The 57,671-nt window shown below is 52.0% G+C and carries 46 protein-coding genes and 1 riboswitch (1 of these 47 running past the window's edge); of the genes, 9 read left to right on the top strand and 37 right to left on the bottom strand.

Annotated features, from left to right (window positions below):
* The 9 genes from PXY01_RS12605 to aspS all read right to left on the bottom strand — a co-directional run.
* A partial coding sequence (locus PXY01_RS12605; RefSeq protein WP_127570375.1) for a non-ribosomal peptide synthetase occupies positions 1-7,288 on the bottom strand: 7,288 nt, incomplete at its 3' end.
* A gap of 26 nt (positions 7,289-7,314) precedes the next feature.
* Positions 7,315-8,064: a polyketide synthase gene (locus PXY01_RS12610; protein WP_127570376.1), complete on the bottom strand. Its 750-nt coding sequence runs from the start codon at positions 8,062-8,064 to the stop codon at positions 7,315-7,317.
* A 44-nt stretch (positions 8,065-8,108) separates the two neighbouring features.
* Positions 8,109-8,870, bottom strand: coding sequence for an enoyl-CoA hydratase/isomerase (locus tag PXY01_RS12615; RefSeq protein WP_127570377.1), 762 nt, complete (start codon positions 8,868-8,870; stop codon positions 8,109-8,111).
* Entirely contained in the window at positions 8,867-10,129 is a 1,263-nt protein-coding gene (locus tag PXY01_RS12620; protein WP_127570378.1) for a hydroxymethylglutaryl-CoA synthase family protein, read from the bottom strand. Before PXY01_RS12620 ends, PXY01_RS12615 begins: the two co-directional genes overlap by 4 nt.
* 14 nt (positions 10,130-10,143) lie before the next feature.
* Positions 10,144-11,391 (bottom strand): beta-ketoacyl synthase N-terminal-like domain-containing protein, encoded by a 1,248-nt coding sequence (locus tag PXY01_RS12625; RefSeq protein WP_127570379.1) that lies wholly within the window; start codon positions 11,389-11,391, stop codon positions 10,144-10,146.
* Positions 11,360-11,608, bottom strand: coding sequence for an acyl carrier protein (locus tag PXY01_RS12630; RefSeq protein WP_127570484.1), 249 nt, complete (start codon positions 11,606-11,608; stop codon positions 11,360-11,362). Before PXY01_RS12630 ends, PXY01_RS12625 begins: the two co-directional genes overlap by 32 nt.
* Positions 11,609-11,922: 314 nt before the next feature.
* A complete protein-coding gene (gene loaP / locus PXY01_RS12635; RefSeq protein WP_246027907.1) occupies positions 11,923-12,453 on the bottom strand; it encodes an antiterminator LoaP in 531 nt (176 codons plus the stop codon).
* 217 nt (positions 12,454-12,670) lie between these two features.
* Positions 12,671-14,161 (bottom strand): FAD-binding protein, encoded by a 1,491-nt coding sequence (locus PXY01_RS12640; protein ID WP_127570380.1) that lies wholly within the window; start codon positions 14,159-14,161, stop codon positions 12,671-12,673.
* Between the two features lie 155 nt (positions 14,162-14,316).
* The gene (gene aspS / locus PXY01_RS12645) at positions 14,317-16,095 is read right to left on the bottom strand and encodes an aspartate--tRNA ligase (RefSeq protein ID WP_127570486.1); all 1,779 of its coding nucleotides are present in this window, start codon (positions 16,093-16,095) and stop codon (positions 14,317-14,319) included.
* Between the two features lie 982 nt (positions 16,096-17,077).
* Here aspS and PXY01_RS12650 point away from each other — a divergent pair.
* Positions 17,078-18,103 (top strand): ketoacyl-ACP synthase III, encoded by a 1,026-nt coding sequence (locus PXY01_RS12650; RefSeq protein ID WP_127570381.1) that lies wholly within the window; start codon positions 17,078-17,080, stop codon positions 18,101-18,103.
* Between the two features lie 113 nt (positions 18,104-18,216).
* On the opposite strand, the gene PXY01_RS12655 is transcribed toward PXY01_RS12650, so the two are convergent.
* Positions 18,217-19,173, bottom strand: coding sequence for an endo-1,4-beta-xylanase (locus PXY01_RS12655; protein ID WP_127570382.1), 957 nt, complete (start codon positions 19,171-19,173; stop codon positions 18,217-18,219).
* A gap of 278 nt (positions 19,174-19,451) precedes the next feature.
* On the opposite strand from PXY01_RS12655, the gene PXY01_RS12660 reads away from it, so the two are divergent.
* The 3 genes from PXY01_RS12660 to PXY01_RS12670 all read left to right on the top strand — a co-directional run bounded on the left by PXY01_RS12660 (position 19,452) and on the right by PXY01_RS12670 (position 22,529).
* The gene (locus PXY01_RS12660; protein ID WP_127570383.1) at positions 19,452-20,546 is read left to right on the top strand and encodes a glycosyltransferase family 4 protein; all 1,095 of its coding nucleotides are present in this window, start codon (positions 19,452-19,454) and stop codon (positions 20,544-20,546) included.
* 106 nt (positions 20,547-20,652) lie between these two features.
* Positions 20,653-21,384 (top strand): glycosyltransferase family 2 protein, encoded by a 732-nt coding sequence (locus PXY01_RS12665; RefSeq protein WP_127570384.1) that lies wholly within the window; start codon positions 20,653-20,655, stop codon positions 21,382-21,384.
* A gap of 65 nt (positions 21,385-21,449) precedes the next feature.
* Complete coding sequence (locus PXY01_RS12670) at positions 21,450-22,529, top strand: glycosyltransferase family 4 protein (protein ID WP_127570385.1); 1,080 nt, start codon at positions 21,450-21,452, stop codon at positions 22,527-22,529.
* A gap of 159 nt (positions 22,530-22,688) precedes the next feature.
* On the opposite strand, the gene PXY01_RS12675 is transcribed toward PXY01_RS12670, so the two are convergent.
* The 26 genes from PXY01_RS12675 to PXY01_RS12800 form a co-directional block, all read right to left on the bottom strand.
* On the bottom strand, positions 22,689-23,417 hold the full coding sequence (locus PXY01_RS12675) for a glycosyltransferase (RefSeq protein WP_164744406.1): 729 nt from the start codon (positions 23,415-23,417) through the stop codon (positions 22,689-22,691).
* A complete protein-coding gene (locus PXY01_RS12680) occupies positions 23,418-24,371 on the bottom strand; it encodes an NAD-dependent epimerase/dehydratase family protein (RefSeq protein ID WP_127570386.1) in 954 nt (317 codons plus the stop codon). It lies immediately after the preceding gene.
* Positions 24,353-25,183, bottom strand: a complete 831-nt coding sequence (locus tag PXY01_RS12685; RefSeq protein WP_127570387.1) for a dTDP-4-dehydrorhamnose reductase family protein — start codon at positions 25,181-25,183, stop codon at positions 24,353-24,355. The genes PXY01_RS12680 and PXY01_RS12685 overlap by 19 nt, the downstream gene beginning before the upstream one ends.
* A complete protein-coding gene (locus PXY01_RS12690; protein ID WP_127570388.1) occupies positions 25,180-26,163 on the bottom strand; it encodes a polysaccharide biosynthesis protein in 984 nt (327 codons plus the stop codon). Before PXY01_RS12690 ends, PXY01_RS12685 begins: the two co-directional genes overlap by 4 nt.
* The gene (gene wecB / locus PXY01_RS12695) at positions 26,156-27,247 is read right to left on the bottom strand and encodes a non-hydrolyzing UDP-N-acetylglucosamine 2-epimerase (RefSeq protein ID WP_127570488.1); all 1,092 of its coding nucleotides are present in this window, start codon (positions 27,245-27,247) and stop codon (positions 26,156-26,158) included. Before wecB ends, PXY01_RS12690 begins: the two co-directional genes overlap by 8 nt.
* Before the next feature lie 28 nt (positions 27,248-27,275).
* Positions 27,276-28,832 (bottom strand): glycosyltransferase family 4 protein, encoded by a 1,557-nt coding sequence (locus tag PXY01_RS12700; RefSeq protein ID WP_127570389.1) that lies wholly within the window; start codon positions 28,830-28,832, stop codon positions 27,276-27,278.
* Positions 28,833-29,010: 178 nt separating this feature from the next.
* A complete protein-coding gene (locus tag PXY01_RS12705) occupies positions 29,011-30,096 on the bottom strand; it encodes a CgeB family protein (protein ID WP_246027908.1) in 1,086 nt (361 codons plus the stop codon).
* Positions 30,097-30,144: 48 nt separating this feature from the next.
* Positions 30,145-31,296, bottom strand: a complete 1,152-nt coding sequence (locus PXY01_RS12710; RefSeq protein ID WP_127570391.1) for a CgeB family protein — start codon at positions 31,294-31,296, stop codon at positions 30,145-30,147.
* A gap of 203 nt (positions 31,297-31,499) precedes the next feature.
* Positions 31,500-31,781 (bottom strand): hypothetical protein, encoded by a 282-nt coding sequence (locus PXY01_RS12715; RefSeq protein WP_127570392.1) that lies wholly within the window; start codon positions 31,779-31,781, stop codon positions 31,500-31,502.
* Positions 31,778-32,077: a hypothetical protein gene (locus PXY01_RS12720; RefSeq protein ID WP_127570393.1), complete on the bottom strand. Its 300-nt coding sequence runs from the start codon at positions 32,075-32,077 to the stop codon at positions 31,778-31,780. Before PXY01_RS12720 ends, PXY01_RS12715 begins: the two co-directional genes overlap by 4 nt.
* Complete coding sequence (locus PXY01_RS12725; protein WP_127570394.1) at positions 32,074-32,418, bottom strand: alpha-helical endospore appendage domain-containing protein; 345 nt, start codon at positions 32,416-32,418, stop codon at positions 32,074-32,076. The genes PXY01_RS12720 and PXY01_RS12725 overlap by 4 nt, the downstream gene beginning before the upstream one ends.
* Before the next feature lie 34 nt (positions 32,419-32,452).
* Entirely contained in the window at positions 32,453-32,737 is a 285-nt protein-coding gene (locus tag PXY01_RS12730) for a nucleoside-diphosphate sugar epimerase (protein WP_127570395.1), read from the bottom strand.
* 86 nt (positions 32,738-32,823) lie between these two features.
* Entirely contained in the window at positions 32,824-34,200 is a 1,377-nt protein-coding gene (locus PXY01_RS12735) for a glycosyltransferase family 2 protein (RefSeq protein ID WP_246027909.1), read from the bottom strand.
* A 29-nt stretch (positions 34,201-34,229) separates the two neighbouring features.
* Positions 34,230-35,444 carry a GT-D fold domain-containing protein gene (locus PXY01_RS12740; RefSeq protein WP_246027910.1) on the bottom strand — a complete coding sequence of 405 codons (1,215 nt, stop codon included), beginning with the start codon at positions 35,442-35,444 and terminating at the stop codon, positions 34,230-34,232.
* Positions 35,445-35,457: 13 nt separating this feature from the next.
* Entirely contained in the window at positions 35,458-36,210 is a 753-nt protein-coding gene (locus PXY01_RS12745) for a sugar phosphate nucleotidyltransferase (protein WP_127570490.1), read from the bottom strand.
* Between the two features lie 45 nt (positions 36,211-36,255).
* Entirely contained in the window at positions 36,256-37,014 is a 759-nt protein-coding gene (locus tag PXY01_RS12750) for a glycosyltransferase family 2 protein (RefSeq protein ID WP_127570491.1), read from the bottom strand.
* On the bottom strand, positions 37,014-37,820 hold the full coding sequence (locus tag PXY01_RS12755; protein ID WP_127570397.1) for a glycosyltransferase family 2 protein: 807 nt from the start codon (positions 37,818-37,820) through the stop codon (positions 37,014-37,016). Before PXY01_RS12755 ends, PXY01_RS12750 begins: the two co-directional genes overlap by 1 nt.
* Before the next feature lie 7 nt (positions 37,821-37,827).
* The gene (locus PXY01_RS12760; protein WP_127570398.1) at positions 37,828-38,796 is read right to left on the bottom strand and encodes a glycosyltransferase family 2 protein; all 969 of its coding nucleotides are present in this window, start codon (positions 38,794-38,796) and stop codon (positions 37,828-37,830) included.
* Between the two features lie 384 nt (positions 38,797-39,180).
* The gene (locus tag PXY01_RS12765) at positions 39,181-44,376 is read right to left on the bottom strand and encodes a WIAG-tail domain (RefSeq protein ID WP_127570399.1); all 5,196 of its coding nucleotides are present in this window, start codon (positions 44,374-44,376) and stop codon (positions 39,181-39,183) included.
* Positions 44,377-44,583: 207 nt separating this feature from the next.
* A complete protein-coding gene (thiO, locus tag PXY01_RS12770; protein WP_127570400.1) occupies positions 44,584-45,738 on the bottom strand; it encodes a glycine oxidase ThiO in 1,155 nt (384 codons plus the stop codon).
* Positions 45,738-46,568: a thiazole synthase gene (locus PXY01_RS12775; protein ID WP_127570401.1), complete on the bottom strand. Its 831-nt coding sequence runs from the start codon at positions 46,566-46,568 to the stop codon at positions 45,738-45,740. The genes thiO and PXY01_RS12775 overlap by 1 nt, the downstream gene beginning before the upstream one ends.
* 6 nt (positions 46,569-46,574) lie before the next feature.
* Complete coding sequence (gene thiE, locus PXY01_RS12780; protein ID WP_127570402.1) at positions 46,575-47,483, bottom strand: thiamine phosphate synthase; 909 nt, start codon at positions 47,481-47,483, stop codon at positions 46,575-46,577.
* Between the two features lie 47 nt (positions 47,484-47,530).
* Positions 47,531-48,682: a ThiF family adenylyltransferase gene (locus tag PXY01_RS12785; protein ID WP_246027911.1), complete on the bottom strand. Its 1,152-nt coding sequence runs from the start codon at positions 48,680-48,682 to the stop codon at positions 47,531-47,533.
* On the bottom strand, positions 48,675-50,435 hold the full coding sequence (thiC, locus tag PXY01_RS12790; protein ID WP_127570403.1) for a phosphomethylpyrimidine synthase ThiC: 1,761 nt from the start codon (positions 50,433-50,435) through the stop codon (positions 48,675-48,677). Before thiC ends, PXY01_RS12785 begins: the two co-directional genes overlap by 8 nt.
* Positions 50,436-50,811: 376 nt before the next feature.
* Positions 50,812-50,917: riboswitch (TPP riboswitch) on the bottom strand.
* A 108-nt stretch (positions 50,918-51,025) separates the two neighbouring features.
* Positions 51,026-52,306, bottom strand: a complete 1,281-nt coding sequence (locus tag PXY01_RS12795; protein ID WP_127570493.1) for a glycosyltransferase family 4 protein — start codon at positions 52,304-52,306, stop codon at positions 51,026-51,028.
* Positions 52,307-52,446: 140 nt separating this feature from the next.
* Positions 52,447-52,746, bottom strand: coding sequence for a hypothetical protein (locus PXY01_RS12800; protein ID WP_127570404.1), 300 nt, complete (start codon positions 52,744-52,746; stop codon positions 52,447-52,449).
* A gap of 275 nt (positions 52,747-53,021) precedes the next feature.
* On the opposite strand from PXY01_RS12800, the gene asd reads away from it, so the two are divergent.
* Entirely contained in the window at positions 53,022-53,822 is an 801-nt protein-coding gene (gene asd / locus PXY01_RS12805; protein ID WP_127570494.1) for an archaetidylserine decarboxylase, read from the top strand.
* 130 nt (positions 53,823-53,952) lie between these two features.
* On the opposite strand, the gene PXY01_RS12810 is transcribed toward asd, so the two are convergent.
* Positions 53,953-54,738 (bottom strand): helix-turn-helix domain-containing protein, encoded by a 786-nt coding sequence (locus tag PXY01_RS12810; RefSeq protein WP_127570405.1) that lies wholly within the window; start codon positions 54,736-54,738, stop codon positions 53,953-53,955.
* A 169-nt stretch (positions 54,739-54,907) separates the two neighbouring features.
* Here PXY01_RS12810 and PXY01_RS12815 point away from each other — a divergent pair, with 169 nt between their 5' ends.
* The 4 genes from PXY01_RS12815 to PXY01_RS12825 all read left to right on the top strand — a co-directional run.
* Positions 54,908-56,206: an aminotransferase class I/II-fold pyridoxal phosphate-dependent enzyme gene (locus PXY01_RS12815; RefSeq protein ID WP_127570406.1), complete on the top strand. Its 1,299-nt coding sequence runs from the start codon at positions 54,908-54,910 to the stop codon at positions 56,204-56,206.
* Between the two features lie 221 nt (positions 56,207-56,427).
* On the top strand, positions 56,428-56,598 hold the full coding sequence (locus PXY01_RS22355; protein WP_164744407.1) for a hypothetical protein: 171 nt from the start codon (positions 56,428-56,430) through the stop codon (positions 56,596-56,598).
* Between the two features lie 15 nt (positions 56,599-56,613).
* Positions 56,614-57,465: an HAD hydrolase family protein gene (locus tag PXY01_RS12820; RefSeq protein WP_127570407.1), complete on the top strand. Its 852-nt coding sequence runs from the start codon at positions 56,614-56,616 to the stop codon at positions 57,463-57,465.
* Positions 57,462-57,671: the start of an HAD family hydrolase gene (locus PXY01_RS12825; RefSeq protein ID WP_127570408.1), read on the top strand. Its footprint extends 489 nt past the window's final position; only the first 210 of its 699 coding nucleotides appear in the window; it begins with the start codon at positions 57,462-57,464; its stop codon lies beyond the right edge, outside the window. The genes PXY01_RS12820 and PXY01_RS12825 overlap by 4 nt, the downstream gene beginning before the upstream one ends.

Raw genomic sequence — 57,671 nt, forward strand, 5'->3', positions numbered from 1 at the left:
CGTTCTGTCCCTTCCAGGCTGGCTCGAACATCAGCATGCTGCTGCCAGCTGCGGACAATGCTTCCGTTATTCCTGCACCCGCAGCTTCAACACCAAACGTTAGTATCTGCGCCATTCCAGCGCCTGTCGCATAGGCCTCGACCTCCGGAGCCCAACAGTGCACCTTTGCAAATGGATACGTAGGCAGACTGACCCTTCTCGGCCTAACATCGGCATACAGCAGCCGCCAATCGATATGGAAGCCTTTGACCCATAGCTCCGCCAGCTTATTGAGTTCATACTTTGAGATCCATTTATTTATAAGCTCATGAAAAATTTCCTCCTGCTCAAACCATAGCTGGGTATCTTCGAGCGAGCCTTCGTTCTTCCAGCAAAGATTAATCCGCTGTTGCCCCGTCGCGAACGCTTCCAATTTGTTCACCAGCTCGTCCTTATCCTTCACGATAAAGGCTACACGACTTCGCATCACGGTTCGTCCCGTTTGGAGCGTAAACGATACGTCGGCCAAATTCACTTGGGTGACAGCTAGATAAGCTGACAATTCTCGTGCATATTCTTGCAGTCGATTATAATTTCTAGCAGATAACGGAATCACATAGCTGTCGGCATCGTTCTCCGAATCGAAATAGTCGCGTGCAGCTGTCTCATGCGGAGCATACTCCTCAAGAATCGCATGCGCGTTCGTCCCGCCTATTCCGAAAGAGCTTAGCGCCGCTCGGCGAGGAGCCGATCCGCTTGGCCATTGCTGGAGGCTGTCTGTAACATAAAACGGCGAATCATCCAGCTGTAAATCTTTATTCGGCTTCTCGTAATGAATGGAAGGCACAATCTCTTGATGGTACAAACTTAATGCGACTTTTATGCATCCTGCTATGCCAGCAGCGGTATCCAAATGACCGATATTGGTTTTCACCGATCCTATCCCGCAATACTGCTTTTTATCCGTATATTGTCTGTATGTTTCATTCAAAGCAGTAAATTCGACAGGATCGCCCAGCTCCGTCCCGGTTCCATGCATCTCGATATAGCTGATTGTTTCCGGATGAATTCGAGTCGACTCGATTGTCTTCCGGATAACCTCAGCCTGCCCCTTAACGCTAGGAGCATAGAAGCCCGCTTTATCTGTTCCGTCGTTGTTTACGCCAACGCCCCGTAGTAACGCATAAATATGGTCGCCATCCCGTATGGCATCAGGCGCTTTTTTCAGCAGAACGACTCCAACTCCTTCCCCACCGATCATGCCGTCGGCAGAAGCATCAAATGCTTTAACATGTCCGCTGCTAGAGAAGTTTAAGCCCGGTTGATGCACATAGCCTAAGCTGGTAAACGGGAAAATGGTAGACGCGCCGACCAACGCGTATTTCGCTTCGCCGGATAACAAGCTTTGTGAAGCCAGCTGCAGTCCTATTAGCGAGGATGAACAGTTGGAATGCACAAAGATACTAGGACCCTTTAACCCCAGCTTATGGGAAATCATCGTCGGAATTGTCCCGCCCTGCGCCAAGATCCACGTTACATATTCATCCGCATTCTTCAGAATATTAGGCGATAGCGAAGCCAGATTTGGAATAAACGCTTGATAGAAGCTGCTGCTCGCCGACATATACACGCTGGTCTCCGGAATTTCTTTGGAGACATACCCCGCATCTTCAACAGCCTTCCAGGCATGCTGCAGCAGCAGCTTCATTTGCGGATCCATTAGCTCCGCATTTTTCTGCGAAATATTGAAAAACTCCGGATCGAAGAAGGCCTTCCCTTCAATCGTGCTCTGTCCGGGAACATAGTTTGGGTTCTCGACTAATTCTCTGTCCACCCCTAATTGAATCAGCTCTTCCTTGGAGAAGAAGCGGACACTCTCTTTGCCATCACGTAAATTTTCCCAAAATTCATTGTGATTCCTCGCCCCTGGGAAATGACACGAAATACCGATAATTGCGATGCTGTCATCCAAATACTCAGGGGTGGATGGCAAATAATCATTCGTGGCCTTAGCCGCTTCCGTTATATGCAGTTTCTCAACCGCATCCCTTTGCTTCGGTTCGTCCAACAAAGCGGCGTTGGCATCTATCGTTTGCGAAATATAGGTGCTAAGCTCTTTCACTGTCGGATACTGAAACAAGACCGTCACCGATAGAGCTATGCCTAACCTCTCCTTCAGCTTTCCGACCAGCGCTACCGCCGAGAAAGAGTTTCCACCTAAATCAAAGAAAGCATCGTCCGTATCGAAATCGTCCGTTTGCAAAACTTCCTTCCATACAGTCAAAACACGATGTTCAATTTCGGATTGCGGCAACGAAATGTTGTTGTCGACTGTTGCTAACTCAATGGTGCGCCTCGCTAACGCGTTTCTGTCGATTTTTCCGTTCGGGGTCAAAGGCAGCTTATCCAGTTCGATAAAGATGGCCGGTATCATATAATGAGGCAAACTAGCCTTCAAATAATGTCGTATTTCTTTCGAGTTAAGCGATAATTTCTCAGATCCGGCGTTGTTCAGCAAACAGTAGGCGACAAGCTGCTTGACCTCCCCCTGCTCTTTGGCAACGACAACGCATTCATTAATGGTTGGATAAGCTCGAATCCGGCTTTCGATCTCACCCAGTTCAATCCGATAACCGCGGATTTTTACCTGATAATCCATCCGCCCCAAATGCTCGATCGAGCCATCTGGAAGCCATCTGCACATATCTCCCGTTCTGTAAAGCTGTGCTCCCGGTATAAACGGATTGTCAATGAACTTATCGCTTGTCAGCTCCGGCTTGTTCCAATAACCTCTAGCCAGGCCGAGGCCCGAAATAAAAAGCTCGCCCGGAACCCCAATAGGCACAGGTCTGAGACGCTCGTCCAAAATGTAAACTTGCGTATTCGCAATAGGCTTGCCGATAGAGATCGGGTTATCTGCAGCGATAGGCGAAAGCGTAGACCAAATGGTTGTTTCCGTCGGACCGAACATATTCCACGCTTCGCAGCCGTTATTTACAAAATATGCTTTTAACGTTTCCGACAACGCTTCTCCGCCACATAAGATTTTTATGTTTTCTTCGTTTTTCCAGCCGGATTGGAAGAGCATCGTCCATGTAACTGGAGTCGCCTGCATGACAGTCGGTTTTATCGTCTGTATATCACGCTTAAGTCTTTCAACATCTTTTACAGCCTCGGAGTCGCAAATATAGCATTGAGCGCCTTTGATCAAAGGCAGATATAGTTCCAGTCCAGCGATGTCGAAGGAATATGTGGTGACGGCCAGCAGCTTATCCTGCCCGTTCAGACCCGGCTTATCTCCCATGGACAACAAGAAATTCGTGAGCGCTTGATGTGGAATCATAACCCCTTTAGGCTTTCCTGTGCTTCCGGAAGTATAGATCACGTAAGCTAAATGATGAGGCCGCACTTCCCTCTTAAGCGTCTTTCTCGCTTTTACTTCCGTTCTCAGTTGCTCCCAATCTCGATCAAGAACAAGACAATTTACGCCGTTGCCTGCCAGACGGGAGATTTTGTCCGCCAGTTCTGACTGCGTAAGAACAAGTGAAACATTGGAATCTTGAAGCATATAGGCCAACCGATCCTCCGGGTACTCCGGATCAAGCGGGACGTAGGCTCCGCCCGCCATAAGGATGCCCAACAAGCCGATTACCATTTCTAGCGATCGCTCCATGCAAATTCCGATAAGCGTGTCAGGGGTAACGCCCTGATTCTGCAAATAGATCGCCAATTGCGTACTCTTTTCCTTCAGCTCCCGATAGGTCAGCGATTGATCCTTGTAAACGACTGCAATAGCGTTAGGCGTTCTCCTCGACTGTCTCTCGAACAGCTCTGGAAGACATTTATCTGGGCAATCAGTTTCGGTCGCATTCCAATCGCGGAGAATAAGATCTTTCTCCTCGTCCAGAAGCAGGGAATAGTCTCCTAAAGCCCCTGCCGGCTCTTGTACAATCGATTCCACTAATGCAAGATAACTTCCCGCCAACCGTTCAATCGTAGAATGGTTTAACAATTCGGAGCGGTATTTGAGATTAAGAACCATTTCATCTTCCTGTTCAACTAACTCCAATACAAGCTCATATTCGCCTTCCTGGCGAATGCTTTCGACCCATTCTACCGAGAACGTTGATGCATAGGACGTGCAAAGCTGCTGAAGGCTCATAGCTTGATGATAATTTTGATAGAAGAAGGCGGTTTGAAAAACAGACGATCTCGTCTGCGAACGCGGCACATTCAATTCTCGAACCAAAGCTGGAAAAGGATACGCCGCATGATCCAGACCGTCGGCGACTGTCATGCGCAATTGTTGCAAAAATTCCAAGAACGTCTCCTTCTCGTTCATCCGGCCCCGTATCGGGAGCATATTGACAAAATAACCGATTAACGGGTCAAAACGAGATTCCGGTCGCACCATGACAGGCATGCCGACAATTATATCTCGCTGCCCAGAATACCGGTTGAGCAGCACCATATACATGCCCAGCAATACGGTAGATATGCTCGTATATTGCGCTTGAGCAAATGCCTTTACCTTACCGACCCATTCCTGACTTAGACGCTTCGTATAGGTTTGTCCTTCAGCGCTTTGTCCCCGTACCGCAGGACGGTCATACGGAAACTCATAGTCAGGCAATGGCCCCGCCAATTGCTGCTTCCAGTAAGAGAGGGATTTATCGCCCTCCTCGCTTGCCAACATCGTCTGCTCCCATTCGACATAATCGGTATAACTCGCAGCAGGCGGCGATACGAACGGCCTTTGTCCCAATATCAAGTCGCGATATCGATCCAGCAAGCTTTGAACAAAAATGTTCATCGAGCTTCCGTCAAATACGATGTGGTGAATGACAACCAGTAAATAATGCTCCTGTTCAGACCGAGAGAAAACATGAACTCGCATCAAAGGGTCCTGCTCCAGCACGAACGGTTCCTTAGACTTATGCCGGATGTATGGAATTACCTCATCCTCTTTCAAGGCCGAAATATCTTCTATATACCACTCAAGGCTCTGCGAGAATTGCTGCCTTTGATAAGGAACTCCGTTGTCCTCTTCCATGACGGTCCTCATAATCGGATGCTGCTCCGTAACGAGACGAAGTGCCTCTTTCACTTTCTCGAGCTCGATTTTCGTTTGAAAACGAAGACATACCGGTACATTATAAGCACTCATGTCCGGCGACATCTTCTGAAGCAGCCACAACCCTTTCTGAATCTCTGACAGCGGACTCCTGTCGGAAATGCGAGAAGGTACTGCAGCAGCACTCTGTACAGCCGAGCTCTCGGCCTTCTTTGCTAGATACGCCGACAATGATTGAATCGTCGGATACTCTATCAATTCTCTTGTTTTCACTTTAATCGGATACAGCTTCTCAAGGCCGCGTATCAGCTTCATAACGAGGATAGAATCGATGCCATAGCCGTGCAAATTTTTATTCAGATCCGTCTGACTGGGCTCCAAATTCAGCTCCCGATGCAGAAATTCCAACATATACGCTTGAAAGCTTGCCTGTATCGATATGTCGACATGTTCGAAAGAGTGATGATGATCTGAAGCTGTCTCCGAATGATTCGAGTCCGATACTTGGACTGTGCGCCGATACTGATAAAGCGCTTTCAGTTCTTGCTTCATATAAACATTACGGCAAACCTTTCGTTGGATTTTGCCGCTGCCCGTACGGGGAATATTTCCTTTTAACAATAGCTGTAGATCGTAAATCTCAAGCTGATGCGTCTCTGACACGGCATTCAAGATGCTTTCGGCTAGACGTTCATATTCCTGCTCCTGTAGAGGCGTTTCGATTTCTTGTAAGACGATGACCTTCTCCTGATCATTGATTTCGCAGGAAAACGCAGCAGTCGGCAAGGTCAGCTCCGGTATATTCTTCTTAATTGTCCATTCAATATCGACCGGATGATGATTTTTGCCGCGAATAATGATCGTTTCCTTTTCCCTCCCGATAACATAGAGATGATTGTCCGCAATAAACCCGAGATCTCCCGAACGGAAAAAACCAGCTTCATGGGGTTCCAATAAAGTCACCTCGAACATGCTGTCCGTCTCTTCTTTTCGGTTCAAATATCCTTTCGCCACCCGAGGGGATTTAATCCAAATCTCACCGATTTCCCCGGGCAAGCATTCGGTATGTTTATCAGGGTGGACGATCCGTATCTCGGTCGGCTCCTCAATCTCGCCGCAGCTGACTACGGTTTTACATTTAATCTGTTCATCCGTATACCGAACCTTTCCCTGCTCCAGGCTAGGAATGTCCAAGTTCAAAAATTTCAACAATTGACCTGGCCTAATGCTGGTCACAGGACAGAGCTCGGATAAGCCAAGCAAAGGGCAAAATATATCCTCTCGAAGTCCCAATACCCGGAATTTGGCGAGGAAATTCTCGAACGTTTCCTTCCGAATCGGTTCTCCAGCACATATAATCGCTTCCAGATGGCGAAGGGAATAGGTCTCCACGGCTTCCATGTCAATTGTGGAGCAGCAGTAATCGAACGCAAAATTAGGGGCAGCTGTGTGGGTCGCCTCATATTTATCAATCATTCGAATCCAATTCTCTGGATGAATGCCGAAGCTTTCGGGCGGTAAAATAACGCTCGACGCGCCATTAAATAACGGAACCAATATATTATTTTGCAGGCCGAAAGCGTGAAATTGCGGCATCCAGGAAACAATGCGGCTATTTCCGTCAATTCTCCATTGCACGGCCTGTACCTGATTCATTAAAGAGTGGTGGGTGAGGATAACACCTTTAGGCAGCGAGGTGGATCCTGATGTATAGAGCAACAGGGCTATATCCTCTGGTGCAGGTCTCCTTATCCCGATCTCATCGTTCACGGAATTCTCTTGAACCATTTCGTTGATATTCAAAAACCGGACCGTTTGAAGCTCCTGCTTCGACTGGAGGAAAGCCTGGAACTCCGTCGTAGTCAGGATGCATACGGCTTCGGAATCCTTTAGAATCGGCATAATCTTCTCGATAAATATCTCACTCGGCTCCGAATCCGTAATAGGTGTAGGTATAGCTGTGACATTGGCATAAAAGCACGCTAGCATGCCGCATATATATTCCAGCCCTTGCGGAAATACAAGCAGTACCCGTTCCTGCGCTGCTAATTCATTTATCAGAATGCTGCCTAAATTCCGCACACGATTTAATAGGGTCGTTCCCGTAAGAAAACGGGGAGCCTCCCCTACTTTCTCGAACGTAAACAGCTTTTTATCCGGATGTAGCTCACAAGTTTCGATAAAAGAAGCAATTGGAATATCAAGGTCGCGTACTTGATCGTCTTTTCGTGCCATTCCTCTATCAACTCCTCAAACACGTTCTACTTTCCAAACAAGCTGGCGATCCGTTCTTTGACCTCCGCTTGATGGAAGGTCTTCTCATGCATAATAAGCTCCTGCTCGATGATCGCGGGAAGCTGCTCCCGGAGCGGAGCGACCAGATGATCTTTGAGCGTAATTAAAGAAAATCTTGGTTTCTCCGCCAACTGCCGGGCAAGCTCCAGAGCATGAGCCATCACTTCTTTACGAGGCAGAACGGGAAACGGAATTCCCCGCTTCTCCAGCTCCGCCCCTCGGTAATTTCCTCCGCTTAGCAACAGCTCTTCTCCAAGGCTGAACCCGAATTTCTTCGGAATAATGTACGTTGCCCCCATTCCCGGCGTAAACCCGTACCTCATAAAATTAGCTGTATAAATGCTCTCTCTGCTCAGGACAACAAAATCAGAAAAAAGTCCCATAACGAAGCCGCCGCCAACCGCATGACCCTGCATGGCGGCAATCACGGGAACTTTACATTCCAATGCAAGCGAGTAAATATTGATGTCGGCAAAATTGGAGATGCCATCATGAATGGCCAATAGTCCATCCTGTGTTCCGCCAGTGGAGAAGTAGTTGTCGTAGCCGGTTAGGATCACGACTTTACAGGTTGAATGGTTATGAATCCGATTAAACGCTTCTCTTAGTTCATGGATCATTTCAAGCGTGAACAAATTTTTATGAACCGTATCCTGCATTTTCACTTGAATAATGCCTTGCTCCAATTCAAGCAGCTCAACCACAGCTTGCGTCATGATGACCTCTCATCCCTCCACTCTTCGCCTTGCGGCAACTCACCTTATTCCGTCCAAGGAAACTGCCCTGTTTCTACATAACGGAGAATGCCATTCAGATTATGGGCATCTGAGAATACCTCTTGATTGGACGCCAACGCCAGCATTTTATGCTGGCGCACATTGTGAAGCTCATCCATAAACCGTTTGTATCGACCAATTGCCGTCTTGGACAATCGCCGAAGACGCAGCAAATGCTTGCGCAGCAGCATCTCACTCTGTGCGTCATACGCATCGACGAGGCCCCATGAATGAGCTTGTTCAACAGAAACCGGTTGCGTCATTAATGTCAAGTAATGCGCTTTCTGAAATCCGATTCTGCGGACCAAAAATGGCAGAACACAGGCGGGAAACAGTCCAAACAGCAGTTCCGACAGGCTGAAATGTGCCGTCTGGTCAGCAATTACAATATCGCTGGCGGCAACAAATCCAACACCGCCAGCGTTAGCCTTACCGCGCACATGAGAAATTGTTATATACGGACCTGTCGCCAGCTTCATCCACAGCTCATACAGAGGCTCCGGTCCTTCTGTTTGGACTTGCCCGCTCGCCACTGTATCGTACAATTCTTGAAAATCCGCCCCAAAGCAAAATACTTCCGGCATGCCTTCGAGGACGACGATTGTCACCTTCTCCTTACACAGCGCAAGCACATGCAAGCACTCTTCAATTAGTGTATTGTTGATCGTATTATTGGCTTCCGGCCGATTAAACCGTATATAACAGATCGGTTCTTGAAATCGAACCTGAATCGTTTCGTAGCTCATGATTCCCACCTATATCTGCGATGGAACTCATGTATCTCCTCCAAATATAACCGGCCCTTTCCTTTACTAGAGTCGAGTACCCCAGGAATGAACTGGAGATCCAGCTTAGCGTTGCGGGTTCCAAAGCGTACAGCGCCGCTTCCCTGAAGCAAAGACTCATATTCTTGCATCGAGAGCGGATATCGGTCATTCAAATGATGTTCGATCTCAAAGCGCGCCAAATGTTCCTTGCTTTGCGGCATGACAACTCCACTGAAAAATTCAGAGCAGCACCCTGAACCGTAGGAGAAACAACCGATTCTCTTCGGCGTATCAAAGGCTCCCTTGTCGATCGTCCCGGCCAAGGATAGGAATACGGTAGCTCCCATAATGTTTCCAACCCGTTGGCAATACGATAGCCCAGGCTTCACACGCTGTACAAAATCGGCTTCAATCTCATTTGGCGTTGCTTTGGCCATCTTGCGCATCATCGTACGATGAGCACCTTTTACCATTCCGCCAAATGGGGTATGAAAGGCAAGGTATTGAAAGGTATCTTTATAATTTACCCCCTCTACTCGTCTTCTATATTCCAAGAACGATTGCTCGCAGCAATCCAGATAGGACATTAATGACAAATCGGCATCTCCGGCCTCACTATCTGGAACCGGCCGACAAGTATCCATCACCTCATAGCCATAATAACCATTCGCACCAACATCGACTTGAAACAGATATGGATTCTCGCTGATGAGCATAGCTACGGCGCCTGCGCCTCCGCTTGGTTCAGCATAAGACCAATCCTCACTCAGAGCTTCTCCGCCCTCAGCAGCAATAAACCGCGAAATATCGCTGGCAATGACAAGCACCTTCGCTCCAGGAGAAACCTGCGATACGATAAAATTCACCGCCATTTGGAACCCGGCAGTCCCTGAGTAGCAGGCCTGCTTCAGCTCGAATAATCTGCAATTCCGGTTTAGCCCCAAATAATGGTGAATGTAAGTGCTTATCGATTTACCGAAATCAATACCCGATTCCGTACATGTAATTAACATCTCAATTCGGTTCTTCTCCGCTTCGGAAAGACGATCCACCAGCGGTTTGGCCGCATTAACGCCGAAGGTAACGGCATCCTCATATGGCAGCGCGACTGCCTTCTCCTTCATCAGCAAATTTTCAAATCTCGCCGGATCTAAATTTCTATGCTCGGCTAATTGCTTGACATCTAGATAGGCCGATCCTCCGAAAACATTCATTGCCTCTATTCCAACCTGAACCATAATCGTCTCCCTTTCTAATCGCCCAATTCGCAATTCTGCATGCAAATGGCAGTATTTATTCCACCGAACCCCATACTCAAATTCAATGTATTGCGTATCGCTGCCGAAATCGCCTCTTGTCTTACCCAGTTGCAATTAAATCCTATAGGCTCTTCCAAATTGCGCGTAGGATGAAGCCTCGATTGTTTCATTTGCAGCAAAGTAGCGATAATTTCAACGGTTCCTGCTGCGCTCAGTCCATGACCGGTAATCGATTTGGTTGCATTGATATAGGCGTGCGAGAGGTTACAATCTTCAATTGCTCTAATTTCGATCTCATCGCCAATCGCAGAGCCTGTGCCATGCGGATTAATATAATCAATCTCCTGAGGCTGCAACGCCGCTCTCTCCAACGCTTTTTGAATCACTTGGACTTCGCCTTCATACGAAGGATTCGGATTTCGATTTCGATCCATCCTCATGCCCCAGCCCATAAGCTTGGCATAAGGCTTTACCTGTCTCCTCATAACAGAATCGACCCGCTCAACGATAACGACTCCACAAGCTTCGCCGTATATAAATCCATCCCGCTGCTTATCGAATGGACGACATGCCCTAGCAGGATCATCTGCATAGCGGTCGCTTCCCATTGCCCCCAGGGATCGAAATGCTTGACATTCCATATATGAAATATCCATCAGCGCCCCCATCGCAATGCAAACGTCTACCCGCCCTGTCTGAATCGCCTCAATGGCTTGAATAATCGCGACTTGTCCGCTTGCAGAAGCTCCTCCAACCGTGTAAGCAAATCCTTGAATGCCGAATTGCTCCGTACATAGTCCGCACAAATCAGAATCCATAAAAGTAAGACCATAAGTTGGCGGAACAAAACACATTTTATCGCGATAATTCTCATAGGTAAGAAACAATTCCCGCTGCTGCAAATTAGAGCCGCCAACGATTAGACCGATGCGACCTGGATCGACGTCATCCAGACGAGCGTCATCCCATGCTTCCTGAAGAGTAAGCAAGGCGACTTGACCGGATAGGGTTGCCGTTCGCAGCATACGTCTAGAGAAGTGTTCCGGAAACGACAAGGACGGCAGCTCTGCGCCGATGAATGAGGCGTCTCCCTTTCGGCCAGGACGCTGCAATACCCCGAATGCATGCTGGCCTTCGAACAACGCCGTGGCGAAAGCGTCCTTCCCTTGGCCAATCGCCGACGTAACGCCAACGCCTGTAATATATGGCTCAGACGGATTGTAATTTGTAATGGAGCGCATCCGCCAGTTCTCCTACATTTTTTACACCTGATAGCTCTACGCGAGCAATCTGAAGCGATAAAGCCTCCATTGCTCTCGTTACAATTTCTGCTCGATCTACTGAATCAGCGCCCAGATCCACCAACCGGTCCTCATATTGAAAATGGTGATTCTTTAAATCAGGAAGTACTTCACAAATACAGCCTTTAACGATTTCAAATACTTCTTCCTTACGCATCATAATCTCTCTCCTTAGTAATGGATTGGTTTTCTCAGCCGCGATTGCTAGCCATCGAAAGACAAATAATCGAGTATTCGGGATTTCGACTCGACGGACTGGACTTGGCTCGTAGGTTCCGTTTCGTATGCGTTCTCGAATGGCTGGCCCGTTTTGTACGAGGTGTCCGCCTTAAGCTATGGCTATTACTGCCTTCACCATTCGGGACTTGAACCCTAGAGATAGCGCCCATGTTGGGCGCACATAAAAAGCTTTCAAAACCGTTGCCCGTTTTGAAAGCTTCATTAAATAAACGTTCGTTCCACGTCATCCGTTTAATTTTTACTAATAATTTCTACGGCTACATTCACGAGCTTTATCTCGCCCATAAATTCCAATTGAATAATGGCCTGCCTTTTATGTCGGTCTATTTTCTTCACCATATTACTCTTCCCTTTAAGGGGACCATCAATAATATATAATTTCCCTCCTTCGATATAACCGGTAGATGATTCTATGCAATATTTATCATTACATAAACTCTTCAAAACTTGTCGCTCAGAGTCCCTAAGGGAAGCTTCTGCCTTCGAGTATCTTAATAAACGAACGATATCGTACGAACTATACAACAACGAATTTACACTCGATATAAAATTCAAGTTGGGTAAGCACGACTCAACGAAAACGTAGCTTGGGAACAAAGGGGCCAGTTCTTTCTTCACGGTTCCTGCTGCCTTAAAAAGCCTCTCTCGAATCGGTATAAATGGTTTACACACTTCTTCATCTAACCATTTAAGAAGAAGCTGCTTCACCCGTTCTTCCCCGCCCGTCCTCACAAAAAAAACATACCAATTCACTTGGTTCATTTTATGACGTGCACCGCCATTTGCACATAGCTTCGCCCTTTCACTTATCCAACTTGACAAGCTACAATTATTTCCGCTTTATGTTCTCCATTAGCGGTTAACGTGACCCACCAGCGATTAACCAACAAATAAGAGATTTTATAATATTCAATAAATGGTCTTATTATATATTAATATACAAATATTGTCAATATATTAGAGTGAAATCAGCTGACTCTCATAATTTCGTTAAACACTTTCCAGCAGAAAACCGATACTTTTCTTCAAGGTCTTCAATAATTTCTATTGCTATACAATACCCAAAGAATAACGTTAAAATATCCTCGTATCTTTTGCCTGATCCTCGTGCATTCCTTATTAATGTATTTTGATGTTCTTGTATTTTCTCTTTGTAGAATGAGAGTACAGCCGGAGTTGATTGAGAAGCGAGAATATTCATCATAAGAATCGACAATTCCTCCCGAAGCTCTTGAATCGGAAAGTCGTTATTCTCCTTGGAGTATACCTCTAACGTTTCGGGTAGAACATTCGATATCATAAACGGTTCTAGAGAACTAAAATGACCTTCATTAGCGATTTTGTCGGCAATTAACTTGCCAAATACGATGCCAGATGCGAAGGCTTGCCCAGGAATTCTTCCAGAACCGCGGTTCCCGTTATACTGAGCCTCGCCGGCAACAAATACACGATTTAGATTAATAGCCTCGGCGTTACAATTGATCTCAATTCCACCTGAAGAATAGTGAATTGTCGGTGAAATTTTAACTTTGTTATTTTTGACTATGTTGGGACTAAATCCATAATTTTTAAATCTTTCATTCAGCAAGCTTTTATCAATATGGCTCATATCCAAATACATAGCTTTATTATTCTTGATGCAATTTAATTCAAATTGTATAATTTCATCAATAATTTCATGATACTCGTCATGAGCAATTGCTTCACAAATATACCTGTCTGTTAATAATTGAACCCCTTCCTCGTCTATTATTTTCCCCTCGCTTAAACGTACAACTCCTCCCAATAATATTTGCCTTCCATTGTAGATGGACCAAGGATGAGACATGACTGTGGACATGCCCTTTAATTTTGCACCCATTTTTTTAGCTAGTATAAGTGCTTCACCCGTTGAACTCGGCGAATTATCATTATAATAAAATTGTCCTGCATATCCGCCCGTAGCCAGTATTACATAATTCGTATAAATTCTAGTGAATTGATCTACTTGTATGTCATATAAGATTGCAGCAATCCCTTCATCCAACTTTTCCAGATCAATTAACATTTGATTAGTCATCGGTTGTTCAATATGATTCAATAATTTGTTGATTAATTTCTTTCCCCCGTGCGATTTAATTAAACATTCGGGCATGACGCCAATGGTTGTTTTTTCATGCTTTATCCCTAATTCTTCGTAAAAATTTAAAATTACACCAGAATTTTTATACAACGTTTCAATTACTGAACGATCCGCTCCACATTTCTCTACCGTTAAATTAATAATTTGATTGATATTATTTAGTGGAGGAACACGCGTATTAGCAGCTGAGAGAAAAGAATTGCTTTGCTTAGGTGCGCTTTTTTTCGTAATAATCGTGTACTTCATGTTGTTTTTAGACAAATAGTAAGCAGCAGCAAGTCCCGATATACCCGTTCCGATAATCAAAATTGGAGTATAGTGTTCAATTGATATTACGCTCCGCTTCATGATCCCATCTCCCTTATTAGGGTGTTGATCTTCGAAATATTTCTCTATGATGCGACTAGAAGCTATTTTTGCGACAAGAAGACTTTACGTTTATTCGCAGGTTCATTATGAACGGATAGACTTAAGGTGGGCTAGGGAGCGTATCTGTGCAGCATTCATTCATTGTAGGACGACTCCTTGACGGCCAGACGAATCGAGAGAATCTCAAGCTGCTCATCCTCGACCGGTCCTGGAGCATCGGTCACCAAGCATTTCGCACTTGCCGTTTTCGGAAAAGCAATCGTCTCACGAAGATTGGCACGACCTGCAAGCAGCATAACCAAACGATCAAGCCCAAAGGCGATCCCCCCATGTGGCGGGGTACCATATTCAAAAGCATTCAACAGGAAGCCGAATTTCTCTTGCGCCTCTTCATTTGTGAAGCCAAGAGCGCCGAACATTTTCTCCTGTACTTCACGCTTGTAAATCCGCATCGAACCGCCGCCTACCTCGTAGCCGTTCAATACAAGATCATACGCTTGTGCACGAATTTGTCCGGGATCGGTTACAAACAAATGCAAGTCCTCTTCTTTCGGACGCGCGAACGGATGATGCTCTGCGACGTACCGTTTTTCTTCCTCATTGTAGCTGAGCAGCGGAAAGTCGACGACCCACACAAACTTGAAGTGATGTTCGTCAATTAACCCAAGCTCGCGAGCTATATGTAGACGAAGGTTGCCCAACACCTCCGCCACGACCTTGTTAGTGTCGGCGGAGAACAGCAGCAGGTCGCCTTCTTCTACTTCAAGCCGCTCTCTAAGCGCCGTTAACTCCTGATCGTTGAGAAATTTTACGATCGGCCCTTTCAACTCGCCGTCTTTACATGTGATCCATGCAAGACCTTTGGCACCATAACGCATAGCGAACACACCGAGATCATCGATTACCTTGCGACTCCAGTTCGCACAGCCTTTGGCGTTCAGCGCCTTCACCTGATTACCTTTCTTGATCGCGTTCGCAAACAACTGCACGCCCGATTCAACAACGATGTCAGAAACGTCCTTCAGCTCCAAACCAAATCTAAGATCGGGTTTATCAGAGCCGTATTTGCTCATCGCTTCTGCGTAGGTGATCCGCTGAAACGGAATGGGGATGTCGATACCCGCAATTTCTTTAAACAAGTGGACGACGAGCTGCTCCATAAGCTCAAGCAGTTGATCCTGCGACATGAACGACGTTTCAATGTCTACCTGCGTAAATTCTGGCTGTCGATCAGCACGCAAATCTTCGTCGCGGAAGCAGCGGGCGATCTGGTAATAACGTTCTATTCCTCCAACCATTAGCAATTGCTTAAAAATTTGCGGTGACTGCGGTAATGCGTAAAACTCTCCTGGATGCACACGGCTTGGTACAAGGTAACTGCGCGCGCCTTCCGGCGTATCGTTCGTCATAATCGGTGTCTCGATCTCGATAAAACCGTTGTCATCCAAAAAATCCCGGAACACTTTAGCCACTTTGGAGCGCAAAATCAAGGTCCGCTGCATTTCAGGACGGCGCAAGTCAAGATAACGATATTTCAGACGCAGCGCTTCGTCGATTTCAATGCCGTCCTCGATGAAAAAGGGCGGGGTTTTCGCCATATTCATCATCTCAATTTCAGTAATTTGCACTTCAATCTCACCCGTCGGAATACTTGGGTTAACGTTTTCCTTGTCCCTTCCAACCACTTTACCGCGAACAGCTAGCACATACTCGTTGCGAACGCGGTCAGCCACTGCTAGAGCGTCTCCAGAAAACGCCGGATTGAACACAAGCTGGACCAAGCCGCTACGGTCGCGAAGATCGATAAACAGCACGCCGCCAAGGTCGCGGCGGCGCTGCACCCAGCCGTTCAGTGTGACCGTTTCCCCTTCATTAGCTTTGCTTAACAAGCCGCAATGATGCGTTTTAAGCATCGTCATCTTCGTCATATGATTTTAGACCTCCAGGTCATCAAAGATCAGGACCTATCCTACATCATTGAACTTAAAAAATAAAAACCCCCCTCCCTTGACGTTAGCCAGGGACGAGAGTTGCATATGCTGTATCTCCCGCGGACCACCCACGCTTTGAACAAGTCCTGCCCCCGTCTCCATGCAAATCCGGACTTCTTCCCACTCTTAATGCGAATAATGCTCTACCTGATGCAAATAGCTGCTGTCCGAAAATCAGAGGCGCCCGCTTTCATGCCAAGCCTCCATCGATGATTACCGGTTGGTCCACTATTTGTCCTCCGGGAGGTTGGTTCGTCGGATTTACATAAGGAAACTTACAGCCAAGACTTCCCTCTCTGCTATGCAAGGTTCGGTGTACTAAGTCCCATCAACGGATCAACCATATTCTGAATTTGTTCTAGATTTTACCTTCAACAAAATGGAGAGTCAACAAAAACAATAATCGTTTAATCTACCCTTTTTTTGACACTAATAGCAATATTACAGCTTATTTTTACAATTTTCGATAATACAAGACACTGTGATAAAGTTTATTTTTTCCATAAAAATATAATATAAATTAATTGAAAATATTGCGCTGATATTAGCTTAATCCCCACTTTCAATTTATTCGGCTTAACATTTACAGAGATGTTTGTTGATGCTTATCATTACTTAACTGCACAATCAAACGATAATTATCTATCAAAGCATTCAATAACTATTCTTTTGGCTTATGTTCGACTTTTATTGAGTGGGTCAGATAGTCTTACGACTAGCAGAGCACTAAATTCATACCCAGGAACCACTGTATAGCATCGCCAACTAACCACAGGATCGACCAACAGAAATACTAACCTCCCCTCCATAATTCCTTTTTCACCTTGACAGCCATCTTCCAATATGTTTTAGTATTAGGTATTAGAACCTGGTACTAAAAATAACGACTTTAAGGGTGATCGTCATGCCAACAGCGTCTCATCGATCCGGCATTCGCTCGAATGCTGTCATTACCGCCATCGGCTCCTATGTTCCCGACACCGTGCTGACAAATGCGGATTTAGAGCAGATGGTCGATACGAACAATGAATGGATCATTCGGAGAACCGGTATCGCCGAAAGACGGGTTGCCGCGCCTGAGCAATACTGCAGTGACCTGTGCATCGAAGCGATCAACGATCTTCAGCGCAGATATAACGTAACGCTTACCGACGTCGACTATATCATCGTTGCAACGACAACAGCTGATATGCCATTTCCTTCAGTCGCATGTCGAATTCAACAGGCATTCGGTATCGTAGCGTGCGGAGCGATCGATCTGCAGGCGGCATGCGCTGGCTTTACAGCAGCGCTGCAAAATGCGAACGGATTGCTCTACTCTGGCGCTGCTCGCAAAGTGCTCGTCGTCGGAGCAGAAACGTTGACCAAAGTAACCGATTACACCGACCGTACGACCTGCATACTATTCGGCGACGGCGCGGGCGCCATCCTACTTGAAGCGGATGACAGCCGGGAGGGCGATCTGCTCGCCGCTTACTCCGTGACGACTGGCTCAGGCGGACATCAAGTATATATGACTGGTCTATCCCAGTCGATCGGAGAACATCAGCTTTCCAATCCCGGCAAAATAGTTCAGAATGGACGCGAAGTGTACAAATGGGCCGTCAGTACCGTTCCAGACGGAATTGAACGCCTTCTAAACGGAACCCGCTACAGCATAGCCGACATCGACTGGTTTGTGCCGCACAGCGCAAATATGCGCATTATCGAATCGATCTGCGAACGGACCGGTATTCCGGTCGACCGGACGCTCGTATCGCTCGTTCAATACGGCAATACATCGTCAGCATCCATTCCGCTGGCGCTTGACCTAGCCGTGAGGGACGGCCGTCTCAGCCAAGGTCAGCTCGTGCTTATGTACGGCTACGGCGCCGGACTTACGCAGGCAGGCGTATTAATACGGTGGGGATTGCAGGATGTGAAATCATAATCGTTAGTTGTTATCGTGCAAATTTATTAAATAACTCAAAGAGCCGCAGCACAGTCGAATAGACTGCACTGCGGCTTACTTGTTCCACATATGAAGAAAGAACAACTCTTAACTCAATGTGTCGACATATACGTCTTCAACCACTGCATGGCTGGACGCTCCGAACCGTTCGAGTTCACAAGATGCGTATTGGCTTTCCACGTCTGGCCTTGGATATAGCCCCATAAGGTAATGCCTTTCACACTCGAATGCTCCCACAGTACAGGGAATTTCTCTTTATAACGAGCCAGCTGCGTCGCATCGTCGCCGCTGATGTCCAGCTCTGATACGTAGATTGGCAATCCCGTTGCGGCAAGTGTATTCAGAACGCTCTTCATCGTCGATACCGATACCGTATCCATGTTGAACTGATGACACTGAATGCCAATACCATCGATCAGACCTCTGCTCTTCAATAGATTAATAATTTGAACATATTTAGCCGCTGCCGACGGATCGCTAATAATACCGTATTCGTTAATGAGCAGCTTAGAATTCGGGAACGCCTTACGTGCCTCTTGGAACGACCAGATGACCCAGTCCCAGCCAGTCGCACCGTCGCCGCCAATCGCGTTACGGTACGAAGGCTTCGCATGCAGCGGTTCATTAACTACGTCGACGAATGCAGCGTTCTTATAACGTGCCCCTGCTGCCGCAATCCACTGCTGAACCTCTGCCTTCTGGTCTTGTGCCGATAGCCCGCCAATCCAGCCCGGCTCTTGGCTTCCCCATACGAGCGTATGGAATTTGAATTGGAACCCTCTGCTTTGCGCGTAATTATAAGCCATGTCAGCCTGCGACCAGTTCATGGAATTGCGCGTACCCTCAACCGCTCCCCATTTGGTTGAATTCTCAGGCGTGACTTGATTCCAATACGTTGCGAAATTCGACGGAACGCTGCCTGCAATCACATTACCAAGAAACTTGCTTCGGGCCAGCCCAGCATCAGCGCTGGCTGCAACCAAAGTAGAGAGAATCGATACGGCCGCTACGAGCACCGTAAGTTTCCTAAACCGTTTCGTTCTGAACATTATTCTACATTCCTCCAATGACAATAAAATAAAGGCGTAATTCTTAAATCCTCAACAAAGCCTGTTAAGCAGTCTATCAATTCCCCCCTTTTCCTTATCGAATTCGCTTGCAAGTCGAATAATAGCGCAGCTTACTTGAACCTATCACTATAGAAACTATGGTTTCTACTTGAGAAATTTAATAGTTCGCCCTCTCGGGGTGGATCGGGCACGAATAAAATATAAGAAGCGCCTCCGGCGCTGGTCAAAATCCCATAATGGAAGGAAGGTGAACCTGATTGAAGCTGTTGTTCACTTACTTCTTGCCAAGCGGCGGCATCGAAACGTTGAACCGGCATCGGGCACGCGCGCTGAAGCGAATCGGAATCGAGAGCCATTTGCTCTATCTATGGCAAGGCGCCGGTGAGCAGAACTTAATTAACGGCGGCATCCCTTATCTTATTACGAACGAGGACAGCCGAATTGCCGAGCTTCTGACGACTCACCGCTATGACGCGGTCATTGCCTCCTGCGATCATATGATGCTCGAACGAATTCGCGGCAACGGCTATTCAGGTCCAATCTTATATGATGCACAAGGCTTAGGCAGCCGGACAGATGCCGCTTCCACGCTGCACAAGGCTGCTCCCTTCATTCGACGGTACGCACGTGCGATCATTAGTCCACAAACAAGTCACTTAATGGAGCTGTTCAACAGGAACTACCCCGATCTACCCCGGTTTTATTTGCACAATCCATTCGATATGACACATTTTCATTACGTATCAACAGCAAATGCGAATCCTGGCGGCGCGCCGGTAGCTGCGTGGATCGGCCGGCTGGAGAGCAACAAGAACTGGGAGCTATATTTGCGTATTTGCGCGGAGCTTACTCGTCACGTTCCGAATTTGCGCTTGTGGATATTTCTCGATGCTGCGATTGGAAATCAGGAGGATGCCGTCAAATTCCGCACGATGACCGAACAATTGAATTTAGCTTCGCGGATGATGCTGCTATCGAACGTGCAGCATGCCCATATGCCCGATTATTTGTCCGCAATTGGCGACAGCGGCGGTTTGCTGTTATCGACCTCAGGTACAGAAGGATTTGGCTATGCCGTCGCGGAAGCAATGAGCTGCCGCTGCCCTGTCGTTGCGACCGATTCCGACGGCGTACGGACGATGCTCGAGGATGGTCGAACCGGCCTGTTCTTCCGGTCCGGGACGGTAATGGAAGGAGCTATGCAATCGCTGCGAGTAATGAAGGATCGGACTCTTGCTTCCTCTTTGAGAGACGCGGCTTATCGCCGTATTGCAACCGATTTTCATCCCGATCGCTACTGCGCGGATATGGCCAACATTTTGCGAGCTCTCGGTATTATACCTCCATCCTAAATAACTCTTCCAAAAATAGATAGATGGCGCATACCATTCGACGTGTCCATCCCGCTCTACATCTCGTATAGTAAAGCACATGAAGAGAAAGGACGGGGTGTTTCACATGCGGTCGGCTGTCAGCATGCCTAAAGTGTCGATCATTATCCCCTTTTATAACGACCCTTATATTAATGAAGCTGTTATGAGCGCGATCGGGCAGACGTACCCGAACACTGAAGTCATCGTTGTCGATGATGGCTCCACCCGCCATCAGGAAAAGCTCGCCCCTTATTTGAACCGTATTCATTATATCGGTAAGGCGAACGGCGGCACCGCAAGTGCGCTGAATTACGGGATGAGTCTCGCATCTGGTAAATATGTAGCCTGGCTAAGCTCCGATGACCGATTCAAAAGCGATAAGATTGCCAAGCAGGTTGCTTATATGGAAGCGACCGGCGCCCGAATCAGTCATACCGACTACGATTTGATGAACGAATTCGGCTCCGTATACGAGACAAAGGTTGCCCCCAAATACAATTCCTCCAAAGCCTTTATCTCCACCCTGTTAAACGGCTGCGTGATTAACGGCTGCACGATCATGATGACCAAGGAGCTGTTCGTCAGAATGGGCGGCTTTAACGACCAGCTTCCCTATACGCACGATTATGAGATGTGGATTCGGGTCGTGCTGGCCGGGATCGATTTTCATTTTATTAATGAATCGCTGACCATTTATCGGCGCCATCCCGGCATGGGAACGGCACGGCACTTCAATACCGTACTGGCTGAGGCTAATTCTGTTACGAACCTGTACCGGCATGCTCTGACCGCACTTATTGCCCGTATTCCCGGCTGATCGATCGCGTCACAAGTCCGTAGCAGCACCTGTCGATTAAAGCTAGTGAAGGAGGAACATTCATCGTGGAAGTGCTATTTATCTTTGCCGTCCCCAGCGGCGGCATGGATACGTTGAACCGCGAGCGAATTCGGGCGCTTATCGCATCCGGCATCCGCTGCCGCCTGCTCTATTTCTTCCATGGCAGCGGCATTCAAGCCGGTCCGATGCCTTGTCCGGTTCATTACAGCTACTCAGCTGAAGAAATCAAGCAGCTTCTGCTTCAGCATCCTCCTTCGCTCATCGTCTTATCCTCTTGGTATGCGGAGCTATATATGCTGCGCGAAATTGGCTATAAAGGACCTCTCGTATTCGAAATTCAAGGGCTTGGTCCGCTGCCGGAAGCGCGTAAAGCGCTATCAGATGCTGTTCCATTCATCCAACCGCATGCGGATGCCGTCCTGTATCCCGGCACACCGCTCGTTGCTGCGCTGGTCAGCATCATGCTGCCGCATAAAACGCTGTTCTCCTTCCCGAATCCGATCGATACAACTCAATTTCGATACACGCCGGGCATACGAAGGTCCACCAATTCGATGCCCCTGCTATGGATTGGCCGAATCCATCCGAACAAAGGCTGGCTGGAATATTTGCAAATCGCCCGCTTGCTAGCCGACCGGGGTGAAAACCTAGAGCTGTGGATGTTCGAGGACCCGCAGCTGTCCGCTGCCGAGCAGCGTGAAGCTTTCGCACGAACTGCTCTTTCCCTTCGGCTGGTCGACCGGATCAAGCTCCTTCCTAACGTACCGAGACCGCAGATGACCGGTTACTTTTCTTACGCAGCTGATTCCGGCGGAATGCTGCTGATGACGTCGTTATCCGAGGGCGCTCCTTACGCCGTTCTGGAAGCAATGAGCTGCCGCTGCCCGGTGCTGACCGGCGATAACGATGGCGTAAGGATAATGATTGACGACGGTATTCACGGCCTCTATTATACGTTCGGCGATACGGCGGGAGCTGCAGATGCCGCTCAGCGACTTCGGCACGACCATAATCTTCGGCAGTCAATCGTCAGCCATGCGGAGCTTCGCGTTCAGACCGAGTTTACTCCCGCACGCTATGTCGCCTCCTTCCGTGCGATGATGCGGTCGCTAGGGGTTTTGTAACGAAGAACGCTGCTGCAGCAGCCTGCCCACGGGTTAAACCCGGCAGCGATATAGCTTGTCCGCTTTAGAGTTACCGCGCTGCGGATGCAGGCAGTCTGACAGCGGAAGACGCCGGAAGGCGCCGCCATCGGTCAAACAGGCATCCGAACAGGAGCAGCTTTATCCAATGCCGAAGCGGCGCAGATGCTGGCTCCATCGCCGCTCATAACGGCGGAACAATGCCTTCGTCTCACGCTCAATCCTCTCCCTGTTGCGCATCGTTCCCATATGCTCATGCCACCGGTAGGCGGTCAGCGGCTCCGGTGTCAGATGAAAGTGGAATCCAGCCAGCATAACTCGGTACCAATAATCCAGATCATGCGTGAACGTCTGCTCCTCATTGAACGGCCCAATCCGATTGAACAACGATTTGCGCATCATGACCGTACAGCCGTTAACCGGATTACAGCTGCGGAATGCCAGCATCAGCTCGTGAGGATTGGCCGGCGGGGTTATGCCGAACTGCGTATAGCGCCCTTTGCCGTCGACGGTGTCAAATCCGGTATGTCCGATCCATGCATCCGCCCTGCGCATATCAGCAAGCTGCTTCTCCACTTTGTCCGGGTACAAAAAATCGTCTGAGCTGAGCCATACGATATAGTCGCCGCTCGCATACCGAAAGCCGTGATTTAACGCGCTAGCCGTACCGCCGTTAGCCTTACCTAGATAATAGATACGTCCCTCATAAGGCTTCAACAGCTCGGTATGCTTGGTGGAGCCGTCATCGACGACGATCACCTCGATATTCGGATATGTCTGTGCTAAGGCACTCTCGATCGCCTCCCTCACATACGGATCGTTATAGAACGGGATTACGATTGATACTTTCGGTTGATCGCCATACAGCATCTACTGTCCTCCTCTCTGGCTCGCATAATAAGCTCTCGCATCATTGAGCGTATCAGCGATCGACTGTTCCAGCGGGATACGAGGCTGCCAACCAAGCGCACAGACGGCGCTCGCATCGACCGGCTCTGGAGACGGCGCTGCCGAGTCGCCGACTTCGAACGAAAGCGGTACGCGGGCCAATGCTTCGAACCGCCCTGCCAGCTGCTCGTTCGTCACGAATCGGCCGGAAGCTACCGGGTACAGCTCCCCGGACACACCGCTTCGCAGCAATACGTCATATGCAGCTATCGCATCGCGCACGTCCAGATAATCACGCCGCTCATGTCGCGATGACAGCCGGAAGACAGGAGATGGAAGACCGGCCTCAGCTGCTGCCTCCGCCTCTGCCGTGTAGCGAGCAAGCAATGCGCACAGTCCCCGAGAGCGTCCTGGTCCGATCAGGTTGGACGGCTCGGCGACAACGACATCTAGACCGTAAAGGGATTTCCAGCTTTGCGCAATTAACACCTGCATCGACTTGCTTAAGCTGTAAGGATGCGGCGGATTCGGGATAGAGCCGGGAGGCGGAGGCTGGAAGCGGAGCATCGAGCCGGCAATCAGAACGCGGCACGGACGGTCGGCGCTGCGTACCGCTTCCAGCAGATGAACCGTTCCCATCGCGTTCGTCATCAAGTAGCCGGCAGGATTATGCCAGGATCGGTCCGCCGCATTCAAGCCGGCGAGATGAACGACTGCATCCGGCTTCGACTCGGCAACCGCCCGGCGAGCATCTTCCGGGTCCGTCCAATCGCAACGAATGACCGCGGTACTTCCCTTTTCTGTGACAGCATTCCTGGAAACAGCAGCGATAACCTCACAACCGCTTTTAACAAAATGCGCCACCGCATGTTCCCCGCAAAATCCCCCCGCTCCCGTAACGAGCAGCCTTGCACTGCTCATGACGACCGCATCCATTCGGCAAGCTCCGCCAGCATCAGACGGTATGGCTGCGCCTTGAACGTCCAATCGGCACGCGTCGATACGAGCGAGCGGTCATTCACCGGCTCGGCAGCAGGAACGATCGTTACGCCGTCATGTCCAATGATTTCTTGAAACAGACGAAGCAGCTCCAGCTTGCTGACCGTCTCTGGCGCGACCAGCTGCACAAGTCCGCTGATAGCTGGTCGATTAAGCGCATAGTGAATCGCTTTAGCCAGCTCCAGTGTCGTTACACCGTTCCAATATACCGACGAGTAGCCGCTTACCGTCCCCTGCTGCTTCAGAAACCATTGCAGCAGCCCAATGCCGTCCGCATTCCGGTCAGGCCCGACGATCGATGTTCGAATCGTCAGATGGGGCTCATCCTTCACCTCGCCGAGCGCTTTAGTACGCCCATACACAGTAGGATTGTCAGGAATATCATGCTCGGTGTAGCGTCCCCTTGCGCCGGAGAACACGCAATCCGAGCTAATATGGATAAGCCGAGCGCCGATTTGATCCGCCGTATGCCGCAGCCAGTGCGGCAGCCACGCATTCACCCGATAAGCGGCGAGCGGATGCCTCTCGGCATCCGAATTCAATATCCCGACAGCGTTAACGATCGCATCCGGACGGCGGTCGGCGATCACTTCGAATACCTGTTCAAAATTAGCCGCATCCAGCGGTATGCCTTCGGCATCGTCCGGTCTGCGGGTCGTGTACTCAGCCTCAATGCTAGATATCTTGCCGAAGTACCTCATCAGCATTTGGCCGGCCATCCCATTGCCGCCGACGATGAGCAGCTTCATGCGATAAATCCCCCTCGCACCAGCATCTGCCGAATTTGCTCATGATCCATAACGTTCTGGCTGGAGCTGAAGCTGTCGAATTCGACAGGCGGATAACCGGCATAATGCTGCTTCAGACCGGGTATATCAAGCGGCGGGAGAATGACCAAATATTCGTCGTCATAGACGACCGTGCTCTTGCTTTCGAATTCGGTCAGCAATATTTCGTGCAGCTTCTCACCTGGACGAATGCCAGTCTCTACGATTTCTGCCTGCCGACCGAGCGAATCCATCAGCACTTGCGCCAGATCGACGATCCGGCACGTCGGCATCGTCATAACGAAAATTTCGCCTCCGATGCTCTCGGCCGACGCTTTGAACAGCAGCGTGATCGCATCCTGCAGCGTCAAGAAAAACCGCGTCATTCGCAGATCAGTAATGCCGACCTGCCGCTTCGTCTGAATCTGGTGCATAAACAAGTGCACAACGCTGCCGTTCGTGCCAAGCACATTGCCTCCGCGCACGCAGACGAATTTCGTCTCCGAGTTAAGCAAATTCGCATATACGATCAACTTCTCGCCGATTGCCTTCGTCATGCCGTAGAAATTAGACGGATTAGCCGCTTTATCGGTCGAAATATAGATCACACGATTCACTTTATTCGCAATGGCTGCTTCTATCACATTCTGTGTCCCGATGACGTTCGTCTTCAGCGCCTCATATGGCTGGTCCTCGCATACCGGCACATGCTTAAGTGCAGCCAGATGAAAAACGTAATCGATATTCTCACAAGCGCGGGTAAGCGCCTCCTTATCGCGAATATCGCCGATACAGAACGTCAGTCTCTTATCCTCGAAAAACCGACTCATCGCAACCTGACTGGATTCATTACGTGAGAATACGATAATCTGCTGCGGGTTTTGCGGCAGCAGCTGACGGATAAGCTCGTATCCCCATGACCCGGTTCCGCCCGTCACCAGAATCCGCTTGTTGTTAAACATTCCATTTCCCTCCAAGCAAAAATTTCACCACAATATCCGAAACATGCTCCGCCTTATAACCGTCCGGACAGCTCCATTCAGACGGGAGGCGCATCATGACCGAGGCCGCACCTGCAATATGGTCCGGCTTAAGACCGCACACCGTATTGCTGCCGCAATCGACCGTCTCTGGCCGTTCCGTCGTATCCCGTATTGTAACGGTCGGTACACCGAACAAGCAGCATTCCTCCTGCACGGTTCCGCTGTCGGTAATGGCAAGCCTCGCGTGCTTCTCCAGCTTAACGAAATCGAAAAATCCGAACGGCTCATACAGCTTAACGAGCGGATGAATGGCTTGCAGCATTTCGTGAGCAAGCTTGGACCTCGTTCTCGGATGTACACTGCACACGATGCGCATGCCCGTTTGCTCCGCTACCATGTTCAAGCCTTCTATGATCGACGACAGTCTATCGGGATCATCCACGTTCTCCGCACGATGAGCCGTTACGATGATGTATTGCTTCTCCGAAAGCCCGAGCTGATCCATTATGACGCTAGCATCGATTCGAGGCATATAGTATTGGAGCACCTCATAAATGGGATTACCGGACTGAACGATCCGGGCGGCCGGGAATCCCTCGCGAAGCAAGTTGCTTTTGCTATAAGAGGTGTATGGCATATTAATCGTAGACACGGCGTCAATAATGCGCCTATTCTTCTCTTCCGGCACCTTTAAATCGTAGCAGCGGTTACCCGCCTCCATATGAACGACCGGAATGCCCATCCGTTCCGCTACGATCGCGCATAGCGCACTATTCGTATCGCCAAGCAGCAGCACGACGTCCGGCTTCTCCGTCAGCAGCACCTGTTCAATCTCACCGAATATGGCAGACAACTGACCGCCAAACGTCTGCTTGCCGGAAGCAAGCGTATAATCCGGCTGTCTTACATCCATTTCGGTAAAAAAAATGCCGCTTAACGAAGGAGAAAAGTTTTGCCCCGTATGAACGAGAATATGCTTCTGTGCCAACTGATCCAGCTTCGCAATAATAAGGCTGAGCCGGATGATTTCCGGTCTTGTGCCCAATATCGTCATGACCCGCACGGCCGCAGCCTCCCCCGTCAGTTTAAAGTTATCTCCGCATTCGCCGCCTCTTCGCCTTGCTGCGTCTACGCCCGGCAGTCGTCCTGCGAATAGGCGGTTTGCTTCGCCTTCTGCCACCTCGCCCACGACGTCTGCGAGCTTTGCCGCTGCGCTTACGGCGCCGTCTGCGAGCTGCATGCCTCGCTCTCACAGAAGCCGGATCGGTCAGCCCTTCCGGCTCTCCAATCGGTTCACCGAGCGGCAGCGCTCGTATCGTAGCATCGTCGATTGTCACAACATCGCTGAATGAATAGCCCGCTTCAAGAAAAGCTTTCTCTGAAACGAACGGCCGCAGCTTGCCATCCTCCAGCAAATAGACAGCAGGAGTGCTTCCTCTGACCAAATGCGGCTTGACAACCGCATCGACGTTCATCGCATGCAGCAGCCGAACAAGCTTGTTCCGATAAGCGGCGATGCCGTATGCCCGTTCGACGGCGGCCCGGCTGAGCATCCCAACCGTCTCCATTTTCTTCCGATTGCTGAGCAATCCGTCGATACAGTTGACCAATCCAAGCACGTCGCCGACGGGGACGCTATAGGCAGCATTACCGGTCATCTGCATCACTTCCGCCAATCCGCCTGAAGCGAACGCTACGACCGGTTTGCCGAACACTAATCCTTCAAGCGCCGTCAAGCCGAACCCTTCGGCGGCCATGCTCGGAACGACAACCATATCGAGCGCAGGGTAAATTGTCTCAATTCGGTTTTCGAACCTTATCCAGCGGAACCGATCCATAATGCCGCAGCGTCGAGCCAAATCCAGCCCCGAGTCGAACAGTGCCCGATCAACCGGATTGCCAACGATTAGAAACAGCGCGTCATGGTGTCGCTTCGCAATCTCGACCGCCATCTCGATAAAAGGCATATAGCCTTTGTTCGTATAGATCGACGAAGCAATAAACCCGATAAGCTGATGCTGGGGACGAACGGCGAGGCCGCTTCTGCGCAGCTCGCGATTCGACTGCCACGATTCAGGGGACAAATCCTCGGGATGCCAAGAAGGCGGGAGCAGTATGATTTTGTCATCTAAGTGGGGGTAATACATTCGAACCTGCTGCAGCGTCGATTCCGATATTCCGACTATCCAGTCCGAATATTTATGAATTAATGCGACGGCATCAGCTGTGTGGGGGGTTGACCGGATCGTCTCCATCAGCGACCAGACGACCGGTATGCCGAGCTCCTTCGCCGCAATCGCGGGCATCGGATGTACCGCCGTATTCACAAGCACAGCATCCGGACGCTGACTTGCCAGCAAATGCACGAGAGCGGCATAATCGGCTTCGCTGCGGAACTGGTGAAGCTCATCCAGCAGATGTGGCTGCGCCAAATAGAGCGGGACGGAGATCGGAATTGGCTGCACACCAATCGAGATCCCTCTTGCTAAGGCAGACGTGGACAAATAGCCTTCATTCGGAACGACAAGCGTGCATTGAAAATAAGGCTCAAGCTCGCGAAGCATGAACAGAAGCAGCTTCTCTGCCCCCGTCACGTACGTCTGGCTGCATATGTGCGAGAATACGAACAGCCGAGGCTTGGAACGCAAGCAGACCTCACCTCCTTAGTAGGCTCAATTCGAAGACAGATCGGAACACGCTTATCCTAGTTGCTACAATATATTGACAAGACAGTTTGCTTGGCACGACAGATGAACCTGCACCAAGTGCACAAAAATCGGCGGTCCGGACTCCGCGCCTGCAGCGCAGCATCCAACCGCCAGATCATTAGCCGAACAAGATGGTCAGCATCGTCTCCAGACGTCTTGTATACGTATGATCGCGCAGCGTCCGGAACAGCCCGCGCATCGCAATCTGCCTACGTTCCTGTTCGTGAGTTAAGTAATATTCGATCTTGTCGATCATTTCCTGCGGGGATGAATAAGTGACGATCTCGACATCCGGCGTGTAGAAGAGCGGCAGGTCTTCCCGAACATCGGTCAGCTGCAGCGTCGCACATGCGGCAATCTCGAACGTCCGTGGATTAGGCGATACAGCTGAAATTAATGCGCTGTTGTTATTGAACGTTTCATCGTCATACGCACGATGCATATTGAGGACGATCTTCGCACCATTGTATACATTCGCCGTTTCCTCAGGATTCATCCAGCGGCCAAGCGCGATCTTCGAGCGGAGCTTGTGGAAGCCGCTCAGCCTTTCCCACCATATGCCGCTAATGAGCGTATTCTTGGTTGCCAAATAATCGGTAATTTGATCGAAGAAAGCGACCCGCTTCCAATAAGCCGAGCCGACAAAGCTAATTTCCTTGCGTTCGGACCTGGGAGGATTGCGCGGTCTGAATACCGTCGGATCGACCCCGAGCGGCAAATAATGAACCTCTTGGCAGCCAAGCGAGCGGTAAAAATCGACGCACACCCGCTCCAGTGTAAACACAACATCGTAATGCGGCGCGAGCCGGGACGTAATATCGGTGTAATAGGGATCGTCGGTAAACCACACGACTGTTCGAATGCCAAGACGGCGGATCGCATCGACCTGCTCCGTATCGAACTCCAGCCCGTCCAGCACAATGACGACATCAGGCCTTAGTCTCTCCGCCACCTCCGCTACGGGCTGCTGTACGCTCGTAATGCTGAGTCTTACCGTCATCGCTCGGAGCGTCTCGGCTATCGCTTCGTCAAGCGGTGAATAAGGATAGCCTTTGCCCGTCGTAACGAACAGCACATGCACCGGCCGCACAACGATTTCATGTCTCATAGACTGCAGCAGCGACTCGCATTGCCCGAACCAGTAACCGTGATCCCAGCCGGCCGCGAAGCCATCCTGTCGTCCCTGCAAGTAAGCATTCTGCACGTCGATCACCTTCTTTCTTCGGATAATGAAAGCTTGCGCGGCCGCTGACTACAGCCGGTATTGCAGCAGCTGCATAAGCTGATCGATGCGCGACGAATAAGTATGGTCTCTAAGCGTTCGAGCCAGACCGCGAATAGCAATCACACGGCGTGCATCCTCATGTTCGAGATAAAACTTAATTTTCTCACCGAGCTCTATTGCATCGCGATACGTATCCAGCTCATAGCCGGGACGATAGTACGAAGTCAAATCATCCCGCACGTCCGTCAGCTGCAGCGTGCCGCAAGCGGATATTTCATAGGTACGGGGATTAATCGACAGGCCGGGATATTGATGCGTATTTTTGTTATCGGCTCCCGCCTCGGTCGTCCGATGCAGGTTAATAACGATTCTGGCACCGTTGTAATAAGCAACCGATTCCTCGACCGGAAGCCAGCCGTGCCGGATGAACCGGCTTAACCGGTCGTACTGGGTCAACCGGTCCCACAAACCGCCAGCGATGAATACTTTTAAGCCTTCAAGCTGCTCAGCGATTGCATCGAATATGGCTACCCGGTTCCAGAACGCTTGGCCGATGAAACAGACGTCGGATTGATACTGCCTGCCTACTGGCATCGGCCTGAACAGCAGAGGATGAACGGCCAGAGGCAAATAATGAACATCTGTACAGCCGATCTCCCGATATAACGAAACGGTGCTCATCTCGTGCGTCAGCACCGTATCATAGTGCGGCGCGATCATGACCGTATCCTCCGTTACGTAAGGGTCGTCTGCAAACCAGATGATCGTTCGAATTCCGGCTGCCCGAATCGTATCTACCTGGGTCAGATGATCATCCGGAAACACATGCAGGCCATTCAGCACAAGCACGAAATCCGGGCGAATGAGCAGCGCCTGCTCCGCCATTCGGCTCGCTTCAACGACATGCAGCTCGGCTGCCGCTTCCTGCAGCGCATGAATAATGCCATCGTCAATTGCTTGAAAGCCTTGCGGAACGTAAATGACCCGCACATTGCAGCGGGCTGCGACATGCATACCGATCGTGCGCGTAACCGCCTCACAGGCACCTTCCCTCCAACCTGTCCGATAGCCTGTCTCGTAGCCCGCTGCAGCACCGGCTTCGTAAGCTTCCACCCTCTTGAGAGAAGCGCCCCGCCAATATTGCGCGGATGTAGCACTTTCTCGTCTATTGCGGCTCATATACGTTCACCTCATCTCCACAATATGCACTCCATGTCGAACACACACGGGTATGCGCCGTCCGCTTGACAAAATTGGCTGATGTCCGCAAGCGCTAAGCCTGACAAGCATAAAGCGACGCCAAAATAGCCTGGTAAGCGTACCGCGGAAACACTGATCCACAGGACGTACACCAGGCTTAATGCCGTAAGCAGCCCACTGCTTTATATTTGCTGTTCATATGCAAGCTGATGACCGTCCTCGAACCCTTTGGCGAAGCCGGCATTATAGCCTTCATTGTAAGCTCTGTCGAAGCCCAAACTGTATTGAAGTGCCGTTCGCAGCGCTTTTCTGCGTCGGCTTACCCGCCGCTTGGAAGATACCTTGCGGGTCCGGCGCGAAGAAGCCTGCTTATTCGAACGGCGCTGAACCGTCCGTCTCCCCCGCGCTCTAGCTCTCGCGCTTTTCCGGGCTGTTCGCTTTCTACTGCCCCTCGTCGCTTTCACCTTTCTTTCCTCCTTGACCTTACGCTCTTAGCCAGCCGTGCCCGGTTCGGCCATGGCTTCGCAGGCCTGCCGCGGCGTGGCTCGCCAAGCCGTATGCCGGTAACTGATTCAACTAACGTCTGCTGCAGACGGCTCAAATGCTCGATGTTGTGCCTCAGCCTCATGGCAAGCGGATCATGATGGGAAGTAACGTCCGCTACGGACTCCAGTATTCGGGCAAGAGCATGCTGGCTCCTCGCAATAGAAGCGATCAAGTCAAGCTTTACAGACCGTGTCTTGTCTTTGTCGCTGTTCACAGATGCCCTCCTATATTCCCTCCCATACCACCGCCGTACATCATGCCGCTATCGTCATTATTTTCTAGACCATGCTCTAGCGCTACCTTCATGATGGCGTTCATCCCGCGTCCGAGCTTCGTTAATCCATCAATGACTTCGACGATCTGATCATGCATGCGAACGGATTCCATCAGCTGCTGGTGCTGCTCGGCATAGGCATCAGACGATACATGATTGCAGATCCAATTCCGTACCTTCTCCGCTTCTACCGCTTTGGCTTCCAGTATCATCGATAAGTTCCACTGCAACATAGCCGCAGTATCCAGCATACGCTTCAACGCTTGCTCGCGGCTTGCCATACCACCCGTGCCCTCCTCTGCCTCGAACCGCAGCTTATTCGTCGTTGTCGTCCATCTCTATCATGACGTGATACAGCTGCTCGGCCATCATTTCCTGCAAATCCGCAATGCTATTGAGATAAGCAATTACGCTCCGCGTCACGCCGCTTGCTTGGTCGATCAGCCCCGTAAATCCGCCTAATTCTGGGTTCTCATCCGGCAGTGCATGAATCATCTGCGCCGTTCGAACAACAACGTGCCGCTCCGCCTCCAACACCCGCGCCAGCTGCCGGTTCGTATGAGATACGTGCTCAATCAGTGCATCAATCGAGTCCTCCATCAAGCAGCTCCCTTTCTTCGCCTTACTGTTATCAGCATATGCTCTGTTGACAATACGGTGACGGGCATGCACATATGCTCGGCGCTTTATAATGCTTGAAACAGCTTAACTGGTACAATAATCGGCAATCCTTCCGGCATTTCACGCAGCACGGATTCACTTAGGCGGACGGTTCGCTCGCTTGTATAACCCCAGCACTCTGCTGCAGCTGCCGACACGATCAGCCGCTTCATTCCATCCTCTACGACATATTTCAACCCATTCTCACCTTCCGCAGCATAACAGACTCCGTGAGACTGCAGGAAGGACGTAAGAAGCGGATCATCAACCGAAATAGGCTCACCGATCGGATAACGGCGCAGATCCAGCTGAGATAATCGTACAACCGGAAGCTGCGTCGCTCCTTCCAACGGCCGGCGCTTACCTTGCTCAAGCCAATAAACCGTATCGCCGATGCCCTTGACAAGCGCATAGTGCGGATAAAAATCGATCTGGCGAAACAGCCTCCCGGCCTGCCCCCCCGCCTGGCCTGTAGTGTGCCGCCATTGATTTACACGGTGAACCGATTCATTCGGATTGCCCCATTTATCCAAGTAATATTGTGCATTATGGCGATTAACCTCATGGAGTTGCTCCCCAAGCGCCTTAATACTTACGCTGCCGAAATGATGGATGAACGAATCCTGTGCAATGACAAGCGAATACCCGAGCAGACGGACTCGAATATTGAAGTCATCGTCCTCAAAGTTACCGAGCTCGTAGCCTTCGTCCAAATAGCCGGCTTGCTCGAGCAGCTCCCGCCGAAACAGTAAGCAGAAACCAGTCAATCTATCGGTTCTTACCCATTGGTTCGGGTCCGATACGTTACGCTGCTTCGCAAACTCGTGCATATCCTCGATTTTCGTATAAGGAACATCAATTCTTTGACCGCCGCTAATATAGTTCGTCACGGGACCGACTAATCCGATCGTCTCATCGCTGTATAAGCAGGTAAGCATATTGTCGAGCCAATTCTCCGTCACGAGCGTGTCATTGTTCAGCAGAACGATCGTCCTTCCTTTGGCCATCATCAGTCCGATGTTAACCGCGCCGGCGAAGCCTCGGTTATGATCTAAAATCCGGTATCGGATATGCGTACCGATTTCCTCCAAGTACGCTTTCGTTCCATCGGTTGAGGCATTATCGACCACGATGATCTCGTAAGGAAGATCGGTATGGTCAATAATGCTCTCAATGCATGATTTTAAATATTTCCCTTGGTTATAAGTAGGAATGATGATGCTAGTACCTTCGAAAAACGTCTCGAAGCTGTCCGCTCCCGCTCGTCTTCCTTCCTCATAGCCCTTACGATACCCCATATCGTAGCGCAAGGCTTCATGGCTGGACATATGCCGGACTTCACTCAGCGCTCTGCGTCTCGTCCTGTGCCTTGAGCGTCTGAGCTGCCGCAGTGTGCTTCTCATGCTCTTCATCCTCTTTCGTCATGGTATCGTTACAGCCTCAGCTGATCGACCACGATGCCATCGGCCAAATGTCCGAAATCAAGCGCAGCCTTACCAAGCTCGCTTGCAATTCTGCAAGCGATAACGACAGCGGGAATGCCGGCGGCCACCAGCGCAAGATCGAATGCGCAAGACCGCACCTCCGCTATAACCCGTTCAATATCTGCAAAGCCGCGCACTGGCGCAATAACACCTGTAACGGTGCAGCCTTCCGCCCGGAGATGCTCCGCTAACGCCGGGGTTGAATTTCCGATTAGAATCAGCCTTTTCCCTTGCAGCAGCGGCTTGAGCCAATGCTCTTGAAATAAGCTGTAGTTAATCGTAGAGCTCGTCAATCGAAGGGAACGAGCATCGAGGCCGTGGCCTCGAAAGGCGGGGTATAGCAGCGGCTGAAAATGTTTGCGGCGTGACAGTGGGACACCGACGATCGTGGCGCGGCGCACCGCATCTGCAAGCTGGTCGCGCGCGGCCAAATCCGGAGGCACAACCCCAGCATAGGGCAGGAACTGAGCTGTGCTTGCGATACGATCGGCCGGATAGACGATATCCTGCGAGAGCGTCAACAATTCGCCGTCGCCCAGCCGAACGACGGAGCAAGGCGTCCCCGCATGAATGGCAGCCTCAAGCTCCGCATACACTTCAGCCGGTTCAAGCAGCCTTATACCATGCGGCAGCAGCTGTTCCACGCCTAATGCGATGACGTCGCGCAGACTGACCTCCGGCAGCAGAACATTATGCGGCACAGCCTGCTCCAGCAGCTGCTCGCCTCCCTCGTAAGCTGCATACTCTAACGCATCTTCTACCAAATCAGCCGACTTCTCCGACCGTTTGAAGGATAACTCCTTTGGCGGGCCTTGCTTCTCTGGCCCCCTCTCCGCCAGTTCTTCTGTCGGCAGCACGCTCTGGGGCGAAGCTGGCAGTCTTTTTCTCTCACGCCTTGCGGCATACCGAAGCTTCGAGCGTCTTCGTCCAGTCGAGCGGACGGCACGTATTTTTCTTCTGGTCCTCCTTGCTGGACCGCCTGAAGCTGCAGCCATCCGCTGCAGCCGGTTGGACCGTCCCCGCCGCTGCCCCCTGGCTTGAACGACTGCAGCATGGATCGAGGCAGCGTCGTTAATCGTACTTCCCGCTGCTGCAAGCGTGCGCTTAGACAGAAGCCGATTCAGGATGGGCTTCGGACCTGCTGTTCGTATTCGGTGAACCATATTTTCACCTCGGTTATTCCGTTTCGCTCCCTTTGTCAGGCTCTATGTGTAGCGTTAGCATTCGGCCGGACGCCTCATGCAGCGACTCGAACGTCCCGGCATCAACCCACCAGCCGCGAAGCACCGCATAAGACAGCTTCCCCTGTCGGGCGTATGCATTGTTCAAATCGGTTATTTCCAGCTCCCCCCGACCGGAAGGTACGAGCTGTTCGATTAGACTGAAAGCCGAATCATCGTAGAAATAAATGCCCGTCACACTATAATCGGTAGCCGGATGTTCCGGCTTCTCTGTAATGACGGCAATCGATTTCCCGTCCTCTCCGAACGTCGGAACGCCGTAGCGCCGTGCATCCTCTACCTGCTTAAGAAGCACCATGGCGCCTTCTTCCTGCTGTTCGAATTGCTGCACATAACCATCCAAAGCGTCCTCGAATAAATTATCGCCTAGCAGCAGGACGAATTTCTCCGACTCCCGAATGAATGGACGTGCCAGCTCGAGCGCCTGCGCTATCCCGCCTGCCTCTTCTTGAATGCGATAGGTCATCGTAACGCCAAGCTTCGAGCCGCTGCCCAAATAGGAGATGAGCATACCTGCTGAAGAGCGGCCCGTAATAAGCAAAATGTCGGTAACGCCCGCTTCCCTCAGCTTCACGATCGAATAATGAATCATAGGATAACGGCCGACGGGCAGCATATGCTTATTGAGCAATCCGGTTAACGGATGCAGCCTCGTTCCCGTTCCGCCAGCCAATATGACAGCCTTCAAAACCATGCCCCTTCCTGCATAAAAACAGGGCTCCAAGCCCATCCGTCATGTGCCGATAAATATACCGGGATCGATGCCCCACTTGTCGATATACAACTGGCGGTTCCGCGCAATAAGCTGCTCAACCTCCGCGCTGCTAGTGCGGCGGAAGCTCGCGCTGCCTTCGTGATAAATAAGCGCATCTTGACACATTAACAAGCTGTAGCCGTGCATCCGAATGCGCAAGCAATAGTCGTCATCCTCGTAATGACCGGGCGAGAACCGTTCGTCTAATTCCCCTACCTTCTCATACACCTCACGTTTAAACAGCATGCACAGCCCGACAATCCGCATGACGCGCACCCGCTTGCTAGCGTCCGGATGGTTCACGTCAGCTGCAATCACCATAAATTGCTCTAAGCTGTCGAAGCGGTAATCCGCCTGCTGAATTCCGCTCGCATAGTTCGTTATCGGCCCGGTCAAGCCAATATCGCTCTCCTGCTCCAATCCGGCAGACAGATTAGCAAGCCAATTCGGTGTCGCGACAATATCGTTGTTCAACAGCATGAGCTGATCGCCTGTAGCGATCCGAAGCCCTTGGTTGCAGGCGGCCGGAAACCCGACGTTGTCTGCAAGCGACACGAACGGGATGCGCTGGTCAATGCACCACTGACACGTACCGTCCGACGATCCATTATCAACGACGATAATTTCATATGGTGTAGCCTTCGGATCAGTATGCTCGCGGATCGAATCGATCAGACGCTGAAGCAGCGTAAGGCCATTAAAAGACGGGATAATAATGCTGGTCAGCTTGCTGGTCATCATATTCCGCTCCTTGCGATAACATCTCTGCGCCGATTTCGGTCCGTCTTCGACAGCCGGGCTCCGCTCTTGTCCATAATATGCTTAAGCGCTTCGATATGATCGCCGACGATAAGCCTTGCCACTTCATTATCGCGTCCGACATTGCCCTTCCGTATCCGGTTCGCTGCCACCACATTGACCGAGCCCGCTGCAGCAACGACAAGTCCTTCTGTAATCGCGGCAGCCTGTGCCTTAGGCGGTACGGCGAGCAGCGCAGTGCCGATTCGTTCGATTGCCCTTCTTGACAACGCATGCGGAACCGAAGTAAGCGAATTCGCATGGAGCTCCGGTCTGCCGAGCGATAAATTCAGAAACGCTTTAAGCTTCGTCACATCGTCCCAATCACGGAACAGCGGCAAATATGGCGAAATATTGTTCAGCGCGACATCCGTTCCTCTTGCTACAGCAGCGATAAAAGGCTTCAATTGCTCGGCTGGAATCCGAAAATCTCCGTCCACGAACAACACGATATCTGCCTTACACAATCTAGCTCCGATCGCCCTGCCAACGTCATGGCCGATCCTGTCTGCATAATGTACGATAGTTACGCCCGGAAACGATCTTGCTGAGAAGAAGCTCCCGTCCGTACAGCCATTAAGGACGACAACCGTTTCTTCGAGCGGAAGCTTCGCAAGCTCCTCCAGGACGAGCGGAAGCGTCTGCTCCTCGTTATAGGCCATAACGACAGCTGCTGCACGGCAGCCTGGAAGCAGCGATACTCCGAGCCGTTTAGCTCTCCCGCCAGCCTTGCGTCTGCTTCTCATTCGTCCGTCACCTCGCATAGTGCCTTTGCCGAAACCGATCCTCGTATCCGCACCGCTCACCAGTTTTGGTTATCATCCAGTTGACCGCCTCCAGATGATCCCCAACGATAACATTCTCCAGCGGGCTGATACGTTCTCGCGCAATTCGCGGCGGATTCAGCTTACCGACGTTAATTCGCCGCACCAGCATGACGCATAGACCTGACTGTACAGCTTTGGCATGCGCCAGCGGTGGTACGGCAAGCGTCTCCGTCCCGATTCTCTCTAATGCAGCTCGGCTGACCGCATGCGGAATCGCGGTCATCGAGGCCCCTTCCAGATCCGGACGGCCGAGCAGCACGTTAAGCGCATGCTTAGCCAGCACGACACTGTGAACATTCAGCTTGGCCGTCGGCCCGGAATAATCGTTCAATGCGACATCGACCCCTTCTTGAGCTACAGCCTGTACGAACGGCCTTAATCGGCTCGCAGGAATGATCATATCGCCGTCAATGAACAGCAGAACCTTGCCGCGTGCAGCCTGCGCGCCTATCGCACGTCCGACATCGTGGCCAAGCGGAGCCTTGTACTCAATGACTCGAGCGCCGGCTTGACTAGCAATACAGGCCGATCCGTCCATCGAGCCGTTCGCTACCACGATCACTTCAACTGAAGGGTGTACAGCCAACGCCTCGCGAATGACTCGCCGGATCGTCCTTCGCTCATTCATGACTGGGATAATGACCGATACGAACGGGGCAGCGTCCGAGCGCCGGTCATTCTCTCCCTCCTCCGGAAGTGTCTGCACTGGTCCTACAGACTTGTACCGGCTTGCCGCAGACATCGCCGTATATTTGCGTCTAGCTCTTCTGGCCCGCAGCCGCAGGCTTCGGCTTCGCATAACTCCCCGTCTTCGAAAAGATGCCCTCAAGAGACGGCGCCGCTGTCTCCTTCCGGACCTGCCATGCCGTGCACGCACACCGGATGCACGACCCATACGATCACCTCCTCACGAATGATTGAAGGATCGGCTCTATGAACATACAGTTGGTGTTATATTGAATATCTTATGTCGGTCAGCTTGCTTCGCAACGGCGTATGTACATCCCTCCCCAAAGCGTAAGAAGGGGGCTGTCCGCTAAATCAAATTTCGCGTTAGGAGTCCGTTTCGATCTCTTGCGAGGCCAAATTTTTGCAGCCTGTGCAGTCATTTTGCCGCATGCGAATGAAAGGGCGACCACTTCATGCACTCCTTGCAGTAATTTCACATACACAACGCGTTTTTATATTTTTCCACATGCGAGTTTAAATCGGAGAAAGGGGCTGTTCATCCGTCCGCTTTTGCTTCACAGACTTTCTGAACAGCCCCAGTATCATACCGCTATGAACGGGTTCTTGCCCCGATTGCAATCCAGTTAATGTAGCCGACAGGCTCGGTGCTGAACCGAATCCGAGATACAGATACGACCGCGAAGTCGTCGGCTTTGTCTTTCAAGGTAGCGATACATGCCGGATGATCGGTCATCGCAACGAACGAATAGTACGAATCCTTGAACGGCTCATCGAACGAAATGATGACGTCACACGTCTCCTCCTGCCCATTGAAGGCAAAGGGAGCTAGACCGAACTGCTGTAGAGGAACAATTGTGCCAGACGGAGCGCATACCGGAGTGAACGCTAACTGTTCGACGCCAACTGCGCCTGTCGCCAACTCTCGCGAGCCAACTGAGCCGGCTGTAAGATGGGCAGCTTCCACCGCACCCGGTGCAAGATGCCGCGACTGAATCACGCCTATTCCGATTAACGGCTTGCTAATCATGCCGAGGACGTCAGGAGACAGCTTGCTGACGCCAATGCTGCCGTCCGCGATCGCTTTGCTTTTGACCGCTCCCGCATTCAAATGCTGCGGTCCGACACTGTCATCGGCCAACTGGTTGCTGCCAACCGCTCCCGGATGAATGTGCTCCTGCAGCACGCTGGCGAATGCGATATGAGCCGACCGAACTGCAATATCCGCAAGCTGCTCCGGACCGACTGAGCCGTTTGCTAGCTTTGCTTCCGTTACCGAGCCGTCAATAAGCTGATCACTGCCGACTGTGGCTGAGGCCAATTTCCCTGCCGTTATAGCACCTTCTGCCAATTTGTCAGGTGTTACAGAGCCGTCAGCAAGCTTTGTACCCGTTACCGAGCCGTCGATGAGCTGCTCATTGCCGACTACCGCAGCTGCTAATTTCCCTATCGTTACAGATCCTTCTGCCAATTTGTCAGGCGTTACGGAGCCATCTGCCAGCTTTGTACCCGTTACCGAGCCGTCGATGAGCTGCTCATTGCCGACTACCGCAGCTGCTAGTTTCCCTATCGTTACAGATCCTTCTGCCAATTTGTCAGGCGTTACGGAGCCATCTGCCAGCTTTGTGCCCGTTACCGAGCCGTCGATCAATTGCTCACTGCCGACCGATTCCTCTGCCAATTTGCCCGCCGTAACGGCCCCGTTAGCGAGCTTGCTTGACGTCACGGATGCTTTAGCCAGCTTTGTTTCCGTTACCGAACCGTCAATCAACTGCTCGCTGCCGACCACCTCTTGTGCCAATTTGCCTGCCGTTACCGCTCCTTCTGACAACTTATCGTTCGTCACCGAACCTATGGCGAGCTTCGCTTCTGTTACCGCCCCATCGACTAACTGTTCGCAGCCAACCACCTCTTGTGCCAATTTGCCCGCCGTCACAGCGCCATCTGCTAGCTTGCTTGAGGTTACAGCACCATCAGCCAGCTTCGCCTCCGTCACCACGTTATTCATCAGCGCTTCGCTGCCAACTGACGATATGGACAGCTTGCTGGCAGTGACCGCGCCATCTATCAGCTTGCTCGTTCCGACAGCACCCTCGCCCAGCTTCGATGCGGTTACCGCGCCTTCCAGCAGCTGCTTCTCACCAACCGTCGCATCCGCTAATTTCCCTGCTGTTACAGCACCATAAGCGAGCTTATCGGACGTTACGGAGCCGTCGGCAAGCTTTGCTTCTGATACGGAGCCGTCGGCAAGCTTTCCTCCCGTGACAGCCGCCGTTGACAACTCTCCCGTTCCGATAGCTCCTGCCGCAATATGCACGCCCAATACGGCGCCCGGTGCAAGCTTCGCACTTGTAACACTGCCTTCCAATAGCTGCAGCACGCCTACAGAACCATCTGCCAGCTTCGTAGCGTCTATTGCGCCGAATGCAATCTTATCACTCGTAACCGCAGCCGCTGCCAGCTTCTCCTCCGTCACCGAGCCGTCAGCAAGCTTCTGCGTGCTAACCGCACCGTCCCGCAGCTTGCTATCGCCGACCGCCCCCAGTGCCAATTGAAGCTCTCCTACCGATCCTTCCGCCAGTTGGTCTGTCGTCACCGCCCCTGCCGCAATTCGTGATGAATCGATTGAACCAGGCACCACATGACGGGCCGATATCGCGTGATCATCCAGCTTCTCGGCCGTAACGGCCCGATCCGCTAGCTCACGAGTTCCGATGCTTCCGCTTGTGATCTGCTCGCCGCGAATACTGCCCGCTTCCAAGTGCTCGCCCGTCAGCGTGCCAAGCTTCACTTTGCTGCCATGAATGCTTCCTTCCGGCGCCTTATCGAACGATAACGCTTCGCCAGCCATATGCGCGAGCGTAATCGAGCCTTTGCGCAAATGGTAGCCTTGAATCGATTCCGCCTTCAAATGCTTGCCCGAAATCGACTCTAGAGCCAGATGCTCGCCACCGATCGTTCCGGATGCAATTTTATCGCCTGTTACCGCATTCTTCTGCAGCGACTGCGTGCTAACCGATTGCGGCGCCAAATGCTCCGCATTAACCGAATCAGCTGCCAGATGGCTGCTCCGTACTGCAGCCTCCGACAGATGGACGGACTTCACCGCGTTTTCCTGCAAATGAATGGACTCAACCGCCCCATGCTGTAAATGCTTCGAACCGACGGCGTCCATCTGCAGATGAATGCTGCCGACAATTTCCGGAGACAAATGATCGGTTTCGATCGATTCCTTCAGCAGATGGCTAGAGCCGACACTTTGAGGCGTAAGATGAATACCGTATACGGATTGCTCCACTAATTGCATACTGCCGACTGAATTTGCAGCCAGATGGTGCTCTTGTACTTCTCCATCCGCTAGTTTTTTTCCCGTAACCGCACCGTCTGCCAGCTTATCAGTTGTCACGGAGCCTGCCGCAAAATGGTTCGTCTTAATTGAATCGGCCGCAAGCTGAGCGGACCCGACTGCGCCGCTGGCGATATGCCTGCTCCTAACCGCACCCTCCATCAGCTGCATATACCCGACGCTGCCAGCATCCAGCTTATCGCTCGTAACGCTCGAATTAGCCAGCTTCGAGGTCGTAACCGAATAATCGGTCAGCTTGTCGGTCGTAATCGATTCTGGAGATAGCTTGAGCGAATTTACCGCATAATCGGCCAAATGGTGTGCGAATACTGTACCGAAGCCGAGATGCCGCTCCGTAATCGCATGCGGGGCAATTTTCGCCGACGTAATAGAGCTGTCGGCAACCGCACTCGTCTCGACGGCGAAGGGCCCGATATGCTTCGCGCTAATTGCACCTGGACAAATATGAGAGCCTGTTACCGCTTCGTCTGAAATCGCCTCAGTCGTCACTGCGCCCGCTGACAAATGATAGGCCCGAATCTCAGCAGGCGCAATTTTGTCAAACGTAATGCTTTCATCCATCAGATGATCCCGTGCAACTGCTTGCTTAGCCAGTTTCGAGCTTGTGACTGCACCATCGACCAGCTTGCTGTCAGAGATGGAGCCATCAGCAATCTGCGCCATGCCAACAGCTGCGAAGCCAATATGCTCCTCCAGTACAGAGCTGGGAGCCAGCTTGTCGGACGTCACGGAGTCATTCTGCAAATGTTCTGTATGAACCGCATCCTGCTTCAGTTCATTAGCGGACACTGCACCCTTCGCGATATGCTTCTGCTCTACGATTCCTTCCGCCAGCTTATCAGACGTGATAGACGCTTTGGTCAGATGCTTGCTAAATATAATGTCATCCGCCAGCTTCGCCGTTGTTATACTGCTGTCGGCCAGCTTAGAAGACGTTACGGCGTGGTCTGCCAGCTTAATCGTTGTAACCGCCTGCTCCGACAGCTTCGAAGCGGTCAGCGACTCATCCATAATATGCTGCGCTTCGATTTGGCCAGAAGCGATATGGCTGCCAAGCACCGCATTGTCTTGAAGATGCTCCGAGGCTACGGAATCATGAGCAAGCGCAGAGGAAGCGACCGATGCGGATGCCAGCTCTCTAGAGCCAACCGTCCCTTCTTTTAGATGCTCGCCTTCGATTTCGCCCGGAGCTAAGTGCTTTCCCTGTATAATACCGAGTGATACATGTTCAGCCAGCAACAGTCCCGGTTTCAAATGGTGCGAGTCTACGGCCTCGGCCGCAATTTTGTCGCTCGTAACCGCGCCGCTGCGCAGCTTCTCCTTCGTTACAGCTCCATCGGCTAATTTCGCTACATTGACCGACTCGTTCGCCAAGCTTTCCGTTACAATCGAGCCATGGCGCAGCTTCGAGGATGTAATCGCCTGCTCGCCGATAAGCTCCGATGTAATAATGAACGGCTTCAGATGGATGGTATCGATCGAGCCTTCCGCAATTTTGTCCGAGCTGATCGTACGGTCTGCCAGCTTCTCGCTCGTCACACTGTTGTCGCGCAGCTTATCTCCCGTTATTGAGCGATCGCGTATTTTTTGACCGGAAATTGCATTTTTGGCCAGATGCTCGCCCGTAATGACCTCTGATGCAAGCTTCGAGGATGTAATCGCGCCGTCCGCAATTTTGATCGATTCAACAGCATAATCAGCAATCGAAGCCGTTACAACCGCTCCAAGCTGAATGTTGCTGCTCTTGACTGCACCAGGCGCGAGCTTCTCACTGATGACCGACTCGTCAGCCAAATCATCCGAATAAATAATCGGTGCAGGCTTATTCGGCTGCTTACGCTCCTCGATCCGTTCACGTTTCGTCTGCTCATCCATCTGAGCGGCAGCGGCAAGGGACTGTTGTTCGACCGCCGCAGGATGAACAAGCTCCACGGACTTAACAGACTGCGCAGCCGATGCTTCTGCTGAAGAGAGCGGCTTTACGGCGTTCGATTCCGCTGCAGGAGCATCAGACTTGGCAAGCTTCGCGGCCGAATTAATTTTATTCCCTGTGTTGGATTCCTTGCCCGAGCCTTTAACCGGACGCGCGGGGCGTATCGTCGTTCCAAGCACATGCGGCAAAATGACGGCCCCGCTCTCCACAGCCAACGGCCGTACATTCGATGGCTCGGCCCCAGCAGCCGGCGGCTGCACGATCGTATCGTTCTCAGGCAAGGCAGGAGCAGCCACAGAATGGAGCGATACTTGTGCGGTATTGGACCGGTCAAGCTCCTGCTTTGGCACACCGTCTGCATTCGTCTTCTCCCGACTTTTCTTTTTTCTCTCCTCATCCAGCCAACGAAGCTCGGAAGTGTTCGGATTGTCTACAAAAAAAAGCGGCTTCCGTCCCTTGGGTGATTTCCCCTTATTGCTTTTCGGCATAGCCCTCTCCTTCTTCCACCTAAGATGTCATTGGCAATATATGCATTCCCCCCTAGGCGCGTCACTCGGTTTGTGGGCAGCGTCCCTCGTGCTGAGCAGCGGATGCTCCAGCTGCTCGTATCGCTGTAAAGCCGTACATATTAGACTTGGATAAAAAAAGGGCCGTCCCGTCAAGTTCATGACATTAGGACAGCCTCATCTATTCCTCTACCTAAACCCTGTCGCCAAGGAGGCGAATCGGTTGGGCCGGAACTCGCCAAGCGGGACGGCCGGTCCTTTCCCTTCCAGCAGATCACCGACGATATGCGCGGTGCCCGGACTGAGCAAAATGCCATTGCGGTAATGTCCCGCCGCCACAATGACGCTCGGTATGCCGTCCGGCACGCCGATTAGCGGCCTGCCGTCTCGGGTGGCAGGACGAAGGCCAGCCCATCGCTTCACAGTCGGCTTGCCAGCGAGGAACGGGAACGTCCGGTTTGTTGCCCGAATCAGGCGGTCAATGCCGCGATCGGTCACCGTCGTATCGAAGCCGGCAACGTCCTCGGAAGCGCCGCAGACGACCGTCCCGTTCATTTTCCCGACCCAATATGCCTGGCTCGTAAATACCATATGGCGCACTTCTTCAACAGGCGCCTCGAAGGAGCATATTTGCCCGCGAATCGGATGCACCTCGGGCGCGAATCCGAGCGCTTGCTCGTAAGCTCCGCTCCATGCTCCTGCGCATAGGATGAGCCGGTCCGCTTCGTAACAATCACCGGACGCAGTCGTAATCGATACGCCGCCCGCCGCAGCCGGCGAATGTGATGCTCCGCAATCGGCTGTCGTTACAGCCCCTGCTTGCTCTACCAGCTGCACGCCGATCCGGCGGCAAGCCTCGTACAGCGCCTCGACCAGCTTGGGTGCGAAGACGTGGCTTTCCACCGGGCAGTACAGACCAGCTGCCGCCCGTTCCGTCAGCCGCGGCTCCAAGCTGCGAAGCGCTGCTCCTTCGACGAGCTCAGATCGTGCTCCCCGCGCATTCTGCCAAATGAGTCTCGTCTGCATCGGCAGTACATCCGCTTCATGAAACGCGATGTTCAAGCTTCCCGTTCGCATCCATTCCACTTTAAGGCCTGAAGCATGCTCAACATCCTCTACCCATTGCTCATACCGGTCAAGGCTGTATCGGCATAGCTCGAAGAATGCATCCGGCTGCTCCGGATTCTCAGAATAGGGAGCAAGCATACCGGCTGCCGCGCCAGATGCCTGACCGCCGAACCGATTCGGCTCGATGACCGTCACCCGGTTGCCGCGCCGCGCCGCCTCGAAGGCGCAAGACAGACCGATAATGCCGCCTCCTGCAATAAGCACATGCCCGCTCATTACTGTGCTCCCTCTGGCTCCAGCGGAGAATAAAGCGAGCCTTCCAGCGCACTGCTTGCAGAGGCGTAACGTTTCTTCGGAATGCGGCCTGCCAGATAAGACAGCCGACCTCCTTCGATCGCAAGCTTCACGGCTCGCGCCATAGCGACAGGGTCCTTCGCCTTCGCGATCGGCGTATTCATCAACACAGCGGAGGCGCCAAGCTCCATCGCTTGCGCGGCGTCAGCCGCAGCGCCAAGTCCCGCATCGACGATGATCGGCACCTTCGCTTCCTCGACGATCAGACCGAGATGGTACGGATTCAGTATGCCAAGCCCTGTGCCGATCGGAGCTCCGCCCGGCATAACAGCAGCCGCGCCGACTTCCTCCAACCTTTTGCACAGAATCGGATCGTCGGTCGTATAAGGCAGAACATCAAAGCCTTCCTTTACTAGAAGCTCCGTCGCCCGCAGCGTCTCGATCGGATCGGGCAGAAGCGAACGCGGATTGGCGCTAATTTCGACCTTGATCCAGCTGCCTAGACCGGCTGCACGCGCCAGCTTCGCAATGCGCACCGCCTCATCCGCATTGCTGGCCCCCGACGTATTCGGAAGGTAATGCAGCTTCCGATCGTGCAGATGCTGCAGCACTGAGTCGTCCTCGACCTCCTCCAGATTAATCCGCCGCACCGCGAACGTCACCACTTCCGTCCCAGAAGCTTCAAGCGCTTGTTTTAGCACGAACGGACTCGGAAATCTCCCTGTACCGAACAGCAGTCTAGAGTTCAGAGTCGTTCCTGCAATAATAAGCGGATCGGAATGAACCGCTGCTTCGTTGTTCACCGTTGTCATCTATGTTCAGCCTCCCCCTACAAAATGAACAAGCTCTACCTCAGAGCCTTCACGCAGCGATGTGCGCTTCCATCCGTCCCGTTCGACGATCTCGCCATCCAATTCAACGACGAGCCGTCTGCCTTCCAGATTATGCTGCTTGATCAGCTCCTCAATCGTTCTCGCCGTCGTCCGCTGCTCCTTGCCGTTGATCTTTACGCTCAAATATACGATCTCCGAAGCTTCAGCAGCATTTGAGGATGATAGCGGCTGCGCCGATACGGATGCCGCTGCTGCGCTGTATGCCGCAATGCGCTCTTTGAACGCGCGGCATGCAGCGGCTGGGTCGTCCGCTCCAACTACGGCTGATACCGCGCATATGCGCTTCGCGCCCGCTTCGAGCACCGTATCAACATTGGCCAATGTAATGCCGCCGATGGCGACGAACGGAATCGTCACGTTATCGGCAGCTTCTCGCACATAGCGGGTCGTCACCGCCGCCCGGCCTGGCTTCGTACCTGTCGGATAGACAGGTCCGACGCCGATATAATCAGCTCCGCCCGCCTGTGCTGCCAACGCCTGCTCCAGATTGTGCGTCGAAATGCCGATAATGCGGTCCGGCCCCAGCCTTCTGCGCGCCTCCTCAAGCGTCATATCGTCCTGCCCTAGATGAACGCCGTCCGCCTCGACCTCGATGGCAATATCGATATAGTCGTTAATAATGAGAGGGACGCCATATCTTCTCGTCAGCTCCCTCAGCTCGCGTGCTTGCTCCAAAATTTGCTGCTCTGAAGCATATTTGTCCCGCAGCTGGATCACATCCGCTCCCCCGATCAACGTCTGCTCGATGACGTCAACCAGCCTTCTGCCTGGATGATAGTTCGCGCCGGTAATGACATACAGCTGAAAATCGAACCTTTGTCCATATTTCGCCATTCATCTATCGTCCTTTCTTATACTCCATTCTCCCTATCAATCTGTTCTTATCGTACAGCTGCATCTCGCGGAGCTTGCTGAGCTGCATTGCCAATATATCGGTTGCATAGCTCGATAGCCTCCTTAGGGTCGCTTGTCCCCTGGACAATGACGCGGCCGTCGGGAAACAGTACGAGGCATTGGCCGCCATCCGGCAGCACAGCACGCGTTAAGTACGGATTAACGGTCAGCCTACAGCCAAGACGCTCCAAGCCGCTGCGAAGCTGCTCCATAACAAATGGCAAAGAACTGCTCACTTGTACAGAATCGCGGCCGCACAGCACGGCGGCTGTGAATGCGCCGCCGTCATCTGCTTCCGGCTTATCGGCTGTCATGGACTCCTCCTGCCGAGAGCCGCAATGCCGGCAGGCGGCCCTTCCAGCCGGCAGCTTCGATTCGCGGACGCAGAACGTCCAGACGTCCGCACTCACCCATGTGCGGCGCATTGCGTCGCGGCTGCCGCTAAGCCACTTCAGCGCCTCGGCCGCTTGCAGCGAGGCGACGAATTCGACGGCCGGCGAGATGACCCCCGCCGTGTCGCACGTATCAGCGGCTTCGTCACTCGCCTCGTCGCCGCCAATTAGACAGCGCAAACACGCCGTGCGCCCTGGGATGAGCGAGGCGCTCATCCCCTCCGATGCCGTAACGCCGCCATATATAAACGGAATACCCGCTTGGAAGCAAGCGTCGCTTAACACGAGCCGCGCCGCCGCATTATCAGTGCCGTCGAGCACCAGATCGACGCCTTCAATCAGCGGACCGATCGTCTGCTTACCGACATCCACGACATGCGCCTCGATCCGGATGCTGCCGTTAATGCGGCGAAGCCTGCGTGCGGCCGCGATCGCTTTCGGCATCGCGTCCCGGGCGTCATCCTCGTCGAACAGCATTTGCCGCTGCAAATTGCTTGGCTCGACGAAGTCGCGGTCTGCCAGCCGGACCGTACCGACGCCGGCGCGTGTCATATGCTGCGCTAACGAGGCACCGAGCGCGCCCGTCCCAACGACGAGCACGCTTGCCGACCGCAGCTGCCTCTGACCGGATGAGCCGATCGGACCGAACCGAATTTGCCGCGAATACCTGGTCTGGTCGTCTCCTGCGCTGTGCTTGGGATCATTCATTGGCTCATAAATTTCTACCGGATATGCCGCCTTATGCATAGATTCCACCTCCTTGAGCACGGAACAAATCCGCCTTTTCCTTCATGCCGGCCTCGATCGCTTCTTCTGTCCCCAGACCGTGCTCCTCGGCGTAGCTGCGGATGTCCTGCGTAATGCGCATGCTGCAAAATTTCGGTCCGCACATCGAACAGAAATGAGCCGTCTTCGCCGCTTCGGCAGGCAGCGACTCATCGTGGTATTCCATCGCGCGCTCCGGATCGAGCGACAGATGGAATTGATCGCGCCAGCGGAACTCGAACCTCGCCTTCGACAGCGCGTTATCCCGAATTTGTGCGCGCGGATGACCTTTGGCTAGGTCAGCTGCATGTGCCGCGATTTTGTACGCGATCACCCCTTGGCGCACGTCCTCCTTGTTCGGCAGGCCCAAATGCTCCTTCGGCGTTACATAGCAAAGCATCGCCGTTCCGAACCAGCCAATCATAGCCGCACCAATCGCTGACGTGATGTGGTCATAGCCCGGCGCGATATCGGTCGTCAGCGGCCCGAGCGTATAGAATGGAGCCTCATGGCAAAGCTCCATCTGCTTGTCGACATTTTCCTGTATCCGATGCATCGGCACATGGCCGGGACCCTCAATCATCACCTGCACGTCATGCTTCCAAGCAAGCTTCGTAAGCTCGCCAAGCGTTTCCAGCTCTGCGAACTGCGCCGCATCGTTCGCATCCGCGATCGAGCCCGGGCGAAGCCCGTCCCCAAGCGAGAAGGAGACATCGTACTGCTTCATAATTTCGCAAATCTCCTCAAAATGGGTGTACAAAAAGTTTTCCTTATGGTGGGCAAGACACCAAGCTGCCATAATGGAACCACCGCGCGATACGATGCCAGTCACACGCTTCGCGGTGAGCGGCACGTAACGAAGCAGCACTCCTGCATGGATTGTAAAATAATCGACGCCCTGTTCCGCCTGCTCGATCAGCGTGTCGCGGAACACTTCCCACGACAACTGCTCTACGACGCCGCCTACCTTCTCCAGCGCCTGATAGATCGGCACTGTACCGACCGGCACAGGGGAGTTACGAATAATCCATTCGCGCGTCGTATGGATGTTCTTGCCGGTCGACAAATCCATAATCGTATCGGCGCCCCACCGGGTCGCCCACGTCATCTTCTCCACTTCCTCCTCAATCGAAGAAGCGACGGCAGAATTGCCAATGTTCGCATTAATCTTCACATGAAAGCTGCGCCCGATAATCATTGGCTCGCATTCGGGATGGTTAATATTCGCCGGAATGATCGCCCGGCCTTCGGCAACCTCCTTGCGAACGAACTCCGGGTCCACACCTTCTCGCACTGCGATATATTCCATCTCCGCCGTTATAATCCCCCGCCGGGCATAATGCAGCTGTGTTACGTTAGCGCCGTTCTTCGCCCGCAGCGGCCGGCGGGACAAGCCTGGGAACGGCTCCGCGCCCTTCTCGGCCGCACGCTCCGCAGTCGAGAACCCGTTATCCTCCGGCTTCACCGCACGTCCATCGTAGCTTTCTGTATCGCCGCGCTCGGCAATCCATGCCCCGCGCACAGAAGGCAGGCCCTTGCGGATATCCGCCTTATAGTCGGTATCCGTGTATGGCCCGCTTGCATCATAGACAAGCACTGGCTCGTTCGACGTCTTCTCATCCCTCGCCCTGCTTGGCTCTAGTACAATTTCTCTCATCGGTACTCGAATATCTTCTCTAGCACCTGTAACGTATACTTTACGGCTGCCCGGCAGCGGAGTCGTTAGAATCGGCATAAACAACCTCCTCCAAGAATAGTCGGAATTCCCTAGGAGGCTAGCGATTATTGGGGAAAAAATGATGCTCGTGCCTGCGCTTAACACGCCTTTGCTTTCGCCAAAGCCGCTATTTCCACTGAACCAGGCAAAAATGTTCAAACGGAATATCGGCTTCCTACGGCGGAAACTCGTTTTGTTGTCACCACGACAAAAAAACCGCTCCCGGCAAAGGAAGCGGCTGCTATGGCGTTGTGAAGCATGAATAGTATCCGGCAGCTACTAGTGCAGCCCCGATCCATATTCGGAAGCGAGACGCTTCCCGAACGCACCTTTAGCTCGCGTATCGAGAACGTACCCGACGACCAACTATGTAATCTATTCATGTATCGTGTTGTAACGCACAAGACCACTTTCCTACGCTGGCATGACCCAGATCAGGTTCGAAGGGACAAAAGCGAAACGCTTTATCTCAGCCTGTAAAGGCGCCCCTAGTGGATTTCCTGAACAAACTATACTCTTCCTTGTCTCTGAATGTCAACCGTTTATTCCCAAATCATCTACAGCGGTCTATTCCAGTTCACAGCGTCAAGCGAGCACTGAATCGTCCTTTAGCATAACCGGCTCCTCCTGCGAAATCCATTCTGCCAGCTTGCTGTGTTCAGCGAGCGGCGCATGTCGTCGCGGCCTGCGCTGCTAAGCATCTTCGGCTCTGAAGCCTCTTGAGCTTGCTTCTCCACCGGAAGAGCGGTCGCAGCGGCATACCGCTCCGCGGCAGCCTGCCAAGTGAAATAATCCTCCGCCCGCTCTCTGCACCGCTTGCCTATTTCCAGTCGGAGCCGCTCATTGCTGAGCAGCAGGTCCAGCTTATGCAGCAGATCGCTACGCAGCCGGGACGGCTCTGCCAGCAGTCCCGTTTCCCCGTCCTGTACAACCTCGCTAATGCCCCCAACCTTTGACGCGACGATCGGGACGCCCGCCGCCATCGCTTCGACGTTCACAAGCCCGAACGCTTCACGCCGGACTGATGGCACGGCGACGACGTCTGCTCCTAGCATCCAATCCGGCACTTCGCCGTAGGGCACGTAAGGAACGAACCGGATGCGGCTGCCCAGCTTAGAAGCCGCTCTCTTAAGCTTCCGATAATAAGCCGTCGTCTTGTGCGAGCCGTATGTGGGGCTGCCTACGATGACAAGCTGCGCATCAGGGTGGCGCTTCAACAGCTCCGGCATAAGACTAACCAAATGATGAACTCCCTTAAGAGATATGACCCGGCCAAGGAACAAGACCACCTTACGGTTCGTCCAGCCGTTCGCTTGGCGAATGGACTCGCGCCTTGCCGCCCCCTCTGGAGAATGGACGGACATGAATCGCCGGGTATCGACACCCAGATGGACGACCGCAATTTTCGAATACGCTTCCGGCACTTTGTCTATTACAACATCGCGCAAATAATAACTGTTTACGATAATCTTATCGGCGAGACGACAGCATCGGCGCAGCGCACTGCGGGATATATGTGAAGGAGATATATAAGTCGATGAATGAAGATTAAGCCACATTCGGGCGCGGGGATGCTGCGCTTTCAGCCGGGTCAAGAGCCGTGGACGGTTCTCGACCTCGATCACATCCGGTGCGAATGATGCGATCGCCCTGCTGACTGCGCTTGCATAACGAGCTTTGCTGGCAGCGGGAAACCGTTCGCAAACGATGCCTTTCCATACGCCCTTTCGCGGCAGACCAGAGCCAGTCCGCCCATAAATGCGCGGCTCCACGGAAGTCGGCAATAACGGAACGAGCTGCTCTACGACCCGTTCTACCGAGCTGCTTCGCGGGGATGGAAGCGCATAGGCACCAGGCGTTACATAAGCAATTTTGATCGGACCAGACATGCGCAATTGACGCCTCCTTCCGCACGTAGCCGGTGCGGATATGCTTCTTCAGCATACGCCGCTTGCGGCTGATACGCGACGCATAAGGAAGGAAACAGGCGTCCGCCTTACGGCGTCAGGTTCTGCATGTACTCGCAAGACTACCAGCTTCGTTCCGATGCGGAGAACAAGGCTGCCGCTAGGCGGCTTATCGTATAAACAACCAAGTAAGAACCGCCGATCCAAATGACGGGACTTACGAGGACGCTATGAATTTCCGTCATATACAGCGTACCGTGGCGAACCGTTCGTACGATTCCCGCTCCTGCTACAGCGCTCACAGCGAGTACGGATAAAGCTGCCGCCCCGTCCTCCGCTCTAGCTGCCGTTTCATTCGCCGTTCGAAACCATCCAAGCACAGCTGCGCCTGCTGCAGCGAGCGCCGCGAATATCCATTCCAACTATAATGCCCCCTTGTCTTTGTCGTTCAAGTCTAAGTATTGTTTGTCAGATATGCAGAAAACATTACACATTACAGACTAATCGACTACAATCGAACACAACGTTAACTCCTCTAAGAAGGCTAGCGTTGACGTTCCTATAATCCAACAGCAAGCTGGATGCATGCCGCGGACGACATCCATCGTGCGCCAATTCATATTGATTTGTCTCTGGGAATATGTCACACTTATTCGGTGATTACAGCAGCATAATGAAAGGACGTGTAGGAACCGGCATGTGGACTTGGTTGTTTCGCGTCATGACCGAATTAAGTTCTCGCAAATCAATTTCACGGCTTACCGGCAGCTTCGCTCAATCAGCGGCAAGCCGCAAGCTCATTCCTCGCTTCGCCCGAATGTATAACATTAAGATAGAGGAAGCTGAGAAGCCGATTAACCAATATACTACGCTTAATGATTTCTTCACCCGTCGTTTGAAGCCCGGCATGCGCAAGATCGATACTGGGGCCACCGCGCTCATCAGTCCTGTAGATGCGGTCATTACAGGCTGCGGACCGATCGAAGCAGGAACAATCGTTAACGTGAAGGGACAGGATTATACGATCGATGAGCTTCTGAACCGGTCACCGCGCACAGAGAATTATAAGAATGGCTACTATACGGTCCTATACTTAAGCCCAACGGACTACCATCGTATTCACGTTCCGATAGACGGTATTGTTGAAGAGCGCGAGCATCTACCGGGCAAAGTATATCCGGTCAATGACTTCGGCCTTCGCCAAATTAAGCGTGTTCTTAGCCGCAACGAGCGGTTAGTAACTTATATCCGCCATCAAAGCGGAGAGACTGCAGTCGTCAAGGTTGGAGCGATGAATGTCAGCAGCATCCGCTATACGGAGCCGCAGTCTCGGCAAGTAACGAAGGGCGATGAGCTTGCTTATTTCGAGTTCGGCTCAACTGTTGTGCTGCTGACCGAGGACGATACATTCAATCCCCGCCCCGATCTGAAGGTCGGCCTGAAGGTCCAAATGGGAGAAAGGCTCGGCACGATCCGCAGCCCTCACAGTACGCCGTAAGCATCAAGGGGCTGTCCGTAAGCCCTTATATTTCTATCTATATATTAAGTATTTTCATTTCGATCTGTAACACAAAGAAGAGGCTTTCTCAAGCGCGTATTACGACGCTTGAGAAAGCCTCTTCTTTCGATCATCGAATCTCCGACGGGTTGCGTCCTGTATACTGCTTAAACTGTCTACTGAAGAAAAATATATCCCGGTAGCCAAGCGCATCCGCCACTTCCGTTACGTTCATCCCGGCATGCGCAAGCAAATGCTGCGCACGCTCGATCCTCGTTCGAATCATATAGGTTTGAACCGACTGGCCGATTAATTCCTTGAACTTAATAGAGAAATATCTTGGCGACAGCTGCGCGCGCTTCGCTAAGTCCTCGACCCGATGAGGAATGCCTGGATGCTGACGGATGTAGTTCGCAATTTCGTGGATCGCTTCCGTCAGTTGATTGCTCGCCCGCTTCTCGACTGTCGGCTCCCGGTCCGAACGAAGCAGATGAATCATCATCTGGCTAAGAAGCAGCTTTGCCTCTTGCTCCGCTGCGAACGTCTTGACAAGGAACAGTCGAACATAGCGGGAAAGCAAATATTCAAAATCGACCGTATCGTCCAGAATACGATAACGGTCCGGTACGTTTTCGGTCGGCTCCTTCACATCGAAATGAATATAGGTCAGCACCAAAGGCTTTTGCGGATTGTGCGTCGCACTCGTATAGTCACCCGGCCGGAACAAAAAGCAGCTGCCCGTTCCGACCTCGTATACGGCTCCGTTCAGCTCCAGCTCCCCTTCGCCGCTCCACACGTAGAATAAATCGTAATTGGCCATCGGCTTTTCCCGCCTTGCCCACTTCCAACCAGGCTCGCAGACGATTTTGGCAAATGCAGGCAGTAGTATGAATGATGATGAAGGCACGTCCAGCATAGCTTCCCTCCGTCTAGAATCCATTTGCCGTCATCATACCGCACTCAAATTTTTTTTACAATGAGAATGGCTCTTAATGTTTAAAAAATGTTATAATAGCACCCATAGCTTACATCGCCAAGTTACATTTGACGTTGAAACGAATTATTCGGAAGGATGGAATGAATTCATGAATCCACTTGCTCAGCAGTTGAACGAAACGTTGGAGCGGGACAATGCCAACGTCTACGCCATGCTGTCTAAACTCGGCCAAGAAATCTACTTCCCGAAGGTAGGCATCTTGAGCCAATCGGCTGAAGCAAAATCAAAAGCTAAGAAATTTAATGCGACCATCGGTATCGCGATCGAGAACGGCCAGCCGATGCACTTGAACGTCATTCAAGACACACTGTCCGCTTACGAGCCGAAGGACCTTTATGAATATGCGCCTCCTGCAGGTAAGCCGGAACTGCGTACTGCATGGCGCGCGAAGATGATTAAAGAAAATCCGTCCATCGAAGGCAAAGGGATCGGCAATCCAATCGTCACGAACGCGCTGACGCACGGACTTAGCATCGTGTCCGACCTGTTCGCTGACGTGGGCGATGCGGTCATCATTCCGAATAAGAACTGGGAAAACTATGAGCTGACGTTCGGTGTCCGTCGCGGCGCACAAATCGTGGAATACGATCTATACAACAGCAGTAACAAGTTCAACAGCGCAGGCCTGCGCGAAGCGCTGCTCGCACAGAAGGACAAGGGTAAAGCAATCGTCATTCTGAACTTCCCGAACAACCCGACCGGCTATACGCCAGGACCGCAAGAAGGCGACGAGATCGTAGCCGTTATTAAGGAAGCGGCAGAAGCCGGCATTAATGTCGTAGCCGTTACTGACGATGCTTACTTCGGTCTCTTCTTCGAGGACTCGGTTCATGAATCGCTGTTCGGCAAGCTGGCCGGCCTGCATGAGCGCGTTCTGGCCATTAAAGTCGACGGCGCAACTAAGGAAGAATACGTATGGGGCTTCCGCGTAGGCTTTATTACGTACGCTTCTCCTTCGGAAGCGGTTCTCGCATCGCTCGAGCAGAAGACGCTTGGCATCATCCGGTCGACGATTTCAAGCGGTCCGCATCCGTCGCAGACGTTCGTACTGCGCGCGCTGCAATCGCCTGATTTCGAGACGCAGAAAGCAGAGAAGTACGCGATCATGAAACGCCGTGCCAACAAAGTCAAAGCGCTGCTCGACAGCGGACGTTACGGCGACGACTGGGAGTACTATCCGTTCAACTCAGGCTACTTTATGTGCCTGAAGCTGACGAAGGTTTCGGCGGAAGCCGTTCGCCAGCGTCTACTGAGCGATTACGGTATTGGCACGATCGCCCTCGGCGAGACCGACTTGCGCGTCGCATTCTCTTGCATCGAGGAAGGCGATCTAGAGGATCTGTTCGATACGATTCATAAAGCGGTTCAAGACGAATTGAACGCATAAATATAAGTACAAGGTTGAGCGGTCCTTCGGGCTTTCGCTTAACCTTTTTTTTACACCAAGTCCGAGCTGCCATTCCTAGCATCATATTCGCATCCTTCTTACCCATCAGCCCTCAATCTCTTACTTCTTGTGCATTTCAAACCGAAAATAAATAACGATGACGTTACTCTAGCTTTGTGGTATAGTTTCCCAACAAAATGATTGATAGGAGGCAACTATCCGTGATTACCGAAGCAGCTTTCCTCTACGTCAAAGACGGCCTAAGCGAGCCGTTAGAGGCTGACTTCCGCAAGGCGTCCGCAAGTATCTCAGGGATGAAAGGATATTTAGTTTCCGGTCGTCGGGCACTTAGAGAAGGTCGATTTGAATCTAGCGGCTCTCGAATCCATTGAGGAGGTAACGTTCCTATGAAACGTTATTATGTTACAGATCTGGACGGAACGCTGCTGCGGTCCGACGCCTCTCTCTCCGATTATACGGTACAAGTCGTGAATGAAGCGCTGGCGGAAGGCATCGTGATAAGCTATGCAACCGCAAGAAGCTATCGAAGCTCTAATCGAGTTACATCGCAAATCCATTGGCGCTACCCGGTCGTCTTATATAACGGAGCGATGATTGTTGACCCTGTCTCACAGCAAGTGCTGGGCGGACATTGGCTCGATCATGACGTTACGAATGATATTGTTGCGATCGGACGCACCCTGTCGCTCGCACCGTTCCTATTCTCTCTTGATGATAACGATCAAGAACGAGTGCTGCATGAAAAGCTGTCCCGCTATGGAGATATAGCCTTCCATGCAAGCCGCCCAGGCGATCCGCGGTTCCGTGAAGTGGAAAAGCTTATAAGCCCTCCCGCTTACCGAACGCTCATGGTCACATATATAGGGCTGCGTGATGAGCTGGAGCCGTTGTTCCACGCGATTAGCGACCGATATGGGGAGAGCGCTCATATACAATTCATTCCGGACGGTTACATTGATAAGCATTATTTTCTCGAAATCTCGCACCCGAACGCGAACAAGGAGCACGGTCTAGCTCTCTGGTGCGAGCTTGTCGGCTGCCAGCGGGAGGATGTCACGGTATTCGGAGACAATTTGAACGACATCGGTATGTTCAAACAGGCTGGCAGACCGTTCGCCGTCGCAGACGCGCACCCGGAACTGAAACGAATGGCAACGGACGTTATCGGCAGCTGCAATGACGACTCCGTAGCCAAGTTCATAGAATCAGAATTAAAGGGGGCTCGTCCTTGTTCATGACAAACGTTGAAGCTATTATTTTTGATCTGGACGAAACGCTGTCTGACCGACGCACCGCCATTGACCGGTTTATGGAGCTTTGGATCGCACAATATTTCTCCGACCGCCTGCATGAGGCTTCCTATCTGCGGGACGTTTTCCGTCGATTAGACGACAACGGCTACAGAGTTCGAGAGGAGCTGTATCCGCTCCTTGTCGAAGAGCTG

The organism is Paenibacillus xylaniclasticus (genome assembly GCF_004001065.1).
Classification (GTDB): Bacteria; Bacillota; Bacilli; order Paenibacillales; family Paenibacillaceae; genus Paenibacillus_T; species Paenibacillus_T xylaniclasticus.

Bases quoted from the DNA above. Each gene is read 5' to 3' on its own strand.
- PXY01_RS12760 (WP_127570398.1), bottom strand. From the start codon at position 38,796: ATGGGTCGTGCATCCGGTGTGCGTGCACGGCATGGCAGGTCCGGAAGG.
- PXY01_RS12725 (WP_127570394.1), bottom strand. From the start codon at position 32,418: ATGGCAAGCCGCGAGCAAGCGTTGAAGCGTATGCTGGATACTGCGGCT.
- PXY01_RS12690 (WP_127570388.1), bottom strand. From the start codon at position 26,163: ATGTTTAACAACAAGCGGATTCTGGTGACGGGCGGAACCGGGTCATGG.
- PXY01_RS12630 (WP_127570484.1), bottom strand. From the start codon at position 11,608: ATGCGTAAGGAAGAAGTATTTGAAATCGTTAAAGGCTGTATTTGTGAA.
- PXY01_RS12810 (WP_127570405.1), bottom strand. From the start codon at position 54,738: ATGCTGGACGTGCCTTCATCATCATTCATACTACTGCCTGCATTTGCC.
- PXY01_RS12655 (WP_127570382.1), bottom strand. From the start codon at position 19,173: ATGTTCAGAACGAAACGGTTTAGGAAACTTACGGTGCTCGTAGCGGCC.
- PXY01_RS12735 (WP_246027909.1), bottom strand. From the start codon at position 34,200: ATGAGAAGCACACTGCGGCAGCTCAGACGCTCAAGGCACAGGACGAGA.
- loaP (WP_246027907.1), bottom strand. From the start codon at position 12,453: ATGAACCAAGTGAATTGGTATGTTTTTTTTGTGAGGACGGGCGGGGAA.
- PXY01_RS12750 (WP_127570491.1), bottom strand. From the start codon at position 37,014: ATGACCAGCAAGCTGACCAGCATTATTATCCCGTCTTTTAATGGCCTT.
- PXY01_RS12680 (WP_127570386.1), bottom strand. From the start codon at position 24,371: ATGGATGCGGTCGTCATGAGCAGTGCAAGGCTGCTCGTTACGGGAGCG.
- asd (WP_127570494.1), top strand. From the start codon at position 53,022: ATGTGGACTTGGTTGTTTCGCGTCATGACCGAATTAAGTTCTCGCAAA.
- PXY01_RS12765 (WP_127570399.1), bottom strand. From the start codon at position 44,376: ATGCCGAAAAGCAATAAGGGGAAATCACCCAAGGGACGGAAGCCGCTT.
- PXY01_RS12775 (WP_127570401.1), bottom strand. From the start codon at position 46,568: ATGACAACGGTGAACAACGAAGCAGCGGTTCATTCCGATCCGCTTATT.
- PXY01_RS12685 (WP_127570387.1), bottom strand. From the start codon at position 25,183: ATGAAGCTGCTCATCGTCGGCGGCAATGGGATGGCCGGCCAAATGCTG.
- PXY01_RS12795 (WP_127570493.1), bottom strand. From the start codon at position 52,306: ATGTCTGGTCCGATCAAAATTGCTTATGTAACGCCTGGTGCCTATGCG.
- PXY01_RS12620 (WP_127570378.1), bottom strand. From the start codon at position 10,129: ATGGTTCAGGTTGGAATAGAGGCAATGAATGTTTTCGGAGGATCGGCC.
- PXY01_RS12625 (WP_127570379.1), bottom strand. From the start codon at position 11,391: ATGCGCTCCATTACAAATTACAATCCGTCTGAGCCATATATTACAGGC.
- PXY01_RS12615 (WP_127570377.1), bottom strand. From the start codon at position 8,870: ATGAGCTACGAAACGATTCAGGTTCGATTTCAAGAACCGATCTGTTAT.
- PXY01_RS12610 (WP_127570376.1), bottom strand. From the start codon at position 8,064: ATGACGCAAGCTGTGGTTGAGCTGCTTGAATTGGAGCAAGGCATTATT.
- PXY01_RS12640 (WP_127570380.1), bottom strand. From the start codon at position 14,161: ATGAAGCGGAGCGTAATATCAATTGAACACTATACTCCAATTTTGATT.
- PXY01_RS12665 (WP_127570384.1), top strand. From the start codon at position 20,653: ATGCGGTCGGCTGTCAGCATGCCTAAAGTGTCGATCATTATCCCCTTT.
- PXY01_RS12730 (WP_127570395.1), bottom strand. From the start codon at position 32,737: ATGGAGGACTCGATTGATGCACTGATTGAGCACGTATCTCATACGAAC.
- aspS (WP_127570486.1), bottom strand. From the start codon at position 16,095: ATGCTTAAAACGCATCATTGCGGCTTGTTAAGCAAAGCTAATGAAGGG.
- PXY01_RS12815 (WP_127570406.1), top strand. From the start codon at position 54,908: ATGAATCCACTTGCTCAGCAGTTGAACGAAACGTTGGAGCGGGACAAT.
- PXY01_RS12755 (WP_127570397.1), bottom strand. From the start codon at position 37,820: ATGAGAAGCAGACGCAAGGCTGGCGGGAGAGCTAAACGGCTCGGAGTA.
- thiE (WP_127570402.1), bottom strand. From the start codon at position 47,483: ATGGCGAAATATGGACAAAGGTTCGATTTTCAGCTGTATGTCATTACC.
- PXY01_RS12785 (WP_246027911.1), bottom strand. From the start codon at position 48,682: ATGCATAAGGCGGCATATCCGGTAGAAATTTATGAGCCAATGAATGAT.
- thiO (WP_127570400.1), bottom strand. From the start codon at position 45,738: ATGAGCGGGCATGTGCTTATTGCAGGAGGCGGCATTATCGGTCTGTCT.
- PXY01_RS12820 (WP_127570407.1), top strand. From the start codon at position 56,614: ATGAAACGTTATTATGTTACAGATCTGGACGGAACGCTGCTGCGGTCC.
- PXY01_RS12710 (WP_127570391.1), bottom strand. From the start codon at position 31,296: ATGAGCCGCAATAGACGAGAAAGTGCTACATCCGCGCAATATTGGCGG.
- PXY01_RS12650 (WP_127570381.1), top strand. From the start codon at position 17,078: ATGCCAACAGCGTCTCATCGATCCGGCATTCGCTCGAATGCTGTCATT.
- PXY01_RS12740 (WP_246027910.1), bottom strand. From the start codon at position 35,444: ATGGTTCACCGAATACGAACAGCAGGTCCGAAGCCCATCCTGAATCGG.
- PXY01_RS12675 (WP_164744406.1), bottom strand. From the start codon at position 23,417: ATGCTGTATGGCGATCAACCGAAAGTATCAATCGTAATCCCGTTCTAT.
- thiC (WP_127570403.1), bottom strand. From the start codon at position 50,435: ATGCCGATTCTAACGACTCCGCTGCCGGGCAGCCGTAAAGTATACGTT.